Annotated in this window: 61 protein-coding genes, 1 tRNA gene and 1 pseudogene (1 of these 63 only partly in view); 35 read left to right on the top strand and 28 right to left on the bottom strand. The window is 46.1% G+C overall.

Annotation, left to right across the window (positions count from 1 at the left end):
* From C5684_RS01035 to C5684_RS00970, 14 genes are all read left to right on the top strand, one after another.
* Positions 1-185: the end of an NAD(P)H-hydrate dehydratase gene (locus C5684_RS01035; protein ID WP_104639136.1), read on the top strand. It extends 1,210 nt beyond the left edge of the window; only the last 185 of its 1,395 coding nucleotides appear in the window; its start codon lies off the left edge, out of view; the stop codon is at positions 183-185.
* Positions 182-1,765, top strand: a complete 1,584-nt coding sequence (gene dnaB / locus C5684_RS01030) for a replicative DNA helicase (RefSeq protein ID WP_104639135.1) — start codon at positions 182-184, stop codon at positions 1,763-1,765. Before C5684_RS01035 ends, dnaB begins: the two co-directional genes overlap by 4 nt.
* A gap of 65 nt (positions 1,766-1,830) precedes the next feature.
* Positions 1,831-3,030 (top strand): ComEC/Rec2 family competence protein, encoded by a 1,200-nt coding sequence (locus C5684_RS01025; RefSeq protein WP_233708609.1) that lies wholly within the window; start codon positions 1,831-1,833, stop codon positions 3,028-3,030.
* Positions 3,031-3,067: 37 nt separating this feature from the next.
* A complete protein-coding gene (mqnP, locus tag C5684_RS01020) occupies positions 3,068-3,952 on the top strand; it encodes a menaquinone biosynthesis prenyltransferase MqnP (protein ID WP_034582805.1) in 885 nt (294 codons plus the stop codon).
* Entirely contained in the window at positions 3,933-4,460 is a 528-nt protein-coding gene (locus C5684_RS01015) for a hypothetical protein (protein ID WP_233704280.1), read from the top strand. Before mqnP ends, C5684_RS01015 begins: the two co-directional genes overlap by 20 nt.
* A 9-nt stretch (positions 4,461-4,469) precedes the next feature.
* Entirely contained in the window at positions 4,470-4,988 is a 519-nt protein-coding gene (locus tag C5684_RS01010; protein WP_006018251.1) for a hypothetical protein, read from the top strand.
* Between the two features lies 1 nt (position 4,989).
* Complete coding sequence (locus C5684_RS01005; RefSeq protein WP_104639133.1) at positions 4,990-5,787, top strand: phosphatidylserine decarboxylase; 798 nt, start codon at positions 4,990-4,992, stop codon at positions 5,785-5,787.
* Between the two features lie 6 nt (positions 5,788-5,793).
* A complete protein-coding gene (gene nadA / locus C5684_RS01000) occupies positions 5,794-6,786 on the top strand; it encodes a quinolinate synthase NadA (protein WP_199764452.1) in 993 nt (330 codons plus the stop codon).
* Complete coding sequence (nadC, locus tag C5684_RS00995) at positions 6,783-7,610, top strand: carboxylating nicotinate-nucleotide diphosphorylase (protein ID WP_104639132.1); 828 nt, start codon at positions 6,783-6,785, stop codon at positions 7,608-7,610. The genes nadA and nadC overlap by 4 nt, the downstream gene beginning before the upstream one ends.
* Position 7,611: 1 nt before the next feature.
* A complete protein-coding gene (locus tag C5684_RS00990) occupies positions 7,612-8,469 on the top strand; it encodes a thiamine-phosphate kinase (RefSeq protein ID WP_104639131.1) in 858 nt (285 codons plus the stop codon).
* Positions 8,470-8,620: 151 nt separating this feature from the next.
* Positions 8,621-9,397 (top strand): outer membrane protein, encoded by a 777-nt coding sequence (locus C5684_RS00985; protein WP_233707979.1) that lies wholly within the window; start codon positions 8,621-8,623, stop codon positions 9,395-9,397.
* Positions 9,398-9,473: 76 nt separating this feature from the next.
* Positions 9,474-10,112: a UPF0323 family lipoprotein gene (locus C5684_RS00980; RefSeq protein ID WP_006018244.1), complete on the top strand. Its 639-nt coding sequence runs from the start codon at positions 9,474-9,476 to the stop codon at positions 10,110-10,112.
* A 9-nt stretch (positions 10,113-10,121) separates the two neighbouring features.
* Complete coding sequence (locus tag C5684_RS00975; RefSeq protein WP_104639130.1) at positions 10,122-11,294, top strand: glutathionylspermidine synthase family protein; 1,173 nt, start codon at positions 10,122-10,124, stop codon at positions 11,292-11,294.
* Positions 11,291-11,830, top strand: coding sequence for a membrane protein (locus C5684_RS00970; protein ID WP_013890569.1), 540 nt, complete (start codon positions 11,291-11,293; stop codon positions 11,828-11,830). Before C5684_RS00975 ends, C5684_RS00970 begins: the two co-directional genes overlap by 4 nt.
* Here C5684_RS00970 and corA read toward each other — a convergent pair.
* The 3 genes from corA to gap are packed head-to-tail and all read right to left on the bottom strand — an operon-like array spanning position 11,827 to position 15,012.
* Positions 11,827-12,783 (bottom strand): magnesium/cobalt transporter CorA, encoded by a 957-nt coding sequence (gene corA, locus C5684_RS00965; RefSeq protein WP_006018240.1) that lies wholly within the window; start codon positions 12,781-12,783, stop codon positions 11,827-11,829. The genes C5684_RS00970 and corA overlap by 4 nt on opposite strands.
* Entirely contained in the window at positions 12,776-14,011 is a 1,236-nt protein-coding gene (locus C5684_RS00960) for a phosphoglycerate kinase (protein ID WP_013890568.1), read from the bottom strand. The genes corA and C5684_RS00960 overlap by 8 nt, the downstream gene beginning before the upstream one ends.
* Positions 14,005-15,012, bottom strand: coding sequence for a type I glyceraldehyde-3-phosphate dehydrogenase (gene gap / locus C5684_RS00955; RefSeq protein WP_199764454.1), 1,008 nt, complete (start codon positions 15,010-15,012; stop codon positions 14,005-14,007). The genes C5684_RS00960 and gap overlap by 7 nt, the downstream gene beginning before the upstream one ends.
* 178 nt (positions 15,013-15,190) lie before the next feature.
* Between gap and C5684_RS00950 the strand changes: the two genes are divergently transcribed.
* The 6 genes from C5684_RS00950 (at position 15,191) to C5684_RS00925 (ending at position 21,421) form a co-directional block, all read left to right on the top strand.
* Positions 15,191-15,499: an HU family DNA-binding protein gene (locus tag C5684_RS00950; protein ID WP_104637930.1), complete on the top strand. Its 309-nt coding sequence runs from the start codon at positions 15,191-15,193 to the stop codon at positions 15,497-15,499.
* 78 nt (positions 15,500-15,577) lie between these two features.
* A tRNA-Arg gene (locus C5684_RS00945) sits at positions 15,578-15,654 on the top strand.
* Between the two features lie 175 nt (positions 15,655-15,829).
* Positions 15,830-17,077 (top strand): TolC family protein, encoded by a 1,248-nt coding sequence (locus tag C5684_RS00940; protein WP_104629203.1) that lies wholly within the window; start codon positions 15,830-15,832, stop codon positions 17,075-17,077.
* A 9-nt stretch (positions 17,078-17,086) separates the two neighbouring features.
* Entirely contained in the window at positions 17,087-17,782 is a 696-nt protein-coding gene (locus C5684_RS00935) for an efflux RND transporter periplasmic adaptor subunit (protein ID WP_104639128.1), read from the top strand.
* A gap of 10 nt (positions 17,783-17,792) precedes the next feature.
* A complete protein-coding gene (locus C5684_RS00930; RefSeq protein WP_104639144.1) occupies positions 17,793-20,843 on the top strand; it encodes an efflux RND transporter permease subunit in 3,051 nt (1,016 codons plus the stop codon).
* Entirely contained in the window at positions 20,840-21,421 is a 582-nt protein-coding gene (locus C5684_RS00925) for an outer membrane beta-barrel protein (RefSeq protein WP_013890562.1), read from the top strand. Before C5684_RS00930 ends, C5684_RS00925 begins: the two co-directional genes overlap by 4 nt.
* Before the next feature lie 6 nt (positions 21,422-21,427).
* Here the strand turns inward: C5684_RS00925 and C5684_RS00920 are convergent, their stop codons facing one another.
* Genes C5684_RS00920 through C5684_RS00875 form a run of 10 tightly spaced genes read right to left on the bottom strand, consistent with a single transcriptional unit; the run spans position 21,428 to position 30,669 of the window.
* Positions 21,428-21,664, bottom strand: a complete 237-nt coding sequence (locus C5684_RS00920; RefSeq protein ID WP_104639127.1) for a hypothetical protein — start codon at positions 21,662-21,664, stop codon at positions 21,428-21,430.
* Complete coding sequence (gene fliS / locus C5684_RS00915) at positions 21,648-22,031, bottom strand: flagellar export chaperone FliS (RefSeq protein ID WP_006018226.1); 384 nt, start codon at positions 22,029-22,031, stop codon at positions 21,648-21,650. The genes C5684_RS00920 and fliS overlap by 17 nt, the downstream gene beginning before the upstream one ends.
* 11 nt (positions 22,032-22,042) lie before the next feature.
* Positions 22,043-24,127 carry a flagellar filament capping protein FliD gene (fliD, locus tag C5684_RS00910; RefSeq protein ID WP_104639126.1) on the bottom strand — a complete coding sequence of 695 codons (2,085 nt, stop codon included), beginning with the start codon at positions 24,125-24,127 and terminating at the stop codon, positions 22,043-22,045.
* Between the two features lie 18 nt (positions 24,128-24,145).
* A complete protein-coding gene (locus tag C5684_RS00905) occupies positions 24,146-24,544 on the bottom strand; it encodes a flagellar protein FlaG (RefSeq protein WP_050955555.1) in 399 nt (132 codons plus the stop codon).
* A gap of 51 nt (positions 24,545-24,595) precedes the next feature.
* Entirely contained in the window at positions 24,596-25,846 is a 1,251-nt protein-coding gene (locus tag C5684_RS00900; protein ID WP_104639125.1) for a murein hydrolase activator EnvC family protein, read from the bottom strand.
* Positions 25,843-26,652: a hypothetical protein gene (locus tag C5684_RS00895; RefSeq protein ID WP_013890557.1), complete on the bottom strand. Its 810-nt coding sequence runs from the start codon at positions 26,650-26,652 to the stop codon at positions 25,843-25,845. The genes C5684_RS00900 and C5684_RS00895 overlap by 4 nt, the downstream gene beginning before the upstream one ends.
* On the bottom strand, positions 26,639-27,310 hold the full coding sequence (locus tag C5684_RS00890; RefSeq protein WP_013890556.1) for a cell division ATP-binding protein FtsE: 672 nt from the start codon (positions 27,308-27,310) through the stop codon (positions 26,639-26,641). The genes C5684_RS00895 and C5684_RS00890 overlap by 14 nt, the downstream gene beginning before the upstream one ends.
* Positions 27,303-28,487: a class I SAM-dependent methyltransferase gene (locus C5684_RS00885; protein WP_104639143.1), complete on the bottom strand. Its 1,185-nt coding sequence runs from the start codon at positions 28,485-28,487 to the stop codon at positions 27,303-27,305. Before C5684_RS00885 ends, C5684_RS00890 begins: the two co-directional genes overlap by 8 nt.
* A 6-nt stretch (positions 28,488-28,493) precedes the next feature.
* A complete protein-coding gene (locus tag C5684_RS00880; RefSeq protein ID WP_104639124.1) occupies positions 28,494-29,741 on the bottom strand; it encodes a fibronectin type III domain-containing protein in 1,248 nt (415 codons plus the stop codon).
* Positions 29,692-30,669: an RluA family pseudouridine synthase gene (locus C5684_RS00875; RefSeq protein WP_104639123.1), complete on the bottom strand. Its 978-nt coding sequence runs from the start codon at positions 30,667-30,669 to the stop codon at positions 29,692-29,694. Before C5684_RS00875 ends, C5684_RS00880 begins: the two co-directional genes overlap by 50 nt.
* 105 nt (positions 30,670-30,774) lie before the next feature.
* Between C5684_RS00875 and feoB the strand changes: the two genes are divergently transcribed.
* The 3 genes from feoB (at position 30,775) to C5684_RS00860 (ending at position 34,617) form a co-directional block, all read left to right on the top strand.
* Complete coding sequence (gene feoB / locus C5684_RS00870) at positions 30,775-32,889, top strand: ferrous iron transport protein B (protein ID WP_104639122.1); 2,115 nt, start codon at positions 30,775-30,777, stop codon at positions 32,887-32,889.
* 105 nt (positions 32,890-32,994) lie between these two features.
* Entirely contained in the window at positions 32,995-33,495 is a 501-nt protein-coding gene (locus tag C5684_RS00865) for a ferritin (protein WP_104639121.1), read from the top strand.
* Between the two features lie 117 nt (positions 33,496-33,612).
* Positions 33,613-34,617, top strand: a complete 1,005-nt coding sequence (locus C5684_RS00860) for a formamidase (protein WP_013890551.1) — start codon at positions 33,613-33,615, stop codon at positions 34,615-34,617.
* Positions 34,618-34,714: 97 nt separating this feature from the next.
* Here the strand turns inward: C5684_RS00860 and C5684_RS00855 are convergent, their stop codons facing one another.
* Both C5684_RS00855 and tsaD read right to left on the bottom strand, forming a co-directional pair.
* Positions 34,715-36,310: a methyl-accepting chemotaxis protein gene (locus C5684_RS00855; RefSeq protein ID WP_104629195.1), complete on the bottom strand. Its 1,596-nt coding sequence runs from the start codon at positions 36,308-36,310 to the stop codon at positions 34,715-34,717.
* 44 nt (positions 36,311-36,354) lie between these two features.
* Positions 36,355-37,392, bottom strand: coding sequence for a tRNA (adenosine(37)-N6)-threonylcarbamoyltransferase complex transferase subunit TsaD (gene tsaD / locus C5684_RS00850; RefSeq protein ID WP_104639120.1), 1,038 nt, complete (start codon positions 37,390-37,392; stop codon positions 36,355-36,357).
* A 48-nt stretch (positions 37,393-37,440) separates the two neighbouring features.
* Here tsaD and C5684_RS00845 point away from each other — a divergent pair, with 48 nt between their 5' ends.
* The 3 genes from C5684_RS00845 to hypE are packed head-to-tail and all read left to right on the top strand — an operon-like array spanning position 37,441 to position 41,669.
* Entirely contained in the window at positions 37,441-38,442 is a 1,002-nt protein-coding gene (locus tag C5684_RS00845) for an agmatine deiminase family protein (protein ID WP_104639119.1), read from the top strand.
* Positions 38,420-40,678: a carbamoyltransferase HypF gene (gene hypF / locus C5684_RS00840; protein WP_104639118.1), complete on the top strand. Its 2,259-nt coding sequence runs from the start codon at positions 38,420-38,422 to the stop codon at positions 40,676-40,678. Before C5684_RS00845 ends, hypF begins: the two co-directional genes overlap by 23 nt.
* Positions 40,668-41,669, top strand: coding sequence for a hydrogenase expression/formation protein HypE (gene hypE / locus C5684_RS00835; RefSeq protein WP_104639117.1), 1,002 nt, complete (start codon positions 40,668-40,670; stop codon positions 41,667-41,669). The genes hypF and hypE overlap by 11 nt, the downstream gene beginning before the upstream one ends.
* Positions 41,670-41,695: 26 nt before the next feature.
* Here the strand turns inward: hypE and C5684_RS00830 are convergent, their stop codons facing one another.
* The 11 genes from C5684_RS00830 to C5684_RS00790 form a co-directional block, all read right to left on the bottom strand.
* Complete coding sequence (locus C5684_RS00830) at positions 41,696-42,052, bottom strand: hypothetical protein (RefSeq protein WP_104639116.1); 357 nt, start codon at positions 42,050-42,052, stop codon at positions 41,696-41,698.
* Positions 42,053-42,060: 8 nt separating this feature from the next.
* Positions 42,061-42,396 carry a hypothetical protein gene (locus C5684_RS00825; protein ID WP_104639115.1) on the bottom strand — a complete coding sequence of 112 codons (336 nt, stop codon included), beginning with the start codon at positions 42,394-42,396 and terminating at the stop codon, positions 42,061-42,063.
* Between the two features lie 10 nt (positions 42,397-42,406).
* The gene (locus C5684_RS00820) at positions 42,407-42,820 is read right to left on the bottom strand and encodes a hypothetical protein (protein ID WP_104639114.1); all 414 of its coding nucleotides are present in this window, start codon (positions 42,818-42,820) and stop codon (positions 42,407-42,409) included.
* Positions 42,810-44,111 carry an ATP-binding protein gene (locus C5684_RS00815; RefSeq protein ID WP_104639113.1) on the bottom strand — a complete coding sequence of 434 codons (1,302 nt, stop codon included), beginning with the start codon at positions 44,109-44,111 and terminating at the stop codon, positions 42,810-42,812. The genes C5684_RS00820 and C5684_RS00815 overlap by 11 nt, the downstream gene beginning before the upstream one ends.
* The gene (locus tag C5684_RS09645; RefSeq protein WP_267891335.1) at positions 44,108-44,236 is read right to left on the bottom strand and encodes a hypothetical protein; all 129 of its coding nucleotides are present in this window, start codon (positions 44,234-44,236) and stop codon (positions 44,108-44,110) included. The genes C5684_RS00815 and C5684_RS09645 overlap by 4 nt, the downstream gene beginning before the upstream one ends.
* 155 nt (positions 44,237-44,391) lie before the next feature.
* On the bottom strand, positions 44,392-44,544 hold the full coding sequence (locus tag C5684_RS09075) for a hypothetical protein (RefSeq protein ID WP_158529414.1): 153 nt from the start codon (positions 44,542-44,544) through the stop codon (positions 44,392-44,394).
* 13 nt (positions 44,545-44,557) lie between these two features.
* Positions 44,558-44,854 carry a YkgJ family cysteine cluster protein gene (locus tag C5684_RS00810; RefSeq protein ID WP_104639112.1) on the bottom strand — a complete coding sequence of 99 codons (297 nt, stop codon included), beginning with the start codon at positions 44,852-44,854 and terminating at the stop codon, positions 44,558-44,560.
* Position 44,855: 1 nt separating this feature from the next.
* Positions 44,856-45,269, bottom strand: a complete 414-nt coding sequence (locus tag C5684_RS00805; RefSeq protein WP_104639111.1) for a carbonic anhydrase family protein — start codon at positions 45,267-45,269, stop codon at positions 44,856-44,858.
* Positions 45,270-45,368: 99 nt separating this feature from the next.
* The gene (locus C5684_RS00800; RefSeq protein ID WP_013890536.1) at positions 45,369-46,436 is read right to left on the bottom strand and encodes an LptF/LptG family permease; all 1,068 of its coding nucleotides are present in this window, start codon (positions 46,434-46,436) and stop codon (positions 45,369-45,371) included.
* On the bottom strand, positions 46,433-46,996 hold the full coding sequence (gene pth / locus C5684_RS00795; protein WP_199764453.1) for an aminoacyl-tRNA hydrolase: 564 nt from the start codon (positions 46,994-46,996) through the stop codon (positions 46,433-46,435). Before pth ends, C5684_RS00800 begins: the two co-directional genes overlap by 4 nt.
* Complete coding sequence (locus C5684_RS00790; RefSeq protein WP_104639109.1) at positions 46,993-47,529, bottom strand: 50S ribosomal protein L25/general stress protein Ctc; 537 nt, start codon at positions 47,527-47,529, stop codon at positions 46,993-46,995. The genes pth and C5684_RS00790 overlap by 4 nt, the downstream gene beginning before the upstream one ends.
* 118 nt (positions 47,530-47,647) lie before the next feature.
* Here C5684_RS00790 and C5684_RS00785 point away from each other — a divergent pair, with 118 nt between their 5' ends.
* The 5 genes from C5684_RS00785 (at position 47,648) to C5684_RS00765 (ending at position 51,158) form a co-directional block, all read left to right on the top strand.
* Positions 47,648-48,250 carry an outer membrane protein gene (locus tag C5684_RS00785; RefSeq protein ID WP_233708608.1) on the top strand — a complete coding sequence of 201 codons (603 nt, stop codon included), beginning with the start codon at positions 47,648-47,650 and terminating at the stop codon, positions 48,248-48,250.
* 77 nt (positions 48,251-48,327) lie between these two features.
* Complete coding sequence (sodB, locus tag C5684_RS00780; RefSeq protein ID WP_104639108.1) at positions 48,328-48,969, top strand: superoxide dismutase [Fe]; 642 nt, start codon at positions 48,328-48,330, stop codon at positions 48,967-48,969.
* Complete coding sequence (locus tag C5684_RS00775; protein WP_104639107.1) at positions 48,969-49,745, top strand: thiazole synthase; 777 nt, start codon at positions 48,969-48,971, stop codon at positions 49,743-49,745. The genes sodB and C5684_RS00775 overlap by 1 nt, the downstream gene beginning before the upstream one ends.
* Complete coding sequence (gene cmoA / locus C5684_RS00770; RefSeq protein ID WP_104639106.1) at positions 49,742-50,440, top strand: carboxy-S-adenosyl-L-methionine synthase CmoA; 699 nt, start codon at positions 49,742-49,744, stop codon at positions 50,438-50,440. The genes C5684_RS00775 and cmoA overlap by 4 nt, the downstream gene beginning before the upstream one ends.
* Before the next feature lie 25 nt (positions 50,441-50,465).
* Positions 50,466-51,158 carry a tetratricopeptide repeat protein gene (locus C5684_RS00765; RefSeq protein WP_104639105.1) on the top strand — a complete coding sequence of 231 codons (693 nt, stop codon included), beginning with the start codon at positions 50,466-50,468 and terminating at the stop codon, positions 51,156-51,158.
* Positions 51,159-51,161: 3 nt separating this feature from the next.
* Here the strand turns inward: C5684_RS00765 and C5684_RS00760 are convergent, their stop codons facing one another.
* A complete protein-coding gene (locus C5684_RS00760; RefSeq protein ID WP_104639104.1) occupies positions 51,162-52,193 on the bottom strand; it encodes a bifunctional 3,4-dihydroxy-2-butanone 4-phosphate synthase/GTP cyclohydrolase II in 1,032 nt (343 codons plus the stop codon).
* Positions 52,194-52,274: 81 nt separating this feature from the next.
* Between C5684_RS00760 and modA the strand changes: the two genes are divergently transcribed.
* From modA to C5684_RS00745, 3 genes are read left to right on the top strand one after another with little or no spacing between them, the layout of a single operon-like run.
* Positions 52,275-53,000: a molybdate ABC transporter substrate-binding protein gene (gene modA, locus C5684_RS00755; RefSeq protein WP_104639103.1), complete on the top strand. Its 726-nt coding sequence runs from the start codon at positions 52,275-52,277 to the stop codon at positions 52,998-53,000.
* Positions 53,001-53,678 carry a molybdate ABC transporter permease subunit gene (modB, locus tag C5684_RS00750; protein ID WP_104639102.1) on the top strand — a complete coding sequence of 226 codons (678 nt, stop codon included), beginning with the start codon at positions 53,001-53,003 and terminating at the stop codon, positions 53,676-53,678.
* A 41-nt stretch (positions 53,679-53,719) separates the two neighbouring features.
* The gene (locus tag C5684_RS00745) at positions 53,720-54,559 is read left to right on the top strand and encodes an outer membrane beta-barrel protein (RefSeq protein ID WP_233708607.1); all 840 of its coding nucleotides are present in this window, start codon (positions 53,720-53,722) and stop codon (positions 54,557-54,559) included.
* A 597-nt stretch (positions 54,560-55,156) separates the two neighbouring features.
* On the opposite strand, the gene C5684_RS00740 is transcribed toward C5684_RS00745, so the two are convergent.
* Positions 55,157-55,435 carry a hypothetical protein gene (locus tag C5684_RS00740; RefSeq protein ID WP_006016668.1) on the bottom strand — a complete coding sequence of 93 codons (279 nt, stop codon included), beginning with the start codon at positions 55,433-55,435 and terminating at the stop codon, positions 55,157-55,159.
* 142 nt (positions 55,436-55,577) lie between these two features.
* Between C5684_RS00740 and C5684_RS00735 the strand changes: the two are divergent.
* Positions 55,578-56,458, top strand: a pseudogene (locus tag C5684_RS00735) (hypothetical protein); the annotation flags it as partial.
* Positions 56,459-56,499: the final 41 nt, after the last annotated feature.

Raw genomic sequence — 56,499 nt, 5'->3', positions numbered from 1 at the left:
TGGCTAAGGCAGGGAGTGGGGATGTGCTCTCTGGCATGATCGCCGCGTTGTTGGCACAGGGTTATAGCTTGTTGGATGCCAGTATCCATGCTAGTCTTGCGCATGCTCTAGCAGCTCAAGATTTTTGCTCCTTTGCCCTCACGCCCCTAGAACTCATCAAGTGCTTAAGAGATTTAACCCCATGACCTACACAAACACTTCCCAAGAAAATTTGATCATGATGGAAAGAGCGGTGTTTTCGGCTCTTTTGGAGGGCAATAAATACGAGGATTTTGCTTCGATGCTCAAGCCCGATGACTTTTTTTATCCTAGCCACCGCTTGCTTTTTAGTCTCTGTGGTACGCTTTATAATGCCAAAAAACCCGTTGATGCGTCTTTCTTAGACAGAGAGTTGCTCAAACACAGCGACCACAAAACGCATCGGGAGGCGTTAGCCCAAATCATGGCGACCTCTTCTATTGCCAACCTAGAGGCTTATATCCGCGCCATTCAAGAAGCCGCAATCCACAGACGCTTATTGCAACTCAGCATTGAGATCAGAGAGCAATGTTCCCAAGACAAGCCAAGCTCCATGATCTTAGATGAGGTGGAACGCACCCTGTACCAAATCTCCATACAAGATGCCAAGAAGAGTTTTAGACCCGTTACACAGATTGTCTATAACACCATGAAGATGATTGAAGAGGCTAAACTCAGGGGCAATAATAAAGTTACGGGTTTGGATACGGGTTTTTGCCAACTCAACGAATACACAGGGGGGTTTCAAAAGGGGGATTTGGTGGTGATTGGGGCTAGACCCTCGATGGGCAAAACCAGCTTTGTGCTCAATATCGCCCAAACCACCCTAACCCACAATCAGGGCGTGGCGATCTTTAGCATGGAGATGAGCGGGGAGCAGTTGATGATGCGTCTGCTCTCCTCATTGTCTATCTTGCACCTGCATGACCTCAAAATGGGGAATTTGACAGACCCCGCTTGGGAGAGTCTCTCTAGGAGCGCGCAAAACATCGCCCAAAAGCCCTTATTTATTGATGATAGCAGTGTTTTAACCATCCAGCATGTGCGTTCCAAATTACGCCAGCTCAAAAACCAGCACCCTGAGATCACCATTGCCATTGTGGATTATTTGCAATTGATGAGCGGGGATCGAGGCGATCTCAAACGCCACGAGCAGATTGCCGAAATCTCTAGGGGGCTTAAGACTTTGGCTAGAGAGTTAGATATTCCCATTCTAGCCCTCTCCCAGCTTAATCGTTCCCTAGAAAGTCGCGAGGACAAACGCCCCATCCTCTCCGATCTCAAAGAGAGCGGGGCGATCGAACAAGATGCCGATCAGGTCTTGTTTTTATACCGCGATGCGATCTATAAAAAACGCGCCCAAAACGAACTATTGGCAAAAATGCGCAAAGAGGGCAAGACTGAGGAGCTTAAAAAGCTAGAGAAGCAATTTCGCGATGAGGGTAAGTTGGAGTTTGGGCAAAATAATGGGGTGGAGGATGCTGAGATCATTTTGGCTAAAAATCGGAATGGGAGCATTGGGACGATTAAAGTGGGTTTTAACAAGGCTTATACCCGTTTTGAAGATCGCATCGAGCAAGAGGGCGATCAAAAACCCACCAACATGAACATGCCTGAAACGACCATGTCAGGACCACAGCCCTCTTATGAACCTGAAACAACGATGCCAAACATGTCAGAGTTTGTTTCCAGTGCGCCTGAACCTGCCCCTAAAGAGTCCATGACCTTTGTGCCCATCCAACACTGAAAACACATTCTTTAGCCCAGCCCCTCTTACAAAATAAATACGATTGGTTGGGGGCATGCCTTCTCTTGCTCGCCCTTCTTGCCCTCTCACTGGGCTATAAATACACCCAATACCAAACATTTTTAGGCAAAAAACCCCTAAGGATACACGCCCAAGTGATCTTACAATATGCTAAGGGTCCCCAGCCCTATTATGTCCTCAAGCTCAAAGACCCGCATGGCAATCTCTTTTACACCACCAGCAAAGAGGACATCAAGGACTTGACCTATGCTTTCGTGCAAGCCTATGGCAAGATGGCAAAATGTTCCTTTTGGGAGTTTTTAAAAAGCTGTTATTTCCACACCTTTTATCTGACCCTAAGCCCCTCTAAGGATTATAAAAACCCCCTACGCACCTTGATTAACGCCCAACACCAAAATCCACTGATGGGCAATTTCTACAACACTTTATTTTTAGCCGACTCTTTGGATACACGCACCCGCCAAGTGAGCGTGGGGCTAGGCATTAGCCACATCATCGCCATTAGTGGGTTTCATTTAGGAATCCTCAGTGCCTTTTTTTACACCCTCTTTAAAATCCCCTACACTTTTTTACAACAACGCTATTTCCCCTACCGCAACCGCACCTATGATTTGGGCGTGCTGGTCTTGCTTGTTATGGGGGTTTATTTGGTGCTCTTGGATTTCCAACCCTCATTTTTGCGTGCCTTTGTGATGGCTGTGGGGGCGTTTGCGCTCTTTTTTAGCGGGGTGGAATTATTGAGCTTTGCGTTTTTGTTATTAGTGGTGCTGGTGGGTTTAGCCCTCTTCCCAAACCTGATCCGCCATGTGGGCTTCATTTTGTCGGTGTGCGGGGTGTTCTATATTTTTTTGTTTATCAAATACACCCCCAAAATGCCCGCTTGGCTTTATGCCCTCTTGTTTAATAGCGTGATTTTCCTCCACATGCTCCCCATCGTGCATGCCTTCTTTAGCCCCTTTAGCCTCTACCAACTCAGTGCGATCCTATTAGCCTTTGTCTTTGTGATCTTTTTTCCCCTAACGCTTATTTTGCATGCTCTAGGCTTGGGGGGTGTATTTGATCCTTACTTGCTAAAAGCCCTAGAGTGGCACATCCCCACTTTGGACTATCTGACCCCTAAGTGGCTCTTGGGGCTGTATGTGAGTCTCTCTTTGTTAGCCATGCGTTATAAGTGGGCTTATATCGGGCTTTATGTGGTGGGTTTGGGACTCTTTGCTCTCTTAGCCCTGCGTGTTGTTTATTGATTTTTATGCTAGAATAGGGATTTTTAGAAAGGCTAGCATGTGGGGCAAACTCAAGCTCTTTGGTGCGTTAGTCGCCATCGAGCACACCATTTTTTCTGGCATGTTCATTTTGATAGCCATCGTGGTGGCATGGGCACAAGCGCATGTGGGTTTTGTAAAGGGGCTTTGGCTCTTGCTTTTGTGTGGCTTGGCTCTGCTAAGCGCGCGCAACTTTGCGATGGGCTTTAACCGCCTTGCAGATCGCAAATTTGATCGCAAAAACGCCCGCACCAAAGATCGCCCCAGCGTAAATGGGAGCTTGGGGGTTTTCTCCCAGCTGATCTTTTGTGTGGCTAATGCCCTGCTCTTTGTGGGGGTGAGCTATATGATCAATGCCCTAGCCTTCAAACTCTCCTTTTTCTTTTTGTTGATCTTGGGGGGGTATTCTTACATGAAGCGTTTTAGCTATTATGCGCATTGGGTGCTGGGCGTGTGCTTGGGGCTAGCCCCCATTGCGGGCGTGGTGGCGATTTTGGGGTCTGTGCCCTTGTGGAGTGTGTGGCTGGCTTTGGGGGTGGTCTTTTGGGTAGCCGGTTTTGATCTGCTCTATTCCTTGCAAGATATGGAGTTTGACAAGCAAGAGGGGCTATACTCCGTGCCTGCCATCTTTGGGGCGCAAAAAACCCTTTGGCTCTCACGTCTAAGCCATCTTTTGGCGGTGCTGTGCTGGGTGGGGTTTGTTTATAGCGCGCATTTGGGGGTGGTGGCGTATGTGGGGGTGTTGGTGAATTTGGGGATTTTGCTTTACGAACAATGGTTGGTTTTTAAGGATTTTGAAAATATCCCCAAAGCCTTTTTTGTGTTTAATGGGTATTTGGGGGTGGTGTTTTTGATCTTTATCCTCATCGATCGGGGTGTGCGGCTTGGATTTGGGGCACTTTAAGCAACTTTGCAACCAACATGGGCATTTTACCCGCTTGGTGGCTTGTTCTTTGGTTGTAGAATACGCGCCCTACCAAGAGGTGCATGCAAGCGAATATGAAAATTTGGGCTCTTTAGGCGCAATCCAAGCCCCTAATTGGGAGGTTTTCTATGGCAAGGATCGCGAGGATGTGATCTTAAGGGCTCTTTCTGAGATTTATGCCAAACTCAACCACCTAGAGCAAATGATGAACGAGCAACAGATAAACTATTTACCCCTAGAATCCCAAAGCACCTTAGAAGTTTTAGGGCATGGCATTTTGGGTACAAATCAGGCTAATTTTGAGCCCTCCCAAACTTACTACATGCGTTTTAAACTCCCCCACATGCCCTATAAGCGTATCCCCATCATAGCAAGGGCTTTTGATTCGCACTTGCTCCACATCACACGCATGCACCCTAGAGATGTAAAAGATTTTGATGGTTTCATTGCCAAGAGAGAATTAGAAAGTTTAAAAAAAGCGGATTAAGGGGCGTGCATGCAATTGAGTTTTGATGTGTTAATGTGGATTATCGGCGGGGTGGTGGTGTTGGTCTTTGCTTGCTTGATAGCTTATAGCTATATCAAGGATAAAGAATTTGCCAACAAGACCAAGCAACTTGAAAAAGCCCTCGATGCGATCAACCAAGAAATTTATAAAATCCGCAAATGGATTCAAGAGAGCGAGTTACAAGCCGAGTTTAACGCCTCTAGCATGAGTGCCAGCGTGAAAGATGCGGTCAATGATAATCTCAATGCGAGTTTGTCTAATCTTTATAACCATCTCCAAGAAATCCAAGATAGTATCCACAAAGAGCGGGATTATTTGGAAGAAAAGATCATCGTCTTAGAAAACAAGTTTAAAGAGCTGGGGCACTTCACGCCCAGCAACGATGATATTGATGAAAAAAAGGTCATTAAAATGTATAAAGAAGGCTGGAGCGTGGATTCCATTGCTAAAGAGTTGCGGAGCAGCAAGGGGCAGATCGAATTTATCCTAAAGCTGGCAGATATTTGACATGGCAAATAGCAATACCCTCTCAAGGCTCTTTGGCAAGTTTGCCCGCCATGCCTTCCCCACGCCCGTGCAAAAGGTGATTAATCTAGTTTATGTGCGTTTATTTAACATCGATCTAACTGGCTTTGCACCCCTAGAGTCCTACCCCACTCTAAACGCCCTTTTCACCCGTGCTTTGCAAACCCCAAGACCCTTAAATAGCGATCCTAAGATCTTAAATGCGCCCAGTGATAGCATGATCACCGCTTGTGGGCGGGTAGAACACCAACAAGCCTTGCAAATTAAGGGCATGGCTTATAGCGTCTATGAACTCTTAGGGTTAGAACAGCCCTTAGAGGATCATTACCACTTTTTTAACTTCTATCTCTCCCCCAAAGATTACCACCGCTTCCATGCTCCATGTAATCTCAAAATCCTAGAGACACGCCACTTTTGCGGGGAACTTTTGAGTGTGGGGCAACGCGCTTTAAACAAACATTCTAATGTTTTTGTGCGTAACGAGCGGGTGGTGGTGATCGCCCAAGATGATCGGGGCTTTTTGCTCTATTTTGTGGCTGTGGGTGCGCTCAATGTGGGGCAGATTGTGCTTAATTTTGATCCCAATATCCAAACCAATGCCAAAATCCACCCCAAATCCCAAATTTACCGCTACGATCCGCCCATTGTGCTAGAAAAGGGGGCAGAGTTGGGGCGTTTTGAGATGGGTTCTAGCATTGTGCTCTTTGTAGCCCACAGCACGCCCTTGCCTTTAGTGGGTCAAAAAGTGCTCTATGGCACTAATATTGCTACCTTGGATTGAGGTTAGATGATGCAAGATTTAGCCCAAAGCGTGCAAAAGTTGCTTAGCGATCTAGATGCGCTCTTAGTGGCGCATTTTTACCAAAAAGATGAGATTGTAGAACTAGCCCAGATCACGGGCGATAGCCTCGAGTTGGCTAGGCGGGCGAGTGCTAGCCCGCAAAATTTGATCGTCTTTTGTGGGGTGGGCTTTATGGGCGAGAGTGTGAAAATCTTAGCCCCCCAAAAAGAGGTTATTATGCCTAAGTTGGCTTGTTGTTCGATGGCTAGGATGATTGATAGTAGCTACTTTGATCAAAGCATGCACATGCTCCAAAAACTAGGTATTAACGATGTCTTACCCATCACCTACATTAATTCCAGTGCGGGGGTGAAAGCCAAAGTCGGGGCGATGGGGGGGCTAGTTTGCACCAGTGCGAACGCCTCTAAAATCTTTGATTATGCCCAAAAAAAGGGGCAAAAAATCTTCTTTCTACCCGATCGTTGTTTGGGAATGAATTTAGCGCACACGCATAACCTCAAAAGTGCCCTTTTAGGGCTAGATAGCCCCGAGCAAATTTTACAAGCCGATGTGATTTGTTATAATGGCTTTTGTGCCGTGCACCAGCTTTTTAAGCCTAGCGATGTGGCTTTTTTCAGAGAAAAATACCCCGATATTTTAATCGTGGTGCATCCTGAATGCGATCCTAGCGTGGTGGAGTTAGCCGACTTTGTGGGCTCAACCAGCCAAATTATCCAGTTTGTGCGTTCCTTGCCCTTAGAACAAAAGGTCGCTGTGGGCACAGAATTTAATTTAGTCAAACGCCTACGCGCACAAAATACCTATGTGCTCTCCAGCACTTTGCCCGAATGCCCGACCATGAATGAAACCACTTTGGGCGATCTCTTTGAGGTGTTGAAAGCCTATAAAAACCACCGCGCCTATAACCGTATCGAAGTGGATACTGAGGTGGCTAAGTGGGCAAAAGTGGCATTAGATCGCATGCTGGAGCTCTCATGAAAGACACCCAGATTTTAGACTTTTTAAAGGCGTGTTTGCAAGAGGATTTGGGATCGGGGGATTTGTTTGAACGCCTAGCCCCAACCCTAGAGGTGCCAGCATGCGTGCTGGCTAAGGGGGCTGGGGTGCTATCTGGGCAACTTTATATCCAAGAGCTCTTGGAGTGGATGGGGATTCAAGGCACTTGGCATGTCCATGATAGCCAGAGCTTTAGCCCCCAACAGGTGATCTTGGAGTTGCGAGGTGATTTTGCCCTGCTTTTGAAATTAGAACGGGTGATCTTGAATATCTTGCAACACTCTAGCGGAATCGCCACCCAAACCGCGCGCTATGTGAAACTCATCCAAGATTTGCCTATACAGCTCTTAGACACCCGCAAGACCCGCCCGCTTTTACGGGTGTTTGAGAAGTATTCGGTGCGCAATGGGGGGGCTAGAAACCACCGCTTAGGGCTAGATGATGCCCTCATGCTCAAGGACACGCATTTAGCCCACATTGGCGATCTCAAAAGTTTTATGCAACAAGCACGCGCCAGCATTCCATGGACAGCCAAGATTGAGATTGAATGCAGCAGCGTAAAAATGGCTCAAGAGATCATGGCATTGGGGGCGGATATTATCATGTGTGATAACATGGGTGTTGGCGAGATAAAAGAGGTGGTCGCCTTTAGAAATGCGCATTACCCCTTAGTGCTCTTGGAGGCTAGCGGGAACATCACCCAAGAGAGCGTGCGTGCCTACGCCCAAAGCGGGGTGGATGCGATCAGTAGTGGGGCGTTGATCCACCAAGCGGTGTGGGTGGATATGAGCATGAAATTAGCCTAACTTGGACATTGAGCGTTATTTTTTGGAGACTCTGCAAAAAAGCGCGATCACGCAGGGGATCGGGGATGATGGCGTGGTGTTGGCTAACCTGCCTAAAAATGTGGTTTTGGTGTTGGATCTCTTTAGCGAGGGCGTGCATTTTAAAAGAGAATGGTTTAGTTGCGAACAGATTGGCTATAAAGCCTTGATCGTGAATATCTCCGATGCGATCAGCATGGGGGCTGTGCCTAAATATGCACTCTTGGGTGTAACCTTGCCCAAAAATATAACACCTACTGAAATGAGAGCGCTCATCAAGGGGATTAAGCGGGCTTGTTTGGAATTTGGCGTGCGTGTGATCGGGGGGGATACCATTGTGGGGCAAAGCTTGAGCTTGAGCGTGAGTTTATTAGCCCAAGCCCCCAAACCCCTATACAGGGTCGGGGCACGCAAGGGGGATTTGATCATGCACACCGGCATGCTAGGGGGTAGTTATAAAGCCTTGCACACGCTCTTAAGGGGGGGGAAAGTGCCTAAGCATTCTAAATTTTATGCCCCCCAATTAAAAGCCTGTGCGCACTTTATGCACGAGGCGCGATCCATTTTGCATGTGGGCATGGATATTTCTGATGGACTCTTTGCGGAATGTAACCGCTTATCCAAAGCCAACCGCCTAGCCTTCAAAATCCACAACCCCCTATACCCACCCCACAAACGCGCCTTTTTGAGTGGCGAAGAATATGAAATGCTCTTGTGCCTAGCCCCTAGACACAGACTCAAAGCCTACCGACTCGCCCAAAAACACCGCTTAAAACTGCGTATCATCGGGCGCGTCCAACAAGGGCAATCCCATTACCGCCCCAAAATTTGGCATGCCTAAAACCCCCTAAGCTGCGCCCTAATCGCCCTTGACAAATTAGACAAAGTCTATTAAAATTGCGTTATTGTTATTTTTAATAATTTTTTATTATTTTTGCTTTTTTAAGGAGCTTTTTTTGATTACAATAACTAAAAACCTGAAGCATTCTCTATTGGGTTTCAGTATTCTGGCATGCCTGAACCCTTTGGGTGCGGAACGCAATAGCGGGTATTTTGCTCTAGGTTTCCAATATTCTTACATGAGCTCAGAGGGGAAGACTCAAGTTTTTGCCAGCCCCGTCCCCTCTGCCCAAACCGCAACCACCGATGCGATCTCGGGTAGCCTTTTTGGGGGCGATCTGCAGCTGGGCTACAGACAATTTTTGGGCAAGAAAAAACGCTTTGGTCTGCGTTATTATGTGATGTTCAGCGCGCAAGGGGGGCGTTATAGTTACCCATATGGTTACAAAAATAATGCCGATGGCACGACCACGAGCTACACGATCCGCAATGGGGGGATGGCAGATTTATTCTATGGTGCGGGTATGGATGCGCTCTTTAACTTTTTTGATAGCCCAAAACGCTCTTTTGGGGTCTTTGGGGGCGTGGCGTTGGGGGGGACTTCGTGGCTTTTGGGGGATAATAAGGCATGCCCGGTGATGGATTATGTGGTTAGTGATAGTGGCGGGACAATCACATGCAACACGATGGATTCTTATGCGCAAGTGGCTAAAAAATTGGGGAATAAGGCGCATTACTCGCCTAGTTTCGTGCAATTTGCCTTTAATTTTGGGGTGCGTGGCAATTTTAGCAAGCATAATGGGTTTGAAGTGGGGGTGCGTGTGCCTGTCATCAACACGCCCTATTTTACCAATAAAGATAACCCCACCATGAATTTAAATTTTAGGCGGGTGATCGCCCTCTTTGCTAATTATGTGGTGAATTTTTAGATTTGTGGCTTGGTTGGGGGTCGCTCCTTGATTTTACCAAAACATGCTATGATGGGATTTTGCAGAAAGGATCATGATGAAGCGACCATTTAGAAAAATTGCAGATTATGCGATCGTGGGGGGATTGAGTGCGGTCGTGGTGGTAACTTTAGCGGGTTGTAAGGGCTCAGATAGCCACGAGCAAAAACCCACCGAGCAGAGCAACACCAGCAATGCCTTAAAAAAGGGGGCGTTTGTGATTTTACAAGAGCAGGCGGATAAAAGTTACAAGGTCGCAGAGGAGTATCCTAGCGATAAGACACGGGTTGTGGTGCGGGATTTGCAGGGCAAGGAACGCATGCTAAGCGATGAGGAAATCCAAAAACTCATTAAAGATGAGGAAGCCAAGATCGACCATGGCACCAGCCAGCTCACCAAGCCCCCCGCTGAAGGTGGCGGATCGGGGCTTGGCATTGGGGCAGCCATTTTGGGCAGTGCGGCGGGGGCGATTTTGGGGAGCTATATTGGCAACAAGCTGTTTAACAACCCCAATTACAACCAAAATGCCCAAAGAAACTACACCTCCCCACAAGCCTACCAAAGAAGCCAAAACACTTTTAAAAGCCCTTCAAGCCCAGCAAGCGCGCCTGCATCTAATGCGGGCAAAAGCGGATTTTTTAAACCTTCAACAAGCACGCCCTCTGGGGGTGCTTCTACCCCAAGTGCTAGTTCTTAAGGAGAATGCATGCAAGTTAAAACTTTAGACCCTTTAAGCCAGCAAGCCCTAGAGGAAATCGGGCTAGATTGGCACACAGACACGGATAACAGCCCTTATATCAGCCAAGATTTGGTTATTGTGAGCCAAAGCGAAGCCGATGCCTACTATGAAGCGTGCAATGAGCTTTATGAGATGTTTGTAGAGACCGCACAAGAAATTATCGAACACGATCGCTTTTTTGAGCTGGATATTCCTAATAGCATTGTGCCCTTGATCAAGCAGAGTTGGGAAAATGAAGTGCATTGGCATATTTATGGGCGTTTTGATTTGGCGGGGGGCTTAGATGGCAAGCCCATTAAATTGTTGGAGTTTAATGCCGATACGCCGACCATGCTCTATGAAAGCGCGGTGGTGCAATGGGCGTTACTCAAATACAATGGCTATGATGCGGATTTGCAATTCAACAATATCCATGAGGCGTTGGTGGAGAATTTTAAACGGCTGGTAACTTTAGATGGGGATACCAGCGCCTTTGAAAACATGTATGAGGGCTGGAAGATTCTCTTTGCTTGCATTAAGGGGAGTAGCGAGGAGGAACGCACCACGAAATTTTTAGAGGATGCGGCTAGGAGTGCGGGTTTTGAAAGTAACTTTGCCTACATCGATGAGGTGCAGTTTGACAAAGATCAGGGCGTGTTTTTTGGGGGGGTGAATTACGAATATTTGTTTAAGCTCGTGCCTTGGGAGAATATCGCCATTGATGAGCCCGAGCTAGCTGCCATCATGCAAACCATGATGGAGAATCAAAACACGATCTTTTTAAACCCAGCTTATACTCTGCTTTTCCAAAGCAAACGCTTTTTAAAAGTGCTTTGGGATCGCTACCCTAACCACCCCTTATTGTTAGAAACCCGCTATGAGCCCCTCAGCAATAAAAAACAGGTTAAAAAGGTCGCCTTTGGCAGAGAGGGGGCGAATGTGGCGATCTTGGATGCTAACGGGCAGGTTGTAGCGCAAAGTGAGGGGATTTATGGCAACCACAAGCCCATTTACCAAGAATATTACGAGCTCAATAAGGCTGGGGAGTTTTACTACCAACCCAATGTCTTTTTTGCCTATGAGGCTTGTGGGTTGGGCTTTAGAAAGGGCGGGTTGATTTTGGATAATTTTTCTAAATTTGCCAGCCACATCATCAGATGAAACGCAAATCCTCTATGGGTCTAGCCTATGCCTTCCATGCCTATGTGAGTGTCTTTTTCTTGCCGATGGTCTTGCTCTTTGTGGTGAGTGGGGGGGCGTATTATTTGGGCTTTAACTCTAACACGGGAGCCCAGATTAGCAAATGGAGCGTGCCAGCAGTTACAGCCCAACAAGAATTGGATTTTTTGATCGCCTTTTTAAAAGACAAACAAGCCCTGCCCCCTAAGATTGAGCCTAAAAAACTCAAAGGGGCTTTGATCATTGGCACACCCGCTTATGAAGCCAGTTTGGTAACCAAGGGAGAGAAGAGCGAGATCACGCTCACCAAGCGCAGCTTTTTAGGGGTGATCATGCAGGTGCATAAGGGTAGGGCTAACCGCGCTTTACTCATCTTTGCGGGCATCTTTGCGGTGTTCTTGTGCTTGCTCTATGTGAGCGGGTTGGCTATGGGGATTAGGCGTAAGACTAAGGGGCTACTAGGTGCCTTTTTGCTAGGCACTGGGGTTTTGGGGGTGTTATTGTGGAGCGCGCTTTAAAGCCAGCCCTTCTTTTTAAAGTAGAGAATGGGCAAGATGGTGGAGATGATCATCGTGAGCACGGCTAGGGGGTAGCCAAATTCCCAACGCAACTCAGGCATGACCTCAAAGTTCATGCCATAGATCGTGCCTATGAGGGTGGGGGGCATCATCGCCATAGTCGCCACCGTGAAAAGCTTGATGATTTTATTTTGTTCCACATTGACCTGAGAGGTGAAAAGGTTTTGGATATTATCTAGGGCGTTGAGATTAGCCGTGCTGAAATCCACCAGCGAGCTAAAATCTTTTAAGATAATATTAAAATCCTTTTTGGTTTCATTATCAACTTTATTGCTTTTGAGTAAGGTGGTGATGATGCGCCGTTTATCAAAGAGCGAGTCGCGCAATTCCATGTTGAATTCTTGCAAAAAAGAGAGGGTGATGAGCGTATCCTCATGGGTGCAGATATTGGGTTCGAGCACAATTTGTTTTCTTAAGGCACTGGTTTCGCGATTAACCTCTTCTAAATAATCCGCACCCTTTTCAAAATAAAGCTCTAGGATTTTAGACAAAATATCAAAGCCATCTTGGAATTTTTTAGGGCTGGCTAGGATTCGTTTTTGCACATCCTCAAAGATGGGCAGATTGCCATTATAAAGGGTGAATAAAATATTATCTGAAATAAAATAGGTCATCGGCTCTGCATGGAAGGCTAGGGGTGTGTCTTTATAAACAGAGTAGGTATTGATAGTAATAGAAGTGCTATTCTCCCAATACTTGGCGATCGCGCTTTTTTCGGGCTCTTCTTGGCTGGTGTTGATGTGGTAGTTTTGGACAATGCATTGCAATTCGGTTTCGGTGGGGTTGATGAGCTCAAACCACAAGATATTTTGCTCATCTAAAGGGAAGGATTCAAAGCCATGGAAATCCACGATCTCGACTAAGTGGTTGTTTTTGGCAAACACATTAATCATGATCTGCCCAATTTTGTTTTTGATCCAAAACCTCAAAGGCGACTAAAATTTTGCCCTCTAAAAGCTCCAAACTCGCCCCCCCACCTGTGGAGATAAAGCTGACACTATCCTTATCGCCCGCACGGGTCAAAACATCGATGGTATCGCCCCCGCCAATTAGCGAATAGGCATAGGTGTTAGAAATGCTATGGGCGATTTGGAAAGACCCCCGACTAAATAAGGGCACTTCATACACGCCTAGCGGACCATTCCAAATAATGGTTTGGCTGCCTTGAATCACCAATGAAAAGAGCTTAGAGGTGGCAGGACCAATATCCACAGCGATATGGTTTAGCGGGATGTCTTGGGCGGGGGTGATTTGGACTTGATCGGTGTGATCCATGTGCGGGGTGCTCACCACATCTACGGGCAAATACACATGCACGCCCTTTTGTTTGGCTTTTTGCAAAATCTCTAGAGCCTCTTGGATCAAATCCTCTTCCACTAAGGAGGCTTGCATGTTATAACCCAGTGCCTTTAAAAAAGTGTTGCTCATCGCCCCGCCGATGATGACCTTATCGACACGATCTAAAATATTGCGTAAAAGCGTGAGTTTGGAGCTCACCTTAGCCCCACCCACAATTAAGAGCACCGGGCGTAAGGGGTTGGCAAGAGCCTTAGCAAATGAATTGATCTCTTTTTTGAGCAAAAAGCCGGCAACTTTGACCGGCACAAATTGGGCAATCCCGTAGGTGCTGGCGTGTTTGCGGTGGCTCGTCCCAAAGGCATCATTGACATAAACATCGCACAAGCTGGCTAGCTTTTGGGAAAACAAAGGGTCATTGCTTTTTTCGCCCTTATAAAAACGCAGATTTTCCACTAAAATAACGGGGTGATCTTGTTCTTGCAAACCCTGCGCCATCTCAAGCGAATGGGCAAACAACACCTCTTTATTTAAAAGCCTCTCTAGGCGTTTAACCAAGTGGCTAAAGGAAAATTGAATCTGCTTTTCGCCATCTATCTTGGGCTCGGGTCGCCCCAAATGCCCGACTAAAACTACCGACTTAGCCCCGTTGTCGATACAATAATTGATCGTGGGGATACTCTCACGCATGCGGGTATCCTCAGTGATATTAAAATCCTTATCTAAGGGCACATTAAAATCCACGCGGATCAACACCCGTTTATCCTTGAGTGCCACATCTTGAATCCCCAAGACCTCTTGCATTTTCTTAATGCCCGCTAGCATGCTTGTCCTTTGCGTTGGTGAATGTATTGTGCCATATCCACTAAGCGGTGGCTATAACCCACCTCGTTATCATACCATGCTAGGATTTTGGCGTGGTGCTCGCCTAGCACAAGGCTTTGATCGGGAATGTAAATGGAGCTTAGGGGCGATCCTAAAAAATCGCTCGAAACGCATTTTTGGGTATCAATCCCCAAAATCCCCTTAAGCTCTTTTTGGCTCGCTTGTTCCATGCAAGCATGCAAGGCTTCTAAACTCAAGGATTTTTGCGTGCTAAAGCTCAAATCAATCAAACTCACATCGGGGGTGGGCACTCTTAGGGCTAGCCCGCTGATCTTGTTAGCCAAATGGGGCAAAACTAGGGCAATGGCTTTATTCACCCCCGTGCTGGTGGGGATGATATTAAGCGCAGCCGCACGCGCGCGGCGTAAGTCTTTGTGCTTGGAGTCCAGTAGATTTTGATCGTTGGTGTAGCTATGGATGGTGGTCATTAAAGCATGTTGGATGCCAAAATTATCATCTAGCACCTTTAAAAGCGGGGCTAGGGCGTTGGTGGTGCAAGAGGCGTTGGAGATAATGGGTTGGTTGTTGTAGGCGGTGTGATTGACCCCATAGACAAAGGTTGGGGTGTTTTTAGCCGGGGCAGAGATCACCACTTGTTGGACTTGGTTTTTTAAGTGGGCTTGGGCTAGGTTAATATCATTAAACTTGCCCGTGCATTCTAACACCACTTGGGCGGGGCTAAAATCCAGCTTGGAGGGGTCGCGATCGCTTAAAATCCGGACATACCGGCTATGCCCGATGGCGATGTGTTGCGAATCGATTTGCTCAATTTCTAGCGTGTGTTTGTGCAAGGAATCAAAACGCAAAAGGTGGATTAAAGTTTCTAGCGGGCAGGTGGAGTTGATCGCCACCAATTCGATGTCTTTTCTAGCCCCAATGATCCGACTCACACACAAGCCGATCCGCCCTGTCCCATTGATCGCTACACGCACCTTTAAAATCCCTTAAAGCTTAGTATGAGGGGCTATCATACAAATAGCTAGCTTGAATCGCTCTTAAAGGGGGGTGTCTGCCTTAGATTTAAGGCTCTAAAGGAGGGTTAGGGCGGGTTTGTTCCCTAAAGTTTACATTTTGTAGTATAATGCTTGCCGTATTTTAAGCATGTCAGAAAGGTTTGAGATGAAAAAAGCGGAGTTTGTCGATTTACTCAAAGAAGAGGGTGAATTTGAGAGCAAAAAAGACGCTGAAAAGGCGTTAGATGGTTTTATGAAAGCCATTGAAAAGGTGTTGGGCACGCATGAGAGTGTGGAGCTGGTGGGTTTTGGCAAGTTTGAGGTGGCGTTGCAAAAAGGCAAGAGCGGGAAAGTGCCCGGGAGCGATAAAACCTATAGCACACCAGATAAAATGGTCCCCAAATTCAAGCCGGGTAAATTGCTCAAAGATGTAGTGGCAGCGCACAAAAAGCCCAAAGTGAGTAAGAAAAAGTAGCTTAGCTTTAAGCTTGATTTTTGATGAGTGTGGATCACACTCAGAATCCGATGCCGTTGCTTTCTGTTAGATGGATTAGTCCTTGTAGCTCAGTTGGATAGAGCGTACGATTCCTAATCGTAAGGTCGTGGGTTCAAATCCCGCCAAGGACACCACCCGTTTTTGTGTGCTACTTAATTGGAGTTAGTTATGGGGTTTTTGCGTTTTTTACCAATCCAAAGCAAAAGGTTCTCATGGATTAGGGGTGCTTTGGCATTGTCTTTTTGCTGGAATTTGCAAGCTTTAGAATTAGAGACTTATTCTCCCCCCGGAGATGATCTAGCACTCAATATGAAACAATTAGAAAATATGGAAGATCGCAAATTTGCCGATACACAAGGGCATGCGCTGGGTTTGGCAGATTTAATCAAAAATGCAGACAATAACTATTCCCTCCAAGCAGCCCGCCTGCAAGTGCGCCAAGCCCTCAAAAACCACGCCATTGCTAAGGCTAAGTTTTTACCTACCTTGAGTAGCAATTACACCTATAACCACCGCAACAGAAACACGCCTTTTTACCCCGAATACGACATGCAATTACTCAACACCAATCTAAAACTCAATGTCTTCAATGGTTTTAGCGATATTAATAATGTCAAAGAAAAATCCGCTAGTTATCGCTCCAGCAGCGCTAATATGGAATACACCAAGCAAAGTATTTATTTGCAGGTGGTCCAGCAGTATTACCAATATTTCAACAACATGGCACAGCTAGTTGCCTCCAAAAAGAAATTGGCTGAATTGCGTTCTGATATTGATCGCACCAGACAACTCTTTGAGCAAGGATTAACCACGGCGGATAATTTAGAGAGCGCAAAGGCACAGGGTGCGCTCAGTGAGAATGACATCACCCAGATGGAATTTGATATTGAGCAAAACCGCTTGACTTTAGAGTATTTAACCAATAGCAAGATTCCCTCTTTAAAGAGGACCACTCTGCTTTCCCCCACTCTCTCCTTAAAAGAGCGGGCTGACTTGCGTGCTTTAAGAGAACAAATCACTGCGATCCACTACCAAAACAAACAACTCAACTACTACCCAACCATTGATGTTAATGACGATTGGCAATACTATATCCAAAAACCCGCCTTTGCTCGGGGGAATGATAACCGCTTTGGAAACTTGTTCCCTAACCAGCAAAACACCGTGGGAGTCGTGGTAACCTTGAATATTTTGAATGATATTGGCTTGAATTTGCAAAAACAATACCTGCGTTTAAACCAAATGGCACAAGAAAAGAACCTAATGTATAAAAAAATGGAACAAGTCAAGGATGTGGAACTTTACCGCAAGTCTTTAGACATGGCGCGATCGCGTATCCGCAGCTCGGAGGCGAGCTTAAAATCTGCCAATATCGCCTATGAAAGCATTAAGAAAAAATACAATGCCAATTTGGTTGATTTTACCACCTATTTAAGGGCTCTAAGAACCCGCTTTGATGCGGAGGTGATCTACAACCAATCTCTTAACAACTACGAAATGCAAAAAGCCAATTACATTTTTTATAGTGGGCATCATATCCAAGATTATGTGCGCTAAGGAATCAGCATGCGATTAATATTCATCGCCCTATTCTTGGCAGTAGGGCTCCAAGCAAAAGAAGTTTATGCGATTTTTAATGTGGTCGCGCTCAAAGATGCCAATCTCAAATTAGATTCGGCGGGTATTGTGGATGCCATTTATGTCGATGTGGGCTCTTATGTCAAAAAGGGCGATGTGCTCTTAACCCTTTATAACAGGGACAAGAAAGCCCAAGCCGATTCCATCACCCAGCAATATGACTTCACACAAAAGCAATATGCGCGTTACCAAAAAATCGGGCGTGCTGTGGATAAGAACACGCTAGACAAGTATTATGCAGATTATAAAAAACTCGAATATGACCGCGACTATGCCCTCTCAGTGGTGGAAAAGACCATTTTAAAAGCCCCTTTTGATGGGGTGATTGCTAGCAAGAATATTGAGCTAGGGGAGGGCACGAGCGCCAATAGCACCGTGCTTTTTAGATTGGTGAGTAGGCGGGTAAAAATGGTGCTAGAGTTTGACTCAAAATACTTGCCCGTTGTCAAAGTGGGGGATAAATTCATCTATAGTGTCGATGGTAAATCGGAAAAAAAAGAAGTCAAAATCACCAAAATTTACCCCACGATCGATGTCAGCACCCGCAAGGTGAATGCAGAAGCCCTATTGCCTGTCAATAGCCCCCTAGTCCCCGGCATCTTTGGGGATGGCTTTATCCAATAAGGGGGCTTTTGTGTATAAGTTTGCGATCCAAAGACCCATCACAACCTTAATGTTTGCGTGCATGGTGGTCTTCTTTGGCACGATGGCACTCAAAAAAATCAGTGTTGCGCTTTTCCCCAATATTGACTTCCCCATCATCGTGGTGAAAACCAGCTACCCGGGGGCGAGTGCGGATATTGTGGAGAGCAAAGTAACCGACAAGATTGAAGAAGCCGTGATGGGGGTGGATGGGATCAAGAAGGTTACTTCTAATAGCGCGCGCAACATCAGTATCGTGGTCGTGGAATTTGTGCTTGAAAAGCCCATCACGGTAGCCCTCAATGACATCATCAACAAAGTTTCCTCCGTGAGCTTTGGCGATCCCAATATCCGCCGCCCCGCCATCGATAAGGTCGATACCAGCGGGCAGGCGATTCTCTCGATCTTTTTAACCAGCAAGACCAAGACCCCAGCCGAGCTCAACGATCATGCTAAAAACATCATCAAGCCCATGTTGCAAAAGATCGAGGGCGTGGGCGGGGTGCAATTACAAGGCTTTGAAGAAAAGCAAGTGCGGATTTATGCCGACCCCAGTTTGATGAATAAATATGGCTTGACCTACACCGACCTTTACAACACCCTAAAAAGCCAGAACCTAGAAATGGACGGGGGCAAGATCACCGGTCCTAAGAAAAACTACGCCATTTTGGTCGATGGCAATAGCTACACCCTTGAAGAATTAGCCAATATCCAAATTGGCAACCATGTCCGCCTAGCCGACATCGCCACCATTGAAAAGGGCATTGATCCGGACATCACTTATGCCAGCTACAAACACGATCAGGGCATTGTATTAGAGGTGCAAAAGATCGCCGGGGCTAATGAGATTCAGATCGTGGATGCGGTCTATAAAGAGATGGATGCCATGCGTGCAGTCAGCCCGGGCTATGAGTTACGCCCCTTTTTAGACACCACCGATTACACCCGCCACTCCATTAAAGATGTCAAGTTTGACTTGATCTTGGGGGGGATTTTGGCGATCTCTGTGGTCTTTTTCTTTTTGCGCAGTCTGTCTATCACCTTTGTATCCGCAATGAGTATCCCCATCTCCATTATGGGGACTTTTGCACTCATCCAGTGGATGGGCTTTTCTTTAAACATGCTCACCATGGTTGCGCTCACGCTCTCCATTGGGATCATCATTGATGATGCGATTGTGGTGATTGAGAACATCCACAAAAAGCTAGAGGCGGGCATGGACAAGAGGACAGCAAGCTATGAGGGCGTGCATGAAATTGCCTTTGCGATTGTGGCGATCTCTGCGATGCTCTTGTCTGTCTTTATCCCTGTGGGTAACATGAGCGGGATTGTGGGGCGTTTTTTCCAAAGCTTTGGGATCACGGTTGCCCTAGCCATTGTGATTTCCTATTTTGTGGTGGTTACGGTGATCCCCATGTTAAGCTCCATCATCGTATCCACCGAGCAATCTAAATTTTACAAACGCACCGAACCCTTTTTCCAAAAAATGGAGCAATCTTATGCCAAGTTGCTAGGCTGGCTTTTAAACCATAAATTGATCGTGGGGTTAGTCGTGGCGGGGATTTTTGCTAGCTCTTTGCATGTGGCTGGCAAGCTGGGCATGGAGTTTATGTTAAAAGAAGATCGGGGCATGTTTTATGTCTATGTCAAGGCGCAAACCGACATTAGCCTAAAAGCAATGCTGGCTAAAATGAAAGCCTTGCAAGCCGTGATTGAAAAAGACCCCGATGTGGAGTTTGACTCCATGCAAGTGGGTTATGGGAATATCCAAAGCACCTTTAAGGGTAAATTCTATGTCAAACTCAAAAAAGGGCATAAAAGAAGCCAATTTGCGATCATGGAGGAGATGCGCCACAAATTAAGGGCTATCCCAGAGGCTAAAGACATTGCCTCCATCAACCTAGCCGAAGTGCCCTTAATTGGTGGGGGGGATAACTCAGCCTTCCAAGCCTATGTCTATGCCCCCACGCAAAAGCTCGTGGATGAAAGCGTAGCAAAACTTAAAAAATTCTTGCTAGAAAGTCCCGAGATGAAGGGCAAGGTAGTGGGTTACCACACTAACACCTCCGATTACCAAACCCAATACCAACTACGCGTTTTAAGGGCAGCCACAACCAAATACGGCGTGAGTGCTCAAGACATTGCAAGTGTGGTGAGCAACGCCTTTTCTGGGGAAAATCGGGTGAGCTACTTTAAAGAGCATGGTAAAGAGTATGACATTGTGATCCGCGTCCCCTCCAATAAAAAAATCAATGTAGATGACATCAAACGGTTACAGATCAGAAACAAAGATGGTAAGTTGATGTTTTTAGATGGGCTCATGGAAGTGATTGAGCGTAAAGTGCCCTCCAATATCACCCGCTATAACCGCCAAAGAAGCGTTACGGTCCTAGCACGCCCGGCTGCTGGGGTGGATTTGGGCGAACTCTTAAGCCAAGTGCAAAAACACCAAGATCAGTGGCTGGCTAAAGGAGCGGCTTTCCGCTTCACAGGCGACTCAGACAAGCTTAAAGAAACTAATGAAGCCTTTGGCGTGGCGATCGCTACCGCCTTTATCCTCATTTACATGATCTTAGCCGCCCTTTATGAGTCGATCTTAGAGCCCTTGATCATCATGGTTACCATGCCTCTAAGTTTTTCTGGGGCATTCTTTGTGCTAGGAATCGTGCATCAGCCCATGAGCATGTTCTCTTTAATGGGGTTGATTTTGCTTATTGGCATGGTGGGCAAGAACGCCACGCTCATCATTGACATCGCCAACGATCGGCGTAAAGAAGGGCATAGCATTGAAAAAGCCATTATTTTAGCCGGCGAATCGCGTCTAAGACCTATTTTAATGACCACGATTGCGATGGTGTGTGGCATGTTGCCTTTGGCTTTGGCTGTAGGGCAGGGCTCGGCGATGAAATCACCCATTGGCATTGCCATGAGTGGGGGGCTATTGGTGTCTATGGCGTTAAGCTTGTTGGTCGTGCCGATCTTTTATCGCTTACTAGCTCCTTTAGATGACAAGTTAAAGCGATTCTATCAGGGTCGCAAATGATCAAATGGATATGCGGACTCTCGCTGGGTGTGGGGTTATTGGGTGCTACCAGCGAGAAAATCCAGCATAAAAGCCATATTTTTGTGGGTGTGATGAGCGGTTTTGAAACCTACAGACTCTCCATTGCGTCCAAACACCCTTGGACCAATTCCTTTTTGTGGGGGATCAAGGCGGGTTACCAATACGATTTGGTGAAATACGCCGCCTTGCGTGTGGATTTGAGCTACATCATGGGTTTAAAGCCCACAGCGTTTCATACCCTCGTGCATTCCTTTTTGAGCCTCAATATGGATGTGGTGAGCGATTTTTACAAGATAGGCAAATACGATCTTGGGGCTTATGCGGGTTTGGGGTTTGGGTATTTTCAAGGCGCGCCCACTTTGGTCAGCACGGATAGCAACCGCTCTTTTATGGGCTATAATGGGGTTTTTAATTTGGGCGTGGGGAGCACCATTGAGCAAAGACACCGCGTGGAACTGGGGGTTAAAATCCCCTTTGGCAAGACAAAAGCGGTCATGGGCAAAGGGTTCTACTCAGAACGATTCTACTGGGTGGCTAGTTACGCTTATTTGTTTTAAACGGTCTTAGGGGGCTGAAATCTCTAAAAAGCGTTGGGCGACTTTGAGCTGGCGCATTTGATTACTTAGGGCTTGTTGTTCTTCATGGAGTCGCTCGATCGTGGTGGCGATGAGGACCTTAGCGACCTCCAAAGTTTCTAAGCTCGCCCCTTGCAAGACCAACGGGGCATCAACAACCAAATTAAAGGCTTTTTGCGTGTTATTTTCTAAAAGCGCGATCTTGAGTTCATCGACCCAATTCATGTGCATGGATCTCCCGCCAAGCCTCTAACAAGCCCCTAGCAACCCCCATCACCAAATCGATTTTGGTGCTGTCATTCTCCACATTGGCTTGCGTGAGGGTTTTGATCTGGTGGGTGTAAAGCCCGGTTAGATAAACAGCCACCTCGCCCCCGCGTTCATAATCCAAAACATTTAAAAGCTCGGTAAAAATATCCGCAACTTTGTTGATATAAAGAATCTTTTTTTCAATATCATCGGCTTCCATGTGCCGTTTGGCTTGGGCGGCGAATTTCAAAATGCCCTCATAAAGCATCTCAATCAGTTTAGCCGGAGACTCCACACTCACAGAGTTTTGCTGGTATAGATTATACGCATTTGCCTTAAACATCTTCATCCTCACTAATTCTTTTTGGCTGCCGCTTGATCGATCATCATTTGCACCGCATCAAATGACTTGTTGGCTTTGGAAATCTGCCCGTCATAGGCAGCAAATCGTTCTGCCATGATGTCATAACGGGTTTTTAACAAATCCATCGCGCTTTGTTTGTCGCGACGCAAATCCTTAGCATCTTGTTCTAAGGAGTCTCCATATATTTTCAAGCTAGCACTACTACCATCGACTAAATGCGATAAAACTTTACCGAGTCGCTCAAAAATCCCCTCTTGGTGAATCTCCTTGCCCCCCATGCTTTTCACCTGAGACCCATAGAAAAAGTCTTGCACGCCTTGAGGGTCCGTGCCAAGCGCACTGGATAGCCTGCTCTCATCTAGGCTCAACTGCCCATTCTCATTAAACATGATCCCATATTTCATCAAGCTATCCACGCCCTTTTCAGTGGTGCGTGTAAAAGCAATGGCATTGTTGATTGATGATCGGATCGTGCGGATATCCCCCACGCCATTAAAAATCCCAGCAATGCGTGTATCAGGGTCATAGCGGGTGGTCTCATCAAGTTTGGGGATCAAGGCGTTGTAAGCCTTGACAAACTCTTTCACATGGTCAATGATTGCCTTGTTGTCCCGTGTAACGCTCACAATGGCAGGTTTGCCTGGCTCAGTCTTGCCTAGCAAGCTCAAAGACACGCCATTGATCACATCATTGACTTCATTAGTGGGGCGGGTGATGGTCGCCCCATCGTAGGTGAATTTCGCATCGCCTGCTTTTTGGAGATTTTTAAGCGCAAAAAGACCTTGCGTGTGGGCGTAGTTTTGGGTGAGCCCTTCTGTGAGTCCAATATTCCTAAGACCTGCCTTGCCAGTAGGCCCTACCCCGGCTATACGCAACTCTCCGCTATCACTATTGAGAACTAATTTACCATCTGCTCCCATAGAGGCATGCAAGCCCTCAATGGCATTGATGGCTTTGACAATTGCCTCCCCATTCTGTGTGCTGGAATTACCCATCAAGGTAATTGCCCCCAAATCGATGGCATGATCATTGAGGCGGATTGTGCCCTCAATCTTGCCCTGCTTGATCCCTGTGGCGGCTTTAAACAGATCGCCACTCTCAGATTTATCTTGGATAAAGCCCAACTCCCCAGCCTTAGCCCCCCCAACAGCCACCTCTAACCCGCGTTTGTCATTGATAATGAGCGATTTGCCATCATCCACCACTTCCACATTGAGCTGACCCGAATCGACTAAGGATTTTGTATCGGGGTTATCCTCTAGGGCTTTTTGGATGGCTGCACGCAAGGCTTCATTTTTCTTAGGCACAGGCGTAGCACTGCTCAAATCAAGAGTGATGGGGATTTCTACAAGCTTGTTATTGGCATCATAAACCTTGATAAAAAAATCATGCTCGGTTTTGGCTGGAGTCTTGCCATCAGGGCTGGGTGCGCTAGCTAGGCTTAGCGTGATGGGCGCATCGCTACTCAAGTGCGAAACGACACTTGTGCCAAAAAAGAGACGGCTATTAGCTCCGGTGTTTTTGGAGTTAATCATGAGTTGGTAGGGCTTGTCCCCCCCGGTTTTCATCACAATCCCCATCGCATTCCCACCGCTCCCATCGGTGATCGCCTGAGCCACATCGCCCAAACTCATGCCCGCCTTGATGTCAATGGTGTAATTCTTGCCATTGGTGTAAAAGTGCAACTTGGTATTGGCTTGGCTAAAGGCATCATCTCGGGAGCGAAAATGCGTCCCCACCTCGTTAATATCCCCCTGTGCTAAATTTTCAACATCGACCTTGATATTTTGGAGCGGAATCCCTGGGCTCACACTGGCTTTGAGCGCATCCCCGCTCACATGGCTACTCCTAGCTGTGTAGGTGGAGTAGTCGCTCAAGGCTTGCACAGGAGATTCTAAGGCAGAAATGAGGCTTTTGATCTCCACCAAAGCTTTTTGCTTTTGGATATTATTTTCCATTTTTTTGTCAATAGGGGCGATCATGGTCTTTTCATCAGCCGCCTTGAGCTTGTCGATCACATCGTAATTTAAGACCTTGCTCCCAATCCCTAAAGAACTTAGTTTCCCAACACCCATTTTCTACTCCAAAGACACCTAGCCTTTTTTATCAAAAATAATCCCCACAATATCGCGCATCTTCTCCATCAAACGCACCATCCCCTGAGGTGGGATTTCGCGGATAATGTGCTCGCCCTTGCTATCTTTAACCACCACCACCAAACTCCCGATCTCCTCGTTATATTTGAAGACCAAATTAGAGTGGATACGCTTCATCTCTCTATTGAGTTCCTTACTCAGTTTCTGCAAATCCCGTTCCTCTAACAATAAGGCATTCTCAGCTTCTTGATCCGCCTTGTCCGCCTTTTTCAAATCTGCTTTATTGGCAACGGGTTGCAATAAATCGTTCTGCTCCTCTATGTGGAGCGGATTCACCTGTGGAACTGCTTGTAATAAATGGGGTTGTTTTGTAAAATTAATGGTTTCAACTGACATGAACTCTCCTTTCAAAAAGCTCGCCTTGAGATCGGCATGTTTTTGTTGCTTTTAATGTGTTTGGGCGATGATCTCCAAAGGATCGATGTGTTTGTCCTTTATGGTAACCTCAAAGCTTAGGCGTTGATCGATTCGCCCGATCACATAGCCCTTTTGCACCCGCAAGCCATGCCTGATCGTGGGGGCGATTTTATCTAACTGGGAATAAATGGTGTGCATGCCCCCCTTGTGCTCAATGATGATCACTTTCTTTAAGATCGGCACTTCTTTAGCATAGACTACCCGCCCATCAAAGATACTCCGCACGACCGCATTGGGTTTGGTCGAAACAAGCGTGATGTATTCATTAAAGACCTTGAGTTTATAGACTGGATCAAAATAAGGTCCAAATTTTTGCACGATCTTATAGTTGGCTAGGGGGGCGATGGTTTTAGGGCCATTATAAGCGATGGTAACAATATCGCGATAAGAATTAGCCACTTGCCGCACCTCTAGTGGGGCTTGGATACCCCCGATTGCACGGGGTGCTTTTTGCTTGTTGTGCTGTTCTCTTTCTAACTCTTTTTCTTTATTGCGTTTGATGATATTTAAAGAGGCTAGGAGCTGATCGAGTTCTTTGCGTTCCTTGTCTAAAGCCGTTAATTTTTTGTTATAAATGGCTAGTTCGGCGCGCATATTTGTGATCAACTTCTGTTGTTCTGCAACCATGATTTCTAAATTGCGTTGCCGATCTTTTTGTGCCCCGATGGTTTTATTGATTTGGTTGATGTTTTGGGTGATTTGGGTGATCTTGCTATTGATCTGCTCTTCTTTGAGATTCAAGTCGGCTAATTTGATTTTGGAGTCTTGATTGACATGCTTAAAGATTTCTTGCAAAATCAAATCCTCTGGAGTGGCTAAACTCTCTTGTTCTAAGACCAAAACAAATAACAAATCTTTAAGCAACACGCTTGTAACGGCATCTTGGATTTGGTGGCGATCTTTTTTCAAACTATCCAATAGCGAGCGGTGTTGTTCGAGGGATTTTTCTTGGAGCAAATTTTGGGCTTGGTTTTTTTCAATGCTTTTTTGGAGGGCTTGGATTTGTTGGGACAATTCTTGGCTTTGCTGGTATTTTTGGTTGATCGCATTGCCCAAGCTATTTAGATGGTTACTCAACTTGTTTTTTTCTAGGGTGGTCTCTTCGAGCTTATTTTGATTGAGTATGATATTGCGGTTAATGTCTTCTAAACCCGCCCCCTTATTGCCTAACAAGCCCATACTAAATAAGCCCACCAAACCCATAACCCGTAGGGTTTTCATGCCACTCTCCTTTGGATCACAACCACCCACACACACATCAAAGACACCACAATGGAAGTGCCTAAAAAGATCAACATGTCCTCTTGCCACACAAACAAACCGCCCTTAATTTCTAGGGCTTGCAAGATCGCTTGGAATTTATCTTGCAAGGATAAATACAAACTCCCAACCAGCACCCCTACACTGGCTAAGATAGAATCCACCAAAGCCAATTTGAATAGAAAGCCGTTTTTGATGCGCATGGGCGCGCCCAAAAGCTCCATGATCTCAATGCGTTTAGAATATTGCAAATTCCACACGCTCACTTGTTTCATCAAGAGCAAGATGGAGAGCACCACCACCAGCACGCCAAGAACCATGATACTTTTTTTAAGCAACAACAATAAGCGGTATTCTTGGTCGTGGGTTTTGCTAAAGACTTCGATTTTTTCCACCCCCGGGATTTTTAAAAGCTTTTGGTGGATTTGCTGGAGTTGTGCTGATGTGGGGAAGATGGCTAGTTTGAGCGAGTAAAAGTAGGGCAGGTTTTTTTTGATATTGGCGATATTGGTCTGGGTCAAATTTTGTTGGAGCTTTTCTAAAAGCATGTCCGGATCAATGAGGGTGAGTGTAGCACTCTCTTTGATGTTTTGCCTTAAAAAGGGCAGTGTGAGTTTTTGCTTGCTGGCAATGGTGATCGTGTAACTCTTAGACAGCTTTTCTTCTCTGATATTGACGGCACGATTGATAAATAAAATGCTCTCCAAGCTAAAGAGTAATGCCATTAAAGGCAGGAGAAAAGCCAAATGTTCTTTAAGTGTATTCATGAATCTCCCCGTCTTTGATGTAAATTTTGCGGTAAGGGATATTAAAACTACTGGGAATCCTGTGCGTTACCACCACGATCGTGATGTCTAGTTGTTTGTTAGCCCCTTTAAGCAAGCTCCAAATCATATCACTTGAATAATCATCTAGGTTGCCTGTGGGCTCATCAGCTAGGATTAAAAAGGGCTTGTGGGCGATCGCGCGCGCCATCGCCACGCGTTGTTGCTCCCCACCGCTAAGTTCCAGCGGGTAGCGATTAGACTTATAGAGCAAATCCACATGGGCTAAGAGTTTCTCAGCTTGGATATTGCATTCATCTTTTTTATAGCCATTGATGATCATGGGTAATTTAATATTTTGCTCCACGGTCCATTCTTCAATCAATTTATAATCTTGGAACACCACCCCAATATTGCGTCTGAGCTCATTGATAAACGCCTTAGAAGCCCGATTGACATTGATATTACACACCTCTAAGCTCCCCCCCATCATGGGCAAATCCCCATAGAGCGATCGCAAAAGCGTGCTCTTCCCGCTCCCACTCGCCCCTGATATAAACACAAAATCCTTGCGCTCGATCCGCAGATTGGCTCCCTTGATCACCCACTCATCTTTTTTATACCCCAAACACAAATCTTTAGCCACAATGATACTAGCCACAATTCTCCTCCTGCAAAATCTCTAGCAAATGTTGGTGCGCTTGTCTGTGGGCTTTTGTATTGAGCGGTAAGCCCCCGATGTACTCGATTGTGCCCTTTTGGCGATCCACCACGACCATTTTATTTAAGGGGGCAAGCCAGTCCCCCAAACCCAACACCAATAACCACAAATTTTCATATTCTAACACATCTTGAATATTTAAAAAACAATTCTGCTGTATCCACGCCCCTTGTTGCCACAAATGCGGAGACTCTTGTTTGCTGGGTGCTTGAAAGTGCAAGGGTGCGTCCAATAAAAAGGGCAAACAAGGGCGATCAATGGGGCTTAAGGCGCGCAATTTTAAATCCCAAATGTCTTTTTGTTGCCGTCTCCAACGCGCCTCGTATTTGCTCAACACCATATCTTGATCTATATTCTTGCAAACCTGCAGATCACAGCAAGGCAAGCTTAAAACCAGTTGCAAACTCTGCTGGAAATAGGGTTCATCATCACTTCTAAGCCACAACCACGCATCTTGGCACAAAATCGCGCGCATGTGCTCTAGGGTCTGGGGGTTAAACACACGCCGATTAGGGCTCTTGCTCCAAGGCACGGGAAAATGCACATCTAAGCTTAAACAGCCTGAGGGTAGAATTTCTAATAACGCGCGCACATCGGCTTGCACCAAGTAGAGATTTTTAAGCCCTAAAAGCTCGATTTGGCGCAAAACTTGCTCTAAGGAGGGGGTGTGAATCTCCACCCCGATATAGGTTTCTTGTGGATTTTTTTGGGCTTTGTTGAGCAAATGCCGTCCTGAGCCAAAGCCAATCTCTAGGTGGTAAAATCGGGGAAAATCAAAACAATCCCAGCGGATCAAAAAGGGGCTTTCAAAATAGGGGCTAGGCGCGCCCAAATTGGAATAAGACACATTGCAAAAACGCGCCAAAATCTGCAAGGCTTTTTGTAAGACCCCCACTGGGAGGGGGCGTGTGGATTTTTGCGCTTTGAATAAGTCCCCCCCTTCTTGCTTGATTTGCAAGATACAAAAATCATAGAGCCCATAAAGTCCTTGTTTTTGGACACGAATGACGCTCAAGCGGGCATCTCTTAAACTACAAGCGCGGTATAAAAAGACAAACCCCCCGATCTCAAAGGGGAAATTAGGCAATTTAGCCAAAGAAGCAAACAGGTGCGGCATGCACAACTAGCGATCCAAGCGCAATTCCACTTCTTTACTTGGGTTTGATTCCAAGCCGGCTCCATCAACACTCACCACTTGGTAGCGGTATTTTTGCCCACTCACCATGTTATTATCCACAAAACGGGTTTTGCTCAGATCCCCAAAACGCAAGGGCTTAGAACTGGAATTGCCATCAAAGCGATAGACAGCATAGCCCTTAACCCGCCCATCTTGGATGGGTTGCCACTCGATGATGGCTTGCCCATCCTCAATTGTGCCCTTTGTGATGATGGGCGTGGCTGGGCGGGGCAAGGTCATGCCCTGAACTGCTGTTGCGGGCATCATGCTCTCTAAATTATATTTATCCACCGCCACGACTTTATAAAATCTCTGCACCCCATCTGCATCAACATTGTCTAAGTAGCTGGTATCATTGGTCTCGGCGATGTTTTTAAAGCGTTCGTCCATTTTATTAGCGGCATAAATGCGGTAAGACACCACATCTTTTTGATCAGAGGGAGTCCAACTCAGCTGGATTTTACGCGTGAGGTTATTGCTGGCTTGCACGCCAGTTACCCCCACTGGGGGTTCTTTAGTCCTACCGGTTACGACAACACTGGGCAAAGACTTAGCCCCCTCAAAACTCTCAGCGATCACGCGGTAGCGATAGGTGCTCCCATCGGGCAAATCCTTATCAAAATATTCCACATACAGCCTATTTTTCACCACCCCGATATTAGAAAACTTGCCATCGCTCCCCTCTCTTTGGATAATGTATTTATCAATGCTGGGGTTAGGGTGGGGGCTCCAAAAAACCTTGATCTCTTTGGGCTCGACATGACTAGCAAAAACACTCTCCACCGGATTAATAAAAGAAGTGCGGACACTAATTGTTTCAGAGGCACGCGAGATGCCGCCATTTTTGCCAATGGTGGCAATTTGGTAGTAATACTGGGTTTGGGGGGTCAGACCATCATCATAATAATGCGTGGCTAGGGGGTTGCGTACAATCGCCACGCGTTTAAAGCTTTGATCGGCTTGCATGCGGTAGAGCACAAACCCATCAATGAGTCCGGGATTGCTCACAGGTTGCCACTCGAATCCTACAGACTGCACATCATCGATGGTTTTAATCCCCTGCACGACAGGTAAGTTCGGATTAAGAGTCTCTTCTTTTTTCCCAAAAAATGAGAGAACACTATTTTTCCTTGTGGGCGCGCAACTAACCAGTAGCACCGCCAAACAAGCCACAAATACCGCTTTCCAACCCATCCCAACTCATCCCTTCAAAATGGCTTTCTAAATATTGTAGCATATCCTTTAACATGTTGGCTTTAAAAAGAAGTTTGCGCCCATCTTTTGGGTGGGTGGCATAGAGCAAGTAGGCGTGCAATAAAATACGCCCCGTGTAGCTATCTTTTTGCCCATAGAGCGGATCGCCCACGATGTGCCGATTTAGGCTCTCCAAATGCGCGCGGATTTGGTGCGTGCGCCCGGTCTCTAATTTGGCACAAATGAGCTGGGCTTGATTCTTGCCTGTAATCAAGGGGGCAAAATGGGTCTTAGACATTTTTCCGCCCCTAATGGGGTTTCTGAGCGCATCTAAATTGGTCATTTTCAAGCGGTTATTAGGGTGTCGCCCTAGATGGCATGCCACGCTCATTGGAGCATTCAAAGGTTTTGAGAGGATGGCTAGATAATAACGCCCCATTTGCTTGCTCTTAAGCTGGCTAGCCAAGTGCGCATGGCTGGCGTTGTTCTTAGCCACCACCAACACCCCACTGGTGTCCTTATCCAAACGATGCACAATCCCATAGCGCAACGCCCCGCTCAGAGTTGAGAGCGCATAGCCCTTAGCCTGCAAATAATCCACCAAAGTGGGCTCTTTGACACTGCTGGCATGGTGGATCACCAAATGGGGGGGCTTGTTGATCACCAAAATATCTTCATCTTCATAGATGATCTCCAAATCTAGGGGCGGTAGGCTAGTAGGCGGGCTTTCTGTAGGCTTTAGGCTTAAAACTTCTAAGAGATCGCCTAGTTTGAGGCTAACCCCCCCCTTGCTACACACCCCCCCATTGAGGCGCACACAACCAGCCTTGATGAGTTGTAAGACTTGATTTTTAGCCACTTGGAGTTTGGCGCTCAAGAAAGTGTCCAAACGCCCCTTTTGATCCACAATCCAAGTCTGTTTGGGCAAAACAAGCCTTTCATAAACTTTTTATTGCTAAAAGGATTTTAGCAGAAATATTATGGGTATAATAAGCCATATTTTAATAATAAGAGCAATTTTTAGAGGGATAAAATGGATAAAATTGTTGTTGCCTTAGTCGGACAGCCCAATGTGGGTAAAAGCTCGCTGATCAACGCTATTAGCGGGGCGCATTTAAAAGTGGGCAATTTTGCAGGTGTTACGGTGGAAAAAACAGAAATCCACACTTTTTATGGCGACACCCCCATTGTCATTGTGGATTTGCCCGGCATTTATGCCCTGAATGATTTTACCATTGAGGAGAAGGTTACCCGCCATTTTTTAGAAAACGAACACTACGATTTGATCTTAAATGTGTTGGATTGCACCAATTTAGAACGCAATTTGGCGTTGAGTCTCCAGCTTTTAAACACGGGGCATAAGGTTTTAATGGCGCTCAACATGTGGGATGAGGCGCTCAAAGAGGGTTTAGAAATTGATCTAGAACACTTATCTCAAGCCCTCAACACACCCTGCATCCCCACCTCCGCACACTCTTACTTTAATATCCAAAAACTCTTAGAGCACATCATCGCCACACACCACCAAACCTACAGCCCCCCTAAAATCACCTATAGCCCTAAGTTTGAGAGTGCCCTAGATGCCCTAGCCAAAAAGCTAGAGAGTTTGGAGCACCTGCACCACTCCCTTTTAAACCCCAGACAACATGCGTGGCTTTTATTACAAGGGAGCTTACAGCCCCCCCAACAAGAGGCGTTCCAATATTGCCAAGAAGCCAAAACAGAGTTGAGTGCCTCTTTTGGAGAAAATGCTATTCCTCTTATTTTAAGCCAAGAGGCTTTGGGCTTTTGCAAACGCCTAAGCCAGCAAGTGGTCTCTTTTAAAGAAACACAGACCACCCAAAGCACCCAAAAAATTGACAAATATTTGATGCACCCTATCTATGGCTTACCCATTTTCCTAGCCCTAATGTTTTTGGTGTTTTCCTTAAGCTTCTTGGTGGGTGGGGGGTTGCAAACCTATGTGGATGATGCCTTTGCATTTTTAGGCACAACCATTAAAGAAAGTGCCAATGATAGCAGTTTGGGTTCGCTTTTAGGCGATGGGATCATTGGGGGTGTGGGGGCTGTGATCTCCTTTTTGCCCTTGATTGTGGTTTTATACTTGGGTATTTCGCTCTTAGAGGCGACCGGGTATATGAGTCGCGTAGCCTTTTTATTAGATGGCATTTTCCATAAATTTGGTTTGCATGGCAAAAGTTTTATCCCCCTTGTTACGGGCTTTGGCTGTTCTGTGCCTGCCTACATGGCAACCCGCACCCTGCAAAACCAACATGAAAGATTAATCACGCTCTTTGTGATTGGTTTTATGAGTTGCAGCGCACGGCTACCTATTTATGTGCTCTTTGTGGGGGCGTTTTTCCCCGATAAATACGCCGGCTTTGTGCTCTTTGGCATTTACATTTTAGGGGCTGTGGTGGCGTTATTGATGGCTAAACTCTTAAAGCTAAGTGTCTTTAGGGGCAAAGAAGAATCCTTTGTGATGGAGATGCCTAAATACCGCATGCCCAGTGTGAAGGTGGTTTGGTTTAGCATTTACACCAAATCGATCTCTTATTTGAAAAAGGCGGGCACTTATATTTTAGGCGGGGCGGTGCTCATCTGGTTTGCCTCCCAATACCCCCAAAACCCCCAAGCCCTGCAAACTTACCAAGAACAACACGCCAAGATTGAAAAGAGCAACCTAGCAGAATCCCAAAAAGCCCTAGCCTTAGCAACCCTTGAGGAGAATTTGCAAAAAAGCACACTAGAAAATAGCCTAGTGGGGCGTTTGGGGACTTTGATAGATGGGATTTTTAAGCCCATGGATTTTGATTGGAAGCTCTCGATCTCGTTGGTAACGGGCTTTATGGCTAAGGAAGTGGTGGTCTCCACTTTGGGGGTGTTGCACTCTTTAAACAATCAGGGAGAAAACTCCATCTTATTCAAAAAAGCCCTCAAAGAGAGCGTGAGCACGCCCTCAGCGATCGCCTTCATTGTCTTTGTGATGTTTTATATCCCTTGCTTTGCTGCCACAATCACCTTTGGCAAGGAGGCGGGCGGGGCTAAATTCGTGTTTTACTTGTTTGTCTTCACAACAGCGGTTGCCTATTGTTTTTCGCTTATCGCCTATTATCTGACCCAATTTGTTTTAGGAGTCTTCTTGTGATTATTAAAATATCACAATTTTTAGGAAAAGTAACTCCAAAAAGCTTGACTTTGTTTTCTCATTTATGCTATAATAATGGGACAAATTCAAACAAAGGAGTTTTTTATGTTGCCTAAGGAAACAATCAAATTGCTGAATGCACAAGTGATGGAGGAGTTTTACTCTGGTAATCTCTACATCAGCATGAGTTCATGGTGCTACACCCATGGTTTTGATGGAGCCGGTCTGTTCTTGTTTGACCATGCCAGCGATGAGTATGCGCATGCCACCAAGATCATCACCTACCTCAATGAAAATGAAGTGGGCGTGCATTTGAAAGAAATCAAAGCCCCCGAGCACGAGTTTAAAAGCTTGGTGGAAATCTTTGAAAAGGCTTACAAGCACGAACAACACATCACCCATTCCATTAATAACTTGGTGGATAACATGTTGAAAGACAAAGATTATGCCACCTTTAACTTCTTGCAATGGTATGTTGCCGAACAGCACGAAGAAGAAGTGTTGTTTAAAAACATCTTGGATAAAGTCCAGTTGATGGGTGAAAGCGGGCATGGTTTGTATCTAGCCGATCAATACATCAAAAGTCTTGCCAAAGACAAAAAATAACCCCCACTAAAGCCCCTTTGGGGGCACTTGTTTTTGATTTACCTTGTGTTTGTGCTCCTGTCCTAATATCTTTTTGCAATAACAATATTGCGATAAAAATATTACAAGGAGTTTTTTATGGGAAGCATTGGTAGTATGGGTAAGCCCATTGAGGGTTTTTTAGTCGCTGCGATTCAATTCCCCGTCCCCGTTGTCAATAGCCGTAAGGACATTGACCATAACATTGAGAGCATTATCCGCACTTTGCATGCCACGAAAGCGGGCTATCCGGGTGTGGAACTCATCATTTTCCCCGAATACAGCACACAAGGGCTCAACACCGCAAAATGGCTGAGTGAGGAATTTTTGCTCGATGTTCCGGGCAAAGAAACCGAAATGTATGCCAAGGCGTGTAAAGAAGCCAAAGTTTATGGGGTGTTCTCCATTATGGAGCGCAATCCAGATGCCAACAAAAACCCCTACAACACCGCTATTATCATCAACCCACAGGGTGAGATCATTTTAAAATACCGCAAACTCTTCCCTTGGAATCCCATTGAACCTTGGTATCCCGGAGATTTGGGTATGCCTGTGTGCGATGGTCCGGGTGGCTCAAAACTAGCCGTGTGTATCTGCCATGATGGTATGATCCCCGAGCTGGCTAGAGAGGCTGCCTATAAAGGGTGCAATGTCTATATCCGCATCTCCGGTTATAGCACACAAGTTAACGATCAATGGATTTTAACCAACCGCTCCAACGCATGGCACAACCTCATGTACACCGTGAGCGTGAATTTGGCTGGATATGACAATGTCTTTTACTACTTTGGGGAAGGGCAAATCTGTAACTTTGATGGCACCACTTTAGTGCAAGGGCATCGCAACCCATGGGAAATTGTAACCGGCGAGATTTACCCCAAAATGGCAGACAATGCCCGCCTAAGCTGGGGCTTGGAAAACAATATCTACAATCTCGGACACCGCGGTTATGTAGCTAAACCGGGCGGCGAATCCGATGCAGGCTTGACCTACATTAAAGATTTGGCTGCAGGCAAATACAAATTGCCTTGGGAAGATCACATGAAAATCAAAGATGGCTCTATCTATGGCTATCCTACTACCGGCGGGCGTTTTGGTAAGTAACTTCTGATTTTCTAAGGACCTGCTAAAGGTCCTAGCTCCCCCTCCAATTTTTTAAACCCGCCCACTTTGGGTGGGTTAGCAATCAGCCTCAATCAACCTAGACCTTGAACTTCCTAAACTCCCCTTCTAGCTCTTGGTTTTTGGTAACAATTTGCAAGCTGTGCTCCTCAAGTCCTTTACGCACATTCCTCACTTCCGCAAAGATATTGGTGAATTCATTGATCACTTGGTTGAGCTCTTCCATTTTAGCCAACACCACTTTATTTTGATCCACGGTGTTTTGGGATTTTTCTTTAGTCAAAGTCAAATTATCCTTGGCATTCTTGGCATCGCCAATGAGAAGGGAGGTTTTATCGGAGACCTCTTGAGATTGCGTGGCGACATTTTGGATGCGATCCCCCATGCTCTCAATGCTCTGGGTTACCATATTCACCATGGCGGTGATCTCACCCAAAGACTTTTGGGTCTTGCCTGCTAGATTACGCACCTCATCAGCCACCACCGCAAAGCCCCGCCCGTGTTCGCCTGCGCGTGCGGCTTCAATGGCGGCATTGAGGGCGAGTAAGTTAGTTTGGTTAGCGATCTCCTCAATGATGGAGAGCACATTTTTAATCTCTGTGGCATGCTGGACTAAGGAGATTGAATCAGTGGCGATCTCTTGTTGGCTTTGCACGGAGACTAAAATCAGATCCACCGAATTTTGGATTTTAGTGATGAATTCGTTGAGTACAACATCTGTTTTATCCAAATTATCAATTGTGCTATGCAAGTTATTTTGGGCTAATTCCAAACTCTCGCCCACTTGGTGGTTGATGTCCTTGAGATTCTCCACCGATGCCAATTCTTTTTGGGCGACTTGCCCTAGGGCTTTGGTCGAATCCTTGAGCGCACCCCCTACGCGGTTATTATCCTCCACAATGCCCTTCCCAACCTTGATAATGTCGGCGATTTTACCCAAGAATTGATCGACAAAGCCTGTAGCCAAGCCAATTTCATCTTTGCTATTATAATTCAAACGCTTGGTCAAATCCGCCTCTTGGGAGGAGACCAAGTCTTTAGCGGTGTCTTTAAGTTTATTTAGGGGTCTAATGACATCTTTTTGCACCACTAACAATAATAAGATGATGATCCCCAAAGACACGCCCACCATCCAGCTCAAAGTTTTTACGCTAAAAAAGCTGGCGTTTTTATAAGCCTCTTGTAAAGAAAGTTTGACCTCCATCACCCCGATCATGTCCCCGGGCTTATTATTGGTGTGGCAAGCCACGCAAGATTCATCGCCCACTAAGGGTTGCCACACGATCACATGCCTATCAGCTCCCTTCCCACGCACAAGCACTTGTTGGGGCGTTTTGGGATCGTTAAAATATTGCAAAATCTCCGGGTTTTGTGTGAAAGTCTGGTTGAGTCCAAAAAGGCGGATGTCCCCCTCTCCGGGGTAAAATTTCATTTGCACACCGGACAAGTGGTTGCTATCATCAATGGCTTTATAAATCGCCTCCTTAGTCCCCACAGCAATGGCTTGCACAATGGTGTTGATAATGGAGGCATTCAAACTCTTAGCCACCGTGCGCCCTTGCAATTCCGCCAAATTGGCATAATCTCTTTGGATGAGGGTGAAAACCAAGAGAGCAAAGAGGGATAACAAAATAATCAGATAAAACGAAGCCCTAACCTGCAAACTCCTAAACACAGCAATCTCCTATCGTTTTTAGCATTTTACCAAAATAATAAATTTTAAGACAAACAAACAACGGGCAAGGTGGTTTGCGTGGCAATGTCTAAACCCTCTAAGGGGCTAAATTCCTGCATTTGGTAACTCTGCACAGCCAAACGCCCGATCATGGCAGCATTGTCCGTGCAAAACTCTAAGGGTGCTAGATGCAATGCCATGCCAAATTGCCCACAGAGTGCTTGGATTTTCTCTCTAAGATAGCAATTGGCACTAGCCCCCCCCACCAGCCCAAAATTTTGGATTCGTTGTTTTTGGAAGTAATGCTTTAACACCTTGAGCAAATGCGCGCATGCAACTTTTTGAAACCCCGCACACACCCGGGCTTTAAATTCCTCTGCAAGCTTGGGCGTTTTTTCTTGCTCGCTTAAAATAGCCAGACGGACAGCATTTTTTAAGCCTGAAAAGCTAAAGGCTAGGGCTTTGGAGGTTTTTAAGGGCAGGGGGAAGTCTAATTCTAACCCCGGGGGGCATTCTTGGGCGTATCTCTCCACCACTGGCCCGCCCGGATAGCCCAAGCCCAACATCTTAGCCACTTTATCAAAACTCTCCCCCAAACTATCATCTAAACTTTGGGCGACAATTTGCATGTGGGTGTGGCTAAAACTCTCGATAATGAGCGTGTGCCCTCCAGAGATTAGCAAGGTGCTGATAGGGAAGAGTGCTTGTTGGTTGATGAAGAGTGAATAAATATGCCCCTTGAGGTGATCGATGGAGATTAGCGGGATTTTAAGGCTTAAAGACAACGCCTTAGCCATCATTAAACCCTCTAAGAGCGTGATACTCAGGCCGGGGCGTGTGGTTACGCCAATGGCTTTTAGAGCGCTTAAAGAATGCCCTTGTAGTTGCAAAAAATCTTGGGCTTGTTTTAAGAGATCGGGGAGGTTTTTAGCATGCAAGCGTGAGGCCAGCTCGGGAACCACACCCCCATAAGGGCTGTGATCAGCCTCTTGGGACATCTTGGCATGCCAAAGTAACTTAGCCTCTAAATTGGTCAAAGCCAACGAACTATCATCGCAACTACTCTCAATACTTAAAAGCATCCAGCCTCCATTAGGGTATAATAAAATGATTATACTATAAGGGTTTCTATGAAGAGATTTAAAGCCGAGTGGGAGGAACAGAGTGCGATTTTAATGGCATTCCCCCATGCCGCTAGCGATTGGGTTGGGTGTTTAGAAGATGCACAAAAGTGTTTTTACGACATCATTGAAACCATTAGCCATTATCAAAATGTTTTGGTGTGCGTGTCCCCTGAGGATTCAGCCACCCAAGATCGCCTCGCACGCTTTAACCAAGTGCAAATTGTCTTGGTGGAGTGCAACGACACTTGGACGCGCGACTTTGGTCCCCTGTGTGTGGAAACTAATAAGGTGATGCTTTATTTGGATTTTATCTTCAATGCTTGGGGGGGGAAGCACAGCGCCCACCTAGATAATGCCATTAGCTCCAAACTAGCCCAAAAAGGGCTTTTAAAACACCCCTTAAGATTTGTGGATTTGGTGCTAGAGGGGGGGAGTGTGGAGAGCGATGGGGAGGGGACTTTGCTCACCACCACCTCTTGCTTGCTCAATCCAGAGCGCAACCCCAACAAGGATCAAAGCCAGCTCAACGCGATTCTCAAGCAAGAGCTGGGAGTAGAGCGCATTTTATGGTTGGATGTGAGCCCCTTAGAGGGCGATGACACCGATGGGCATATTGACACCCTAGCGCGTTTTTTAAACCCCAATACAATCGCCTATGTAACCTGCAACGACCCCCATGACTCCCACTACCAGCCCTTAAAAGAGATGGAAAAACAATTAAAGAGTTTTAGAACTTTAAAGGGCAAGCGTTATAACCTCGTGCCCTTGCCCCTACCCTACCCCAAATACTACCAAGGAAGACGGCTACCAGCCACCTATGCGAATTTTTTATTTGCCAATAAAGGCGGGCAAAAGGTTTTGTTTGCCCCCACCTATAGCGATCCGATGGATGCCCCCGTGCTTAAAATCTTACAACAACACACAGGTTTAGAGGTTGTGGGCGTGGATTGTTCGGTGCTCATCCGCGAAAATGGGAGTTTGCATTGTGCCACCATGCAACTCTACTAAGTTTATCCAAATCATCATCAGCGGGCAGGTGCAGGGGGTGGGCTTTAGGCCCTTTGTCTATCAGTTGGCTAAAGAATTGGGGGCGTGCGGGTTTGTGCGCAATAGAGGCGGGCAGGTGGAGGTGCTCTTACAAGCAGAATTAAAAACCTTATTTTTGGCTAAACTAGATACCCACAAACCCCCACAAGCACAGATTAACACCATAGAGTGCCACGACACCCCCCCCATCCACACGCAAGATTTTAAAATCGCCCCCAGCCTAACCCCCTCATTGAGCCTAAAAGACACCCTGCCCCTAGATTTAGCCACTTGTGAGCTGTGCTTGCAAGATTTGGCTAACCCCAAGAGTCGCTTTTTTAACTACCCCTTTGTGGCATGCGCGCATTGTGGCCCTAGATTTAGTCTCTTGCACACCCTGCCCTACGATCGCGCCCACACCTCCATGCGCGATTGGGTGATGTGCCCTGCTTGCCAAAAAGATTACCACAACCCCCAGAGCCGCCGCTTTTTTGCCCAAAGCCTCTCATGCCCGCATTGCCCCATCACGCTTAGTTTTTACGATCAAGAGGGCAAACACACAGACCAACCCCTAGAGCGTGCGATCCAAGCTATCCAACAAGGTCAAGTGATCGCTTTGAAAGGCATTGGTGGCTTTGCCCTAATATGCCATGCACAAAATAAACAAGCGGTGCAAAAGGTGCGTGCCTTGAAGTGCCGCCCTAAAAAGCCCTTAGCCTTGATGGTGAAAAATACAGCAGTGGCACACACTTTGGTGCATTTAAACCCCCTAGAATTAGAAGCCCTTAAAGCCCCTAGTGCCCCCATTGTGCTCGCCCGTAAAAAAAGCCCTTGTTATGACCATGTAGCCCCCAATCTCAATACTCTGGGGATTATCCTCCCCTATAGTGCCCTGCACCACTTGCTTTTACAACCCTTTGAAGCCCTCATTTTCACCAGTGCCAATTTAAAGGGCGAGCCCATCATCACAGAGTTAGAAACCCTGCGCGCTAAATTTGACCTAGAGGGCATTTTAGATCACAACCGCCCCATTGTGCATGGGATTGAAGATAGCATTTTACGCTGTGTGGGCGAGCAAATGGGCGTTATGCGTCTGGCTAGAGGGCTCTCCCCCCTATACATCCCCCTAAAAAGCCCCACGCCCCTTGTGGGCATGGGTGCGCACAATAAAGCCAGTTTGTGCTGGAGTCAGGAATCTAGTTTGGTGATCCCAGAGATGGGCGCGCTAGAGAGCGTGGCGGGTGTGCAAAATTACCACCAAAATTGGGATTTTTATAGCCAACTCTATGGCGTGCCACAAAACATCGGCATTGACAAGCACCCTAGATACACCTCTAGCCAAATCGGGCAAGAAAAAGCTCTAGAGTGTGGGGCAACATGCACGCCCATCCAGCACCACAGAGCGCACATGCATGCGTTGTTGGGCGAATGGGAGCTAGAACACCCCCCTTTAGAGGGCATGGAAGTTTTGGGCTTGGTGTGCGATGGGAGCGGGTTGGGGGATCATCAAGAACTTTGGGGGGGCGAGGTTTTTAAAGCCCATTTCAAGGGCTTTTGGCAAGTCAAACATTTATTGTCCTTGCAACGCTTTTGGATTCCACAAGCCCCCAACTTGATCCAAGATGCCTGCACCATCGGTTATTGTCTAGCCCACCAACATAGCTTAAGCGGGCTTTTAACACGCCTTGAAAAGCCTTTGGGCGCGCGTGCCCATGCCCTCAAACGCATGCTGGATCAAAAAATCCAAGTGTCCCCAACCACCTCTATAGGGCGGCTTTTTGATGCCATAGCGGGCTTTTGTGGGGTGGGGGAGTTTAACACCTATGAGGGGCAAAGTGCGGCACAATTAGAGAGTTTGGCAAGCACAATAGAGAATTTGGATTTTTACCCCTTTAGCCTGCAAGATCGCCCCATCATTGGCACACCCATGCTCGAAGCGATCCAACAAGAGATTTTAAACAACCAAGCCCCCCTAGTGGCTAGAAAATTCCACAATACCCTAGCCCACATCGCCCTCTCTCTAGCCCAACAGCACAATCTGCCCATGCTCTTTGGGGGCGGAGTCTTTGCCAACCGCCTTTTATGCGAGCACATCAGGGCTCTTTTTGCCCATCGGGTGTTTTTCATGCCCAAACTCCTCTCTTGCAATGATGGGGCATTGGCTTTTGGGCAGGTGCATTTTTTAGCCAACCAACAAAGGAGCCAACATGGATTTTAAACAAGTTACATTGAGTTGTGGGAATGGGGGTAAGGAGAGTTTAGAACTCATTGAAGGGGTGTTTAAGCCCTATTTGCAAGAGTTTTTAGTGGCTGATGGGGAGGATGGCGGGGTGTTTAGGGGGAGTGGGGATTTGGCAATGAGTACGGATAGCTTTGTGGTCGATCCGCTTTTTTTTGCCGGGGGGGATATTGGTAAGCTGAGTGTGTGTGGGAGCGCCAATGATGTTGCGGTGATGGGGGCTAGACCGGAGTATTTGAGCATGGGCTTTATGCTAGAGGAAGGCTTGCCCATAGCCACTTTGGAGCGTATTTTAGAGTCTGTGCGCGCGCAATTAAAGCTAGGCAAACTCAAGCTTTTATCTTTGGACACAAAAGTTTTACCCAAAAATAGCATGGACAAGATTTTTATCAACACCACCGCCTTAGGGCGTGTGCTCTACCCTGCTTTGAGCGCTAAAAATCTCCAAGAGGGGCAGAGTTTAATTTTGAGTGCGCCCATTGGTGCCCACGGGGCATTGCTTTTTTCCTTACGCCATGAGATTGGGTTGCACTCTGCATTGCAAAGTGATTGCCAACAACTCTTTGGCTTGTTAGAACCTGTTTTCTCAAGTGGGTATCCTCTCTATGCCTTGCGTGATGCCACGAGGGGCGGACTAGCAGCCTTGCTCCATGAGTGGGCGCGCACCTCTTTAGTGGAAATTGAGATTGAGGAGACCCAAATCCCGATCTTAGAAGAGGTGCGGGGGGTGTGTGAGATTTTGGGGCTAGAACCCTATGTTTTGGCAAATGAGGGGGTGTGTGTGTTGTGTGTCAATACACCCGATGCGCCCAAAATATGCGATTTGCTCCAAGCCCATGGAGGCACGCCTGCGATCATAGGCAGAGTGTTGGGCAAGACCCAAAAACCTTGTGTGTATTTAAAAAACGCTTGGGGTTCTAGGCGTTATTTAGAAATGCCTGAGGGCGAACTATTGCCTAGAATTTGCTAAAGGGGTGCGCTAATCACCACAAAGGCCTATTGCAAAATGAGCATGTCCTTATCCCCAAAATTCTTTGCCAAATCTTCATCTAGGCGTTTGACCAAGTAAATTTTCATGAGCGCATTGGGGGCGATGGTGTTTTGTTGCTTATCATAGGGGGTGAGCGTGATTTTTAAACGCCCATCGCTTTGTCTTTCTTGTATCGCCACAGCCACCATGTTGTTGTTGGCTTTTAAACTCTGCATCACTTCCCCCTCTTTAAAAAAGGCAATCACCTCTTTCATGCTCAAAGTATCTTGTTCGATGACTACAGGGCTTTTTTTGCGTAACGCGAATAAAAACACCCCCGCCAACACCGCCACAACAAGCAACACAATTAAATAAGTTGGCATGTTTCCCCTTATTTTAAGACAATCATGTCTTTGCCACTAAAATGCTTTTTCGTTTCGGCATCTAGCTCTTCACTCTCAATACCCAATGCTTCCTCCCCTTCAACTTGTTCTGTATCTGTGTTGAAAAGGCAATTGATCACCCTAACATTTCCACTAGCCATGTTTTCTTTGATAGAAACAGCGATTAAATCCTTTTCTTTTTGTATGAGTTGTGCCCGTTTTGGGTCTTGAAACCAAGCAACGATGTTTTTGAAAAAATTTAAAATGCGCTCATAAATGCGTTCGACCCAAGCCCATACACTCTTAAAGAAGTCCGAAACATTCTCAATGAAATTATCAATCATCTCAAATCCCCTAACGCAATACGATCGTGTCTTGATCGCCAAAGTTCTTTTTTAGATCCTCATCGAATTCTTTAGTGATCACCCGTAAAAAGGGATCTTTGGGGCTTGTCATGGGCACATTGTTTTTATCCATAAAGCAACAGCTAAGAATAATCACGCCAGCCTTTTCCTCTTTGGTGATACTCGCTCCGCTGTGAAAATTTGGCTTCAAGTGCTGTTTAACCCAATTGAGTAATTCTTTAAAGCTGTATTTGTCTTGATTGACCTCTGTGTAATTCCACGCTTGTAACAAGGTATCTAAGCTAATTTGCTTAAAAGCCTCTTTGACATTCGCTAGGCTATAGCCCATTTCTTTCATCAACTTCACGAGTGCTTTCTTGATTTCCTCAACGAGTTCGCCGGTGTTTTTGCCATTATTTGTCATCTTTTCTCCTCATTGTTTTGAATTTGCCTTTTTTCAAGTTACTTTTGATCCGCTGACTTAAGCTCTCTTTTCTGTTCTCCTCCTTATGGGTTTTTTCAAATTCCTTTTTGGCGGTTTTGAACGCCTTTTTGAAGTAGGTAAAGTTAGGCAAAACCTCCTCTTTTGCCGCGCTAATCAAGCCATTTAAAATCGCGTTTTTAATCTCTCTGCCAGAAAAGCCCTTAGCGATTTTGCTTAAAACCCCTAGCTCCTCTTGAGAAAATTGCGCCATGCCCTTTTCATAAAGGGCAGTAGGGATATGCTTTAAGATAATTGCTTGCCTTTGTTTGTCATTGGGCAATTCAAAACTGATGGAGCGTAAGATTCGGCTATGAAACGCCTTATCGTAATTTTCGAGTAAATTGGTCGCAAAAATCACAATGACGGGGCGTTCCTCCAAAAGCTTTAAAAGCTCGCTACGCAAAGAATTGACCGCCTGATCGGCACTTTGGGTAACATTAGAAATGCGTTTGCCCAAAAAGCTATCGGCTTCATCAAAGAACAAAATCGCCCCACTCTTTTGTGCCAAATCAAAGGCGGCGACTAGATTTTTAGGCGCATCCCCCACGAATTTAGACTCGATGTCGGCGTAATTGCCATGGATAATCTGCTTGCCTAATTCTTTGGCGATAATATGCGCACTCATGGTCTTGCCCGTGCCCGGTTTGCCATGAAAATTGATAATGGTTTTAGCGATCCCATCGACCTCTTTAAAACCCCACTCCTCATAAATCAAATCTTGCTTTTGCACCAAAGTGATGACCTCTAAAACCCCCTTTTTGGTTTTCTTGTCTAGCTCGATCTTTTCTAGGCTGTAGCGGGGGTCTTCCACCCGTAGGTTCAAACTCGGGGCGTTTTCTTGCTCTTGCTTGATGGCTTTTTTATCCTGCGCTTGCTTATTTAAATGTTTTATCAAGACTTGGGTACAATTGATCGCTAAATAAAAATGTACCCCAATGCCTAAAAATTTGCCCTCAGTCAGTGCCTCGTTAATGGGGTGGTTCAGTTTAGAGATGAGCAAAGAAATGCCCACATCTTCTTCTTGTGTGGGTTGGTATTGATTGGTCTTTGCTTGGATTCTATGTGTCCCTTTTGGATCAAACACCCCCACTAAAGCCACTTCTTGCACACCGCTAAAGTCATAATCCGGTTTTTCTAAAATTTCTTTGACTTCTGCACTAAAAGCCTCTAGCCGTTTTGGATTAGCTTGTTTGAGCCAGTCGTTTTGGATAAAGATCACTTTTGTTTTCACAGAGTCATACCCTCTCTGAGTTGTTTAGCCTCCTCCTTATTAATCTGATAAGTTTCGCTAGCTATCTCATGCCCGTCGCGCAATAAGCCAACATCAGACTCTACATACTCTCCCCTCTCTTTCAAAGATTTGATCTTCGCTCCAGTAGCCCTCTTATTTTTTTTTGGCTTGTTCGACACGATTGAAAAACTCCCTAATGCTGATGATGACAACCCCAGCAACCGCCGCCAACGCTAGTCCTCCTATAATTAATGGTAGTGGCATTCTCTCTCCTTATCATTCATTTGTTCCCCTTGTTATACAGACCCGTCGTTACGTGTATGTGATCACCCTTTTTAACTTTATCCTCGATGATTTTTCTCATTTTTGCATCATCATTACTTTTATTCGCTCCTAGTCCTAATAATCCGCCTACAATAAATGGTAATGGCATTTGTTCTCCTTATTTAATTTTCAAAGTTTTTGATTCTCAAAGTTTCTTCCACACCCTCTTTTTCCTGTAACATCTGGCAAGCTTTGAGATTGAGGGCGTAAAATTCCTCTAGGCTGTAGTGTTTGTAAAACACCTTTTCATACATGGTATCTACCCTGCAAATTTGGGGGCGATTCTCATAGATCAAGCACCGCTGGGTTTGTTGATCCAAGTGGCGACACACCCCATTACCCAAATCAAAGGGGGCGAGCTCTTTAACCCCCTTGATATTGCGGCAACACGCCCCACAAGTGGTGCAAGCAAAACCCATGTTAGAGCTTGATTAAATTCTTGCCTTGATCGGTGAGCACCAACATGGCTTTTGTCCAATCGGCGTAAATAGTGGCAAGGTTAGGTTCTAGCCCAAAGGTTTTAACCATGGTGTCTAATACTTCTTTTTCCCCCTCATGCAAAGCTTCTAAGTGGGTTAAGCGATCTGCCATTGCGAGTGCCATAGTTTCTAGCAACACGATTTTTTGGTGTTCTTTTTGTTTAAAAGTCTTTAAAGTGGTCGCTAGATCGAACTTGTCGGCATTGTAAGTAATGTCCTCAATCTGCATTTCTAGGCAATAAGTGGCGATCACGCCCTTTTGTGCGTCTGAAAAATCATCATTACTCCAAGCAAAATGGTGGGCAATTTGCAAAAATGCCTTTTTTTCCTCTAAATCCAATGCACCTAAGAACATCAACACTCCTTATTAGTTTAGTTAAATTTGGCGTTATTATATCACCCCCCCCCCCCCCTGTCAAGGGCGCGCGTGCATTTTTGGGCTTAAAGGGTTGTGTTATAAACGGGTGTTGAGTTTGTTGTAGTGGTAAAGGGCGATGCCTAAAAGTGTGAGGAAGGGCATTAAAATCCCCACTTCGGGCAAGAACATGCCTGAGATGCTAAATTTGCCTAAAGCAAAGAAAAGCCCCCAAAGGATCAAGGAGAGCAAGATAAATTTCAAACTCAAAAGGGCTAAATTTTCATAGCGGGCTAAATTGGGGGTGTAGTAGGCGATCAAAATGGCGGTTAAGGGGACAAAAAAGGGGAGGAGGATAGAAACATATAAAAACCCCCGAATCTTTTTGGTGTCTGCATGTTGGTGGTAGAGCACATGCAAGGAGCGGATCGCATCGGTGATTGAGACGGCGGGCTTGTTTTGGTAGATGGTGTCTAGGACTTTGGGGCGGAAACCCTTGAGGGTTTTTAAGATGGGGAGTTTTTGCACCTGCAAGCCTTGTTGCCCCAAAGTGAGGGGGAAGGGCAGGGTGGAGAGGGTTACCCCATGCAAGACCCAGTAGCGATCCTCAAACACCGCACTAGAGGCTTGTGCGAAGGTGCGTAACACCCCCTCTTGCAGGGTGAAAATTTTGATATTTTGGGCGTTTTGCAAGAGGGGGTTGATTTTTTCAAAATAGACATAGTCATCATTGTATTTCACCAAGAGATTTTCAGAGATATTGGCAGCATTGTCTTTGTAAATGATGGATTCGGCTTTTTCTTGCATATAGACAAAGGGGGTGGCGTTCAGCCCAATAAACACCACGATAAAAAATAAATTGATCGCCAACATGGGGGCTAGAACCTGCTTGATAGAATAGCCAATGGCTAAAAGGGCGGTGTATTGGTTGGAGCGGATAAAGGCGATGTAAAAGAGCACCAGCCCTAGCAAAAGCGAGATGGGGAGGGTGTAATTGAGCGCATACAGCCCATCATAGACAAAGAACAACACGATGAGGTTAGCCGCGCTGGGGAATTTCTCAGCATACTGCAGGCTATCAATGCCAATAAAGAAAAATTCTAGGGCGATGAGAATGGTCAGGCAGAATTTGAGGTAATAGGAGCCTACAAAGACCCAAAGTCTCATAGGGATTGGGGTTTGAGGGTGAAACGATTTTGCATGGCATTAAAATCGCCTTGCTGGAGGTAAAATTCAAGTGCTTGGCGGGCGTGGGTGAAAATTTGTTCTTTTAAAGCTTCTTGTTCGGGGCTAAAGCGTTGCAAGACATAGGCGATGGTGTCATGTTTAAAAACGCTGCGCCCGATCCCAATTTTCATTTTATAAACTGGGTGGGGGTAGTGTTGCTCGATGGATTTGAGTCCATTATGCCCGCCATGCCCGCCCTTGCTCTTAAAGCGCACCGCCCCTAAGGGCAAATCCAAATCATCATGCACGATCAAAACGGACTGCGTGTCATGGTAGCGTAAAAAGGCAGCTAAAGCCTGTCCGGATAAATTCATATAGGTCATGGGCTTAAGCAAATAGCCCTGCGTGCCCACTTTGGCATAATCGGCTTGGTATTTTCTTGCATGCATGAAAGAAATGCCCAAACTCTGGGCGAGTGAATCTAAAATGTCAAAGCCGACATTGTGGCGGGTGTGGGCGTAGGCGGGTGTGGGGTTGCCAAGACCAACAATGAGCATTATTTGGCTTTGATCACCCCTACCACGGCGTTATTGGGGTTTTCTAAGATATGGGCTTGTGTGGGGATTTTCAAATCGCGCACCAAGATCGCATCGCCCACATCTAAATGCGCCACATCCACCTCAAAACTTGAAAAGAGGTGTTCGGGCACACATTCCACTTGCACCCGTTCCTTAGAGATCATTAAAATACCCTTGTTTTTAAGCCCTACAGGAATCCCATGCACCTTCACGGAGATATGGAACTTGGTTTTCACGCCCTTTTGCAAGACCAACAAATCCACATGGACTAAGGCGTTGGTAACGGGGTCTTTTTGGTAAGCCTGCACCACGACATGGTAGATTTGATCGGCGATCTTAACCTCAAAATCTAGGTTGGGTTTGTTTTTGACAAAGCGGATAAAATCATTGGTTTTGAAAGTGGCATAGACATTGGATAGCCCCTTGCCATACAAATTTGCCATCAAAAAACCCTCTTTGCGCAACGCCTTTTTTTGGGATTTTAAAAGCTCTCCCCTAAGTGTGCCCTCTAACATAGCTCATCCTTATAAAAAATTAATCAAGCTAGCATTCTAGCATGCTTTAGCTTAACAAAAAACCCAAGCTTTAGGCAATTTATGCTAAATTAGCGTAAAAAAAATCACAAGGGTCGTTTTGAGTTTAAAAAGGTGGTGTTACTTATTGTGTGCCACTTGTTGTATTTATGCTAAGAATCTAAGCTACATGTCCTCCTCTTACCAAGCGGGCATTATTTACTTAAAATCTTTGGGGACCACCCAGTTTATGCAAGGGGCATCGATCACTTGGGGGTATGAAGTCAATCCCAAACACGATTGGGCTTATGGGCGCTATTATGTATTTTTAGATTATGGGAATGTGTTGCTAGAACCCCCAGCTGGGCGGCAGGTGAATTTATTCACCTATGGGGTGGGGGGGGATTTTATGGTCGCTTACAATAAAAATCCGATCAACACTTGGGCGTTTTTCTTTGGCTTGCAATTAGGGGCTAATACTTGGTTGCTCAACCAAAAGGCTAAAAATATCATTGTCAATACTTGGAATTCCTTCCGCGATTTGGCTTCTTCCAAAGTGGCTTATTTTCGGGCGATTGGGACTTTTGGGGTGCAATTCCGCACCATTGTTACTTGGCACATTTTAGATGTGGAGATCGGGGCGAAAATCTTTTTAAACCCCGAGCCCAAAAGTGCCTTTGAACGGGGGGTCGTGTTCTTTATCTCGCATGCATGGCATTTCTAGTCAGATTGTTTATGTTTATCAAAAATATAACTAAAATGACTATAATAGCCCCCTAATTTTAAAAACAAGGAGATCGCATGTTTGTTTTAAGAGACCTACCCTACAGCAAAGATAGCATGGGGGATTTTTTAAGCCCTGTTGCCTTTGACTTCCACCATGGCAAGCACCACCAAGCCTATGTCAATAACCTCAACAACCTCATCAAGGATAGCGAGTTTAAAGACAGCTGTTTATTCACCATTTTGAATAAATCCAGCGGGGGCATGTTCAACAACGCCGCCCAAATTTACAACCACGACTTTTATTGGGACTGCTTGAGCCCTAAGGCGACAGAAATGAGCGAAGAGCTTAAAAGTGCCTTGCAACATGATTATGGCTCTTTAGAAGCCTTCAAAGAGGCTTTCATTAAAAGCGCGACCACGCTTTTTGGCTCGGGCTGGAACTGGGCGGTTTTCAACCCCGCTAACAACAAGATCGAGATCGTGCAAACCAGCAACGCCCAAACCCCGGTTACCGATAAAAAAGTCCCCCTCTTGGTGGTGGATGTGTGGGAACATGCCTATTACATCGATCACAAAAATGCCCGCCCGGTCTATTTGGATAAATTTTACAACCACATCAACTGGGCGTTTGTTTCCCAGTGCTTAGAGTGGGCTAAAAAAGAAGGTCTAGGCTCTGTGGATTACTACATCAACCAAATCGTGCATAAGAAAGCCTAATGCAAGACCCCCTCATCATCGGCTCTAAAACCTTTGCCTCCCGCCTGATTGTGGGGAGTGGCAAGTATAAGGATTTTGCCACCACCAAGCAAGCCACCTTAGCTAGTGGAGCAGAAATGATCACCGTGGCGGTTAGGCGGGTGAATATCACCGATCCTAATAGCGAAAATCTGCTAGACACCTTTAAGGACACGGGCATTAGCTTTTTACCCAACTCTGCAGGGTGCCACACCGCAAAAGAGGCAATCGCCCTCTTCAGGCTTGTCAAAGAGGCGACAGGGATTGACTTTATCAAGTTAGAAATCATTGGGGACGATCGAACACTTTACCCCGACACGGCTGAAACCCTAGAGGCGTGCAAGGTTTTAGCCAAAGAGGGCTTTTGTGTGTTGGCTTACACCAATGATGATCCCATCATGGCTAAAAAGCTAGAAGACGCAGGGGCGAGCGCGGTGATGCCCTTAGCTTCCCCCATTGGGAGCGGACTTGGGATTCAAAACCGCTATAACATTGGCTTTATTAAAGAGGCGGTGAGCGTGCCCGTGATTGTGGATGCGGGTGTGGGCTGTGCCTCCGATGCGAGCATTGCAATGGAGCTAGGCGCAGATGGGGTTTTAACCAACTCAGCCATCGCGCTCGCCCAAGACCCGGTGATGATGGCAGAGAGCATGAGATTTGCCGTGATCGCTGGGCGTAAAAGCTATTTAGCCGGACGCATTCCTAAAAAAGCTTATGCTAGTCCTAGCTCGCCCGTCTTTGGTTTAGCCCAGTTGTGAAGGACACCCTTTTTAACACCCCTTTGCCTAAACGCTTTGAGTTTGACAGCCAAGTAGCGGGCATGTTTGATGACATGCTGGAGCGGAGTGTCCCCTACTACCACGAAACCCTAAGACTTACCAGCCATTTTGTCGCCCAAGATTTAGAGGGCGTGGTGTATGATTTGGGCTGTTCTACGGGCAATTTTTTAGCCACTCTAGCCCCCCTTTTGCCTCCCGATGCGCTTTTAGTAGGTGTGGATAACGCCCCCAGCATGCTAGAAAAGGCACAAGAAAAACTACAAGTCTCCAATATATCTTGGCGTTGTGAAGACCTTTTACACACCTCTTTAGAGAACGCGGGGGCGGTGGTCTTGCTCTACACTTTGCAATTTATCCGCCCCCTGCAACGCCAAGCCCTGATGGGGCGCATTTTCCATGCCCTAAAACCCGGGGGGGTCGTGGTGGTGGCAGAAAAGATGATGAGCATGGATCGCATTTTAGACAAGCAAATGGTCGAACTCTACTACCTTTACAAACAAGCACAGGGTTATAGCCTCAATGAGATCAGCTTTAAAAGAGAAGCCCTAGAAAATGTGCTGGTGCCCTATAGTTTGCAAGAAAATACCGCCCTTTTAGAGCAAGCCGGCTTTAAGCATGTAGAAGTGCTCTTTAAATGGGTGAATTTTGGGCTCTTAATTGCCCGTAAGGTTTAGATTTATCCTAAAAAAGGAGAAACATATGGCACACACCGCTAAAAACATCCTTAAAATAGTCCTCATTAGTCTGTGTTGTGTGGGAAGTCTTTTTGCCCATGACAACCCAACAAAAGCCCAACAAATTAAACAATACCTCTCTATAGCCAACAAGGCTTATCATCGCAAAAATTATGACAAGGCTTTAGAAAACTTTCAAAAAGCAGCGGATTTAGGGAGCACTAAGGGTTATATGGGGTTGGGGGATCTGCATAGCGACTATGATAGTGGTTTTTATGATTATGCGCAGGCGTTGATCGATTACAAAAAGGCAGGGGATTTGGGGAGCGCGGAGGCTTATTTTAACCTAGGCTATCTGTATAATGTGGGTGGCGATTGCGATAGATTCGGGTGCGCTGTGAAGTCAGATAATAAAAAAGCCCTGCAATACTTCAAAAAAGCAGGCGACATGGGATATGCAGCAGGCTATGTCGATGCGGGGTTGATGTATGAGGGTGATGAAGGCATCCCCAAAGATTATGCCAAAGCCAAAGAATATTACCAAAAGGCAGCAAATATGGGAAATTCTGCAGCTTACACTAATTTGGGGATTATGTATGCACATGGCAAAGGTGTCAAGCCTAACAAAGAAAAAGCGCGCCAATACTACCAAAAGGCTTGCAATATGGGTTTTGACACTTCTTGTTGGCTCCTAAAGGAGCTAAAGCACAAGAACTAAGCCTTAAGGGTGGATGGCTTCCAACATCTGCAGATCAAAGCCCCTTAAAGCGGTGTGTTCGGGGTTGTCTTGGCTGGTGAGTAATCTAAAGCTTTTCACCCCCAAGCTTTTTAAAATCAACGCCCCGATCCCAAAGTTTTTCAGCGTGTCGTAGGTCTTGGCTTGTGGATCAATAAAGATCAAAAACCCACCCTCAGCACTCAATTTTTGCAAGGCATCCATCAAAAAGCGGTATTGATCGCCCTGACTTAGCAATTCATAATCGCTTTTGATGATGTGGAAACGCACAAGAGGTCTTGTCAAATCGCCCATAAATTGGTAGGCATAATGCTTGCGGTGCAAATGATCTTCAAAGACAAAATGCGTGCAAGCATGCCCTAAAAACTGGGTGGGCTCTTGGCTTAGGATTTTTAAGAGATTTTCGCTCTGCAAGCGGTAACTCACAATATCAGAGACATAGAGGGTTTTTAATCCATGTGTTTTGGCAAAATCAAGCAAAAACTTATCCCCCCGTTTTGCCATCGAGCCATCTTCTTTCATGATCTCACAAATCACGCTAATAGGCTTGAGACCAGCTAATTTACACAAATCCACGCTCGCCTCTGTGTGTCCGGTCCTCACTAAAACCCCCTCATCTTTGGCAATCAAGGGGAAAATGTGCCCGGGGCGCACAAAATCCTGCGCGCTGGTGTGTTCTTTGCATAAAAGCTCAATGGTTAAAGATCGTTCATAGGCAGAAATACCGGTTTTAGCCACTTTGGCATCAATGGAGACCGTGAAAGCGGTTTCATGCTTGGAATCGTTATGACTCACCATGGGCTTGAGATCAAATTTGTTGGCGATCTCTTGGGTGAGCGACACGCAAATAAGCCCTCTGGCGTGTTTTGCCATAAAATTGATCTTATCAGGCGTGCTAAAAATGCCCGCCATGACCAAATCCCCCTCATTTTCGCGATCCTCATCGTCCATTAAAATAATGAGCTCGCCATTTTTGATCGCCAATAAGGCTTGTTCCATTCTCTCTAAATTATCCATCTTTATCCTTGAAAAAGGGGCATTTTAACACAAAGTGGCTTGTTTAACTTTGGAGCTTATAATACCAATAAAAGGGGTTTTATGCGTGTTTTTTGGCTTTTCTTATTGTGTTTTTTGGTGGCACAAGCCCAGCCCGTCCAAGTGGCCAGTGCGGCTAATTTGACAATGGCTCTCAAGGCTATCCGCACAAGATTTTTACTCGATCACCCTAAGGCCCAGATCAAGCTTAGTTTTGGTTCTAGTGGCAAGCTTTATACCCAAATCACACAGGGCGCGCCCTTTGATCTTTTCATCTCTGCCGATCAAGAACGCCCCCTCAAACTCAAAGAGGAGAAATACACGCCCTATGAGGTGAAGGTCTATGCTAAGGGTGTTTTGGTGCTTTGGAGTGCCACACGCAAGGTTGAATCGCTAGATATACTCAAAGGATCGTTTAACCACCTCTCCATTGCCAACCCTAATCTAGCTCCCTATGGCAAAGCTAGCATGGAAGTGTTAGAAAAGCTAGGTTTAGATCAACAGCTTAAAAGTAAAATCGTGCAAGCCAATTCCATCTCTCAGGCTAACCAGTATGCCGCCAGCAAGGGGGCAGATTTGGGCTTTAGCGCACTCTCTTTAATGGATTTGAAAAACACGCAACATTACTTGATTGTCCCCCCCCATCTTTACACGCCCATCAAGCAAGCCATGGTGCTCACCAATCAGGGCGGGCATAACAAGCTAGCCAAAGAGTTTGAAGCTTTTATTTTAGGTCCGGAGGGCAAAAAGATTTTAAAAGCCTATGGGTATTTAACAGAGGGTCTCTAATTGGATCATGCCTTTTTTTCCACACTCTACCTCACGCTATTACTCGCCACCCTCACCACTTTAATTTTATTGCCCATCGGGCTAGCCCTAGGGGCGTATTTGGCGCATAAAGGGGGGTTGTTTAAAACTTTTATAGAAACCTTGACTTGGATGCCCTTAGTCTTGCCCCCCACGGTGCTAGGCTTTTATCTTTTGATCTTATTTGCGCCCACAAGCCCTTTGGGTGCGTGGTTGCAAAAAAACTTGCATTTGAAGTTGGTTTTCACCTTTGAGGGGCTAGTGGTGGCAAGTGTGATCTTTTCCTTGCCTTTTATGGTTAATCCCATCAAGCACGCCCTAGCCAGCCTGCCCCCCTCGCTCAAAGAGGCTAGTTACACCTTAGGCAAGGGGCGGCTTTATACTTTCTTTAGGGTGCTCTTGCCCAATATCAAACCCTCTTTATTGCTCGCCCTCACCACGACCTTTACGCACACTATCGGGGAATTTGGCGTGGTGATGATGATCGGGGGGGATATTGAGGGGCAAACCCGAGTGGCTAGCATCGCTATTTTCATTGAATCAGAGGCTAACAATCAAGAACTTGCCAACCAATACGCCTTGATCCTCAGTGTGCTGAGTTTTACCCTCTTATTCCTCACAATCTTATGGCAGAAAAAGCGTGTCTTTGGCTTGATCTAAAACATGCTAACATGGGGGGATTTTAGTTTTTAGGGGGTTTGATGTTTGCCATGTTCATAGTGGGGGTTTTGGCGGGGGTGTTTTTTGGGGGCATGTTGTTAGCCGAAAAAAATGGATTTTACATGGGCGGAGGGTTTGTCTATTCTCCTTTTGTGCGGCACTATAATTTTAAAATCGGTGGGAAGGAAACGCCGGGTTTTTCCTTCCCAGAAGTCCAAGAACGGCATTCGGGGTCTCTGTTTGGAGGGAGTTTGCAAGTGGGTTACCAGTATTTTTTGAAAAAGCCTAGCATTTTGGGTTTCCGTGGCTATGTGCGTGCCAGCGCACAGGGGGGTAATTACGCCTACTTGACCTATGGGCGCGATGTGGATAATGTAGATAATATTTTAGCCAAACAGAATGCCACCCAGCCAATGGCTAGCTTTTTCTACGGGGCGGGGTTAGATATTTTGATTGATTTTTACCACAAAAATACCCATAGCTTTGGCATATTTGTCGGGGGGTTTGTGGGTGGGAGCACTTGGCTACTGGGCAAATCCTATGCCAGCGACAAAACTTGCCAAACCCAAATCCCTTTCAAACCGCGTGCTTGCGTGAGTGCCAATGAAGTTTGGGAACACATGGCGGGCATTATCAATTCAAGGGGCAATAGCGCGGAGTTTAAGATCACGGGCGTGCAGGCGGGTATCCAAATCGGGCTTAGGGCTAATCTCACCAAGCACCAAAGTTTTGAAATGGGCGGGCGTGTCTTTTTTATCCCTCTGACCTTTTACAAAGAGAACGATCACAATAAGTGGGGCAATTATGACAAGGGTGGGTATGGGGTAATCACTCTGCAACGCACCATGAGCCTCTTTGTCAATTATTTTTATCATTTTTGATCTAAACTAGGAGATGTTGCATGCGTAAGCATGTTGTAGTGCCCTCCTGTGTTGGGCTTGGTATGGGCTTACCCACAATTTGAGCCACACGCACACATAAAAACCCTCTTGTAATCTCTCCTCCTCATCTGCTCCCCACGGGGGCGATCAAATCATCTTCCTAGGCTTGCAACTGGGCTAATTCTACGGGTGTCAATTATCATCTCTTCTTGCAAATAACGCCCATTCTAGCTTGCCCAGGATGGCTTTCAAGGGTTAAACGCGTAGCGTTAATGGAGCGAGGCGTAGCATTGCAAAATGCTTTAGCATTTTAAAAAACATGCTAAAATGCGTGTGCAGTATCGGGCTACCCTTTTGATGTGCTAATTTGGAGTATTGGACTTGAAAAGGTCTTTAAGGATTAGGAGTCATAGTGGGTGGTGCTCCTAGACCTAGAAAGGAGCCCGGTATGAAGATCATCTTCGTGGTGATAGTGGTTTTAGCGGTTCTAGCACAACCGCTATATTAAAACCAACCCTCGCCCTATGGGCGGGGGCGACCACTGATACCATTGTGCCACACATTTACTTAAACTTCCTCTCAAATTGCGATTTTAGCTTAAAGAATGCGCACCCATGAACTTTTAAAACCCATTTGTTCTAAGAGAGTGTAGGTATTTTCAAGGGGCTTAATCTCTTCTTCAAACAAGACAAAATCTTTTAAGTCTAGTGCGCGCACTAACACGATTAATCTTAATTGCAAGCAAGAATGCAGGGCGATTTTAATACGCTCGTTATAGATATTGATCAAAGCCTGCCCAGTTTGGGCTAAATTTTCTTGCCATTGCATTTGGTAGGAATACAAGGGGCTAGCGCGCCCAATAATGAGGCGTGCCATCTCCAGCTTGAAGGGGGTTTAAGGTGTTTAGCTCCCTTTTAGGGCGGGCATCTCTTAATTTAGGCACATTGGGCATTGAGCAAACCAACTAAACGCCTAGCTAGCGCGCTAATTAAGGGGACACACACAGAGTTACCGCACTTTGTTGAGCGAAAGAGAATTTGAGCCCGCACAGATCGCTAGCTGGAAGGTGATTAAACTTAAAGCCCTCAATGCACAAGAGGAAAACTACTCTATCAAAGATTTTAGCTACACACGCCCCCCTAACACGCCGCTTTTTCAAGCCCGCCACAATGCCCAGCAATTAGAGGATATGCGGCTGCAAATGGGCAATGACGAATTTAGTGCGCAATACCAACAAGAGCCTCTAGCTAGCAGTGGCGGTTATTTTGAGCCCGCTTATTTCAAACAGATTTTCAAGCACGAGCTGGGGCAGTTTAACACCTTTATCTTTGTGGATAACGCCTTGAGCCTTAAAGAGAGTGCAGATAACCGCGCCATTGTGGTTGTGGGGGTGGAAAATTACCAAGAAAACGCCCGTTATGTCGTTTTAGATGTCTATTGCGGTGTTTGGAGCGAGGAGCAGACCATTAATTACATTTTGCAGGCTAAACAGAGCTACCCAGAGGCTAAGACCTACATTGAGAGTGAAGGCGGAGGTTTAGTCTTGCACCGGCTTTTATTGGTCGCTCTAGCCCAGCACAACCAAAGAGCCAAAGAGCAATACAAACAGCCCCTAGCCGAGAACATCATTTGCTACACGCCCAGCCGTAAAGTCAGCAAGATTAGCAAAATCAAAGCCATCCGCCCCTTTTATAACACGGGCTTCTTTGCTCTTTTCGCATGCCTGCCAAAACCTCAAACAGCTTAAAAAAGAACTCTTTAGCTTCAATCCCGACAGGCCTTACAAACAAGATGACTGCATCGATGCCCTAGCCTCTTGCATTAACCACCCCGATATTAAACCCCCCTACACAAACCCCCCCCTACAGAGGCACGCCTAAGAGGACATGGAGGATATAAGTTAAATTTAACAACCACCTTAGGAGAACCCCCCAAGGGGG

This window comes from Helicobacter bizzozeronii, assembly GCF_900196775.1.
In the GTDB taxonomy this organism is placed as follows: Bacteria; Campylobacterota; Campylobacteria; order Campylobacterales; family Helicobacteraceae; genus Helicobacter; species Helicobacter bizzozeronii.
The sequence above is the reverse complement of the archived record's forward strand: the minus strand, read 5'-3'. Positions and strand labels throughout refer to the sequence as shown.

What these genes read in the sequence shown, in the direction of transcription:
- dnaB (WP_104639135.1), top strand. Translation starts at nt 182, where the DNA reads ATGACCTACACAAACACTTCCCAAGAAAATTTGATCATGATGGAAAGA.
- mqnP (WP_034582805.1), top strand. Translation starts at nt 3,068, where the DNA reads ATGTGGGGCAAACTCAAGCTCTTTGGTGCGTTAGTCGCCATCGAGCAC.
- C5684_RS01010 (WP_006018251.1), top strand. Translation starts at nt 4,470, where the DNA reads ATGCAATTGAGTTTTGATGTGTTAATGTGGATTATCGGCGGGGTGGTG.
- C5684_RS01005 (WP_104639133.1), top strand. Translation starts at nt 4,990, where the DNA reads ATGGCAAATAGCAATACCCTCTCAAGGCTCTTTGGCAAGTTTGCCCGC.
- nadA (WP_199764452.1), top strand. Translation starts at nt 5,794, where the DNA reads ATGATGCAAGATTTAGCCCAAAGCGTGCAAAAGTTGCTTAGCGATCTA.
- nadC (WP_104639132.1), top strand. Translation starts at nt 6,783, where the DNA reads ATGAAAGACACCCAGATTTTAGACTTTTTAAAGGCGTGTTTGCAAGAG.
- C5684_RS00980 (WP_006018244.1), top strand. Translation starts at nt 9,474, where the DNA reads ATGAAGCGACCATTTAGAAAAATTGCAGATTATGCGATCGTGGGGGGA.
- C5684_RS00975 (WP_104639130.1), top strand. Translation starts at nt 10,122, where the DNA reads ATGCAAGTTAAAACTTTAGACCCTTTAAGCCAGCAAGCCCTAGAGGAA.
- C5684_RS00970 (WP_013890569.1), top strand. Translation starts at nt 11,291, where the DNA reads ATGAAACGCAAATCCTCTATGGGTCTAGCCTATGCCTTCCATGCCTAT.
- corA (WP_006018240.1), bottom strand. Translation starts at nt 12,783, where the DNA reads ATGATTAATGTGTTTGCCAAAAACAACCACTTAGTCGAGATCGTGGAT.
- C5684_RS00960 (WP_013890568.1), bottom strand. Translation starts at nt 14,011, where the DNA reads ATGCTAGCGGGCATTAAGAAAATGCAAGAGGTCTTGGGGATTCAAGAT.
- C5684_RS00950 (WP_104637930.1), top strand. Translation starts at nt 15,191, where the DNA reads ATGAAAAAAGCGGAGTTTGTCGATTTACTCAAAGAAGAGGGTGAATTT.
- C5684_RS00940 (WP_104629203.1), top strand. Translation starts at nt 15,830, where the DNA reads ATGAAACAATTAGAAAATATGGAAGATCGCAAATTTGCCGATACACAA.
- C5684_RS00935 (WP_104639128.1), top strand. Translation starts at nt 17,087, where the DNA reads ATGCGATTAATATTCATCGCCCTATTCTTGGCAGTAGGGCTCCAAGCA.
- C5684_RS00925 (WP_013890562.1), top strand. Translation starts at nt 20,840, where the DNA reads ATGATCAAATGGATATGCGGACTCTCGCTGGGTGTGGGGTTATTGGGT.
- C5684_RS00920 (WP_104639127.1), bottom strand. Translation starts at nt 21,664, where the DNA reads ATGAATTGGGTCGATGAACTCAAGATCGCGCTTTTAGAAAATAACACG.
- fliS (WP_006018226.1), bottom strand. Translation starts at nt 22,031, where the DNA reads ATGTTTAAGGCAAATGCGTATAATCTATACCAGCAAAACTCTGTGAGT.
- fliD (WP_104639126.1), bottom strand. Translation starts at nt 24,127, where the DNA reads ATGGGTGTTGGGAAACTAAGTTCTTTAGGGATTGGGAGCAAGGTCTTA.
- C5684_RS00905 (WP_050955555.1), bottom strand. Translation starts at nt 24,544, where the DNA reads ATGTCAGTTGAAACCATTAATTTTACAAAACAACCCCATTTATTACAA.
- C5684_RS00900 (WP_104639125.1), bottom strand. Translation starts at nt 25,846, where the DNA reads ATGAAAACCCTACGGGTTATGGGTTTGGTGGGCTTATTTAGTATGGGC.
- C5684_RS00895 (WP_013890557.1), bottom strand. Translation starts at nt 26,652, where the DNA reads ATGAATACACTTAAAGAACATTTGGCTTTTCTCCTGCCTTTAATGGCA.
- C5684_RS00885 (WP_104639143.1), bottom strand. Translation starts at nt 28,487, where the DNA reads ATGCCGCACCTGTTTGCTTCTTTGGCTAAATTGCCTAATTTCCCCTTT.
- C5684_RS00880 (WP_104639124.1), bottom strand. Translation starts at nt 29,741, where the DNA reads ATGGGTTGGAAAGCGGTATTTGTGGCTTGTTTGGCGGTGCTACTGGTT.
- feoB (WP_104639122.1), top strand. Translation starts at nt 30,775, where the DNA reads ATGGATAAAATTGTTGTTGCCTTAGTCGGACAGCCCAATGTGGGTAAA.
- C5684_RS00865 (WP_104639121.1), top strand. Translation starts at nt 32,995, where the DNA reads ATGTTGCCTAAGGAAACAATCAAATTGCTGAATGCACAAGTGATGGAG.
- C5684_RS00860 (WP_013890551.1), top strand. Translation starts at nt 33,613, where the DNA reads ATGGGAAGCATTGGTAGTATGGGTAAGCCCATTGAGGGTTTTTTAGTC.
- tsaD (WP_104639120.1), bottom strand. Translation starts at nt 37,392, where the DNA reads ATGCTTTTAAGTATTGAGAGTAGTTGCGATGATAGTTCGTTGGCTTTG.
- C5684_RS00845 (WP_104639119.1), top strand. Translation starts at nt 37,441, where the DNA reads ATGAAGAGATTTAAAGCCGAGTGGGAGGAACAGAGTGCGATTTTAATG.
- hypE (WP_104639117.1), top strand. Translation starts at nt 40,668, where the DNA reads ATGGATTTTAAACAAGTTACATTGAGTTGTGGGAATGGGGGTAAGGAG.
- C5684_RS00830 (WP_104639116.1), bottom strand. Translation starts at nt 42,052, where the DNA reads ATGCCAACTTATTTAATTGTGTTGCTTGTTGTGGCGGTGTTGGCGGGG.
- C5684_RS00825 (WP_104639115.1), bottom strand. Translation starts at nt 42,396, where the DNA reads ATGATTGATAATTTCATTGAGAATGTTTCGGACTTCTTTAAGAGTGTA.
- C5684_RS00820 (WP_104639114.1), bottom strand. Translation starts at nt 42,820, where the DNA reads ATGACAAATAATGGCAAAAACACCGGCGAACTCGTTGAGGAAATCAAG.
- C5684_RS09075 (WP_158529414.1), bottom strand. Translation starts at nt 44,544, where the DNA reads ATGCCATTACCATTTATTGTAGGCGGATTATTAGGACTAGGAGCGAAT.
- C5684_RS00810 (WP_104639112.1), bottom strand. Translation starts at nt 44,854, where the DNA reads ATGGGTTTTGCTTGCACCACTTGTGGGGCGTGTTGCCGCAATATCAAG.
- C5684_RS00805 (WP_104639111.1), bottom strand. Translation starts at nt 45,269, where the DNA reads ATGTTCTTAGGTGCATTGGATTTAGAGGAAAAAAAGGCATTTTTGCAA.
- C5684_RS00800 (WP_013890536.1), bottom strand. Translation starts at nt 46,436, where the DNA reads ATGAGACTTTGGGTCTTTGTAGGCTCCTATTACCTCAAATTCTGCCTG.
- C5684_RS00790 (WP_104639109.1), bottom strand. Translation starts at nt 47,529, where the DNA reads ATGTTAGAGGGCACACTTAGGGGAGAGCTTTTAAAATCCCAAAAAAAG.
- sodB (WP_104639108.1), top strand. Translation starts at nt 48,328, where the DNA reads ATGTTTGTTTTAAGAGACCTACCCTACAGCAAAGATAGCATGGGGGAT.
- C5684_RS00775 (WP_104639107.1), top strand. Translation starts at nt 48,969, where the DNA reads ATGCAAGACCCCCTCATCATCGGCTCTAAAACCTTTGCCTCCCGCCTG.
- C5684_RS00765 (WP_104639105.1), top strand. Translation starts at nt 50,466, where the DNA reads ATGGCACACACCGCTAAAAACATCCTTAAAATAGTCCTCATTAGTCTG.
- C5684_RS00760 (WP_104639104.1), bottom strand. Translation starts at nt 52,193, where the DNA reads ATGGATAATTTAGAGAGAATGGAACAAGCCTTATTGGCGATCAAAAAT.
- modA (WP_104639103.1), top strand. Translation starts at nt 52,275, where the DNA reads ATGCGTGTTTTTTGGCTTTTCTTATTGTGTTTTTTGGTGGCACAAGCC.
- C5684_RS00745 (WP_233708607.1), top strand. Translation starts at nt 53,720, where the DNA reads ATGTTTGCCATGTTCATAGTGGGGGTTTTGGCGGGGGTGTTTTTTGGG.
- C5684_RS00740 (WP_006016668.1), bottom strand. Translation starts at nt 55,435, where the DNA reads ATGGCACGCCTCATTATTGGGCGCGCTAGCCCCTTGTATTCCTACCAA.